Annotated in this window: 47 protein-coding genes (2 of these 47 only partly in view); 17 read left to right on the plus strand and 30 right to left on the minus strand. The window is 72.6% G+C overall.

Annotated elements, in window-relative coordinates:
* Both WFJ17_RS14290 and WFJ17_RS14295 read right to left on the minus strand, forming a co-directional pair.
* Positions 1-606, minus strand: the 5' portion of a protein-coding gene (locus tag WFJ17_RS14290; protein WP_336648765.1) for a cation diffusion facilitator family transporter. The gene continues 525 nt to the left of window position 1, outside the view; only the first 606 of its 1,131 coding nucleotides appear in the window; it begins with the start codon at positions 604-606; the stop codon falls past the left edge of the window.
* The gene (locus WFJ17_RS14295) at positions 603-974 is read right to left on the minus strand and encodes an ArsR/SmtB family transcription factor (RefSeq protein ID WP_251446379.1); all 372 of its coding nucleotides are present in this window, start codon (positions 972-974) and stop codon (positions 603-605) included. Before WFJ17_RS14295 ends, WFJ17_RS14290 begins: the two co-directional genes overlap by 4 nt.
* Positions 975-1,098: 124 nt before the next feature.
* Between WFJ17_RS14295 and WFJ17_RS14300 the strand changes: the two genes are divergently transcribed.
* The 6 genes from WFJ17_RS14300 (at position 1,099) to WFJ17_RS14325 (ending at position 5,450) form a co-directional block, all read left to right on the plus strand.
* Positions 1,099-2,097 (plus strand): formylglycine-generating enzyme family protein, encoded by a 999-nt coding sequence (locus WFJ17_RS14300; RefSeq protein WP_336648766.1) that lies wholly within the window; start codon positions 1,099-1,101, stop codon positions 2,095-2,097.
* Entirely contained in the window at positions 2,094-2,456 is a 363-nt protein-coding gene (locus tag WFJ17_RS14305; protein WP_251446382.1) for a YidH family protein, read from the plus strand. The genes WFJ17_RS14300 and WFJ17_RS14305 overlap by 4 nt, the downstream gene beginning before the upstream one ends.
* Positions 2,453-2,794: a YidH family protein gene (locus WFJ17_RS14310; protein WP_251446385.1), complete on the plus strand. Its 342-nt coding sequence runs from the start codon at positions 2,453-2,455 to the stop codon at positions 2,792-2,794. Before WFJ17_RS14305 ends, WFJ17_RS14310 begins: the two co-directional genes overlap by 4 nt.
* Positions 2,795-2,833: 39 nt before the next feature.
* Complete coding sequence (locus WFJ17_RS14315) at positions 2,834-3,490, plus strand: histidine phosphatase family protein (protein ID WP_251446388.1); 657 nt, start codon at positions 2,834-2,836, stop codon at positions 3,488-3,490.
* A gap of 78 nt (positions 3,491-3,568) precedes the next feature.
* Complete coding sequence (locus WFJ17_RS14320; protein ID WP_336648767.1) at positions 3,569-4,921, plus strand: HNH endonuclease signature motif containing protein; 1,353 nt, start codon at positions 3,569-3,571, stop codon at positions 4,919-4,921.
* Positions 4,922-5,033: 112 nt separating this feature from the next.
* Positions 5,034-5,450 (plus strand): hypothetical protein, encoded by a 417-nt coding sequence (locus tag WFJ17_RS14325; RefSeq protein WP_336648768.1) that lies wholly within the window; start codon positions 5,034-5,036, stop codon positions 5,448-5,450.
* Here WFJ17_RS14325 and WFJ17_RS14330 read toward each other — a convergent pair.
* The 4 genes from WFJ17_RS14330 to WFJ17_RS14345 all read right to left on the minus strand — a co-directional run bounded on the left by WFJ17_RS14330 (position 5,374) and on the right by WFJ17_RS14345 (position 13,575).
* The gene (locus WFJ17_RS14330; RefSeq protein WP_336648769.1) at positions 5,374-7,902 is read right to left on the minus strand and encodes an HAD-IC family P-type ATPase; all 2,529 of its coding nucleotides are present in this window, start codon (positions 7,900-7,902) and stop codon (positions 5,374-5,376) included. The genes WFJ17_RS14325 and WFJ17_RS14330 overlap by 77 nt on opposite strands.
* A gap of 155 nt (positions 7,903-8,057) precedes the next feature.
* Positions 8,058-8,579, minus strand: a complete 522-nt coding sequence (locus WFJ17_RS14335; protein WP_295034876.1) for an FHA domain-containing protein — start codon at positions 8,577-8,579, stop codon at positions 8,058-8,060.
* Positions 8,580-8,911: 332 nt separating this feature from the next.
* On the minus strand, positions 8,912-10,927 hold the full coding sequence (locus WFJ17_RS14340; protein ID WP_251446402.1) for a primary-amine oxidase: 2,016 nt from the start codon (positions 10,925-10,927) through the stop codon (positions 8,912-8,914).
* 116 nt (positions 10,928-11,043) lie between these two features.
* Positions 11,044-13,575 (minus strand): glycosyltransferase, encoded by a 2,532-nt coding sequence (locus WFJ17_RS14345; RefSeq protein WP_336648770.1) that lies wholly within the window; start codon positions 13,573-13,575, stop codon positions 11,044-11,046.
* A 127-nt stretch (positions 13,576-13,702) separates the two neighbouring features.
* Here WFJ17_RS14345 and WFJ17_RS14350 point away from each other — a divergent pair, with 127 nt between their 5' ends.
* Complete coding sequence (locus WFJ17_RS14350) at positions 13,703-15,304, plus strand: glycosyltransferase family 39 protein (RefSeq protein ID WP_336648771.1); 1,602 nt, start codon at positions 13,703-13,705, stop codon at positions 15,302-15,304.
* A gap of 222 nt (positions 15,305-15,526) precedes the next feature.
* On the opposite strand, the gene WFJ17_RS14355 is transcribed toward WFJ17_RS14350, so the two are convergent.
* Together WFJ17_RS14355 and WFJ17_RS14360 are read right to left on the minus strand one after the other, a co-directional pair.
* Positions 15,527-17,179, minus strand: coding sequence for an amidohydrolase (locus WFJ17_RS14355; RefSeq protein ID WP_336648772.1), 1,653 nt, complete (start codon positions 17,177-17,179; stop codon positions 15,527-15,529).
* 28 nt (positions 17,180-17,207) lie between these two features.
* Positions 17,208-18,656, minus strand: a complete 1,449-nt coding sequence (locus tag WFJ17_RS14360) for a purine-cytosine permease family protein (RefSeq protein WP_336648773.1) — start codon at positions 18,654-18,656, stop codon at positions 17,208-17,210.
* A 113-nt stretch (positions 18,657-18,769) separates the two neighbouring features.
* Here WFJ17_RS14360 and WFJ17_RS14365 point away from each other — a divergent pair, with 113 nt between their 5' ends.
* Positions 18,770-19,780: a LacI family DNA-binding transcriptional regulator gene (locus WFJ17_RS14365; protein WP_292884316.1), complete on the plus strand. Its 1,011-nt coding sequence runs from the start codon at positions 18,770-18,772 to the stop codon at positions 19,778-19,780.
* A gap of 16 nt (positions 19,781-19,796) precedes the next feature.
* Here WFJ17_RS14365 and WFJ17_RS14370 read toward each other — a convergent pair whose 3' ends face one another.
* Positions 19,797-21,290, minus strand: coding sequence for an FAD-dependent monooxygenase (locus WFJ17_RS14370; protein ID WP_336648774.1), 1,494 nt, complete (start codon positions 21,288-21,290; stop codon positions 19,797-19,799).
* Positions 21,291-21,357: 67 nt separating this feature from the next.
* Here WFJ17_RS14370 and WFJ17_RS14375 point away from each other — a divergent pair, with 67 nt between their 5' ends.
* A complete protein-coding gene (locus tag WFJ17_RS14375) occupies positions 21,358-22,050 on the plus strand; it encodes a TetR/AcrR family transcriptional regulator (protein ID WP_251446418.1) in 693 nt (230 codons plus the stop codon).
* Positions 22,051-22,071: 21 nt separating this feature from the next.
* On the opposite strand, the gene WFJ17_RS14380 is transcribed toward WFJ17_RS14375, so the two are convergent.
* A complete protein-coding gene (locus tag WFJ17_RS14380; protein ID WP_336648775.1) occupies positions 22,072-23,850 on the minus strand; it encodes a 2-isopropylmalate synthase in 1,779 nt (592 codons plus the stop codon).
* Between the two features lie 199 nt (positions 23,851-24,049).
* Between WFJ17_RS14380 and WFJ17_RS14385 the strand changes: the two genes are divergently transcribed.
* Both WFJ17_RS14385 and WFJ17_RS14390 read left to right on the plus strand, forming a co-directional pair.
* On the plus strand, positions 24,050-24,709 hold the full coding sequence (locus WFJ17_RS14385) for a FadR/GntR family transcriptional regulator (RefSeq protein WP_442927987.1): 660 nt from the start codon (positions 24,050-24,052) through the stop codon (positions 24,707-24,709).
* Positions 24,706-25,515: an ABC transporter ATP-binding protein gene (locus WFJ17_RS14390; protein WP_251446425.1), complete on the plus strand. Its 810-nt coding sequence runs from the start codon at positions 24,706-24,708 to the stop codon at positions 25,513-25,515. The genes WFJ17_RS14385 and WFJ17_RS14390 overlap by 4 nt, the downstream gene beginning before the upstream one ends.
* An 88-nt stretch (positions 25,516-25,603) precedes the next feature.
* Here the strand turns inward: WFJ17_RS14390 and ilvD are convergent, their stop codons facing one another.
* Positions 25,604-27,460 carry a dihydroxy-acid dehydratase gene (gene ilvD / locus WFJ17_RS14395; RefSeq protein WP_251446429.1) on the minus strand — a complete coding sequence of 619 codons (1,857 nt, stop codon included), beginning with the start codon at positions 27,458-27,460 and terminating at the stop codon, positions 25,604-25,606.
* A 168-nt stretch (positions 27,461-27,628) separates the two neighbouring features.
* Between ilvD and WFJ17_RS14400 the strand changes: the two genes are divergently transcribed.
* On the plus strand, positions 27,629-28,414 hold the full coding sequence (locus tag WFJ17_RS14400) for a helix-turn-helix transcriptional regulator (RefSeq protein WP_251446432.1): 786 nt from the start codon (positions 27,629-27,631) through the stop codon (positions 28,412-28,414).
* Positions 28,415-28,677: 263 nt separating this feature from the next.
* On the opposite strand, the gene WFJ17_RS14405 is transcribed toward WFJ17_RS14400, so the two are convergent.
* The 12 genes from WFJ17_RS14405 to WFJ17_RS14460 form a co-directional block, all read right to left on the minus strand.
* On the minus strand, positions 28,678-30,150 hold the full coding sequence (locus tag WFJ17_RS14405) for a glycosyltransferase family 39 protein (protein ID WP_336648776.1): 1,473 nt from the start codon (positions 30,148-30,150) through the stop codon (positions 28,678-28,680).
* A 338-nt stretch (positions 30,151-30,488) separates the two neighbouring features.
* Positions 30,489-31,580, minus strand: coding sequence for a sensor histidine kinase (locus WFJ17_RS14410; protein WP_336648777.1), 1,092 nt, complete (start codon positions 31,578-31,580; stop codon positions 30,489-30,491).
* Positions 31,577-32,293: a response regulator transcription factor gene (locus WFJ17_RS14415; protein WP_336648778.1), complete on the minus strand. Its 717-nt coding sequence runs from the start codon at positions 32,291-32,293 to the stop codon at positions 31,577-31,579. Before WFJ17_RS14415 ends, WFJ17_RS14410 begins: the two co-directional genes overlap by 4 nt.
* A gap of 1 nt (position 32,294) precedes the next feature.
* The gene (locus WFJ17_RS14420; protein WP_336648779.1) at positions 32,295-32,816 is read right to left on the minus strand and encodes a DUF3060 domain-containing protein; all 522 of its coding nucleotides are present in this window, start codon (positions 32,814-32,816) and stop codon (positions 32,295-32,297) included.
* Positions 32,817-32,847: 31 nt separating this feature from the next.
* Positions 32,848-34,068, minus strand: coding sequence for an OmpA family protein (locus tag WFJ17_RS14425; RefSeq protein WP_336648780.1), 1,221 nt, complete (start codon positions 34,066-34,068; stop codon positions 32,848-32,850).
* 221 nt (positions 34,069-34,289) lie between these two features.
* Positions 34,290-35,072: an IclR family transcriptional regulator gene (locus tag WFJ17_RS14430; RefSeq protein ID WP_251446593.1), complete on the minus strand. Its 783-nt coding sequence runs from the start codon at positions 35,070-35,072 to the stop codon at positions 34,290-34,292.
* A 41-nt stretch (positions 35,073-35,113) separates the two neighbouring features.
* Complete coding sequence (locus WFJ17_RS14435) at positions 35,114-36,676, minus strand: PucR family transcriptional regulator (protein WP_336648781.1); 1,563 nt, start codon at positions 36,674-36,676, stop codon at positions 35,114-35,116.
* Entirely contained in the window at positions 36,673-37,707 is a 1,035-nt protein-coding gene (locus tag WFJ17_RS14440; RefSeq protein ID WP_336648782.1) for a DUF917 domain-containing protein, read from the minus strand. Before WFJ17_RS14440 ends, WFJ17_RS14435 begins: the two co-directional genes overlap by 4 nt.
* Positions 37,708-37,842: 135 nt before the next feature.
* Positions 37,843-38,937: a DUF917 domain-containing protein gene (locus WFJ17_RS14445; protein WP_295034414.1), complete on the minus strand. Its 1,095-nt coding sequence runs from the start codon at positions 38,935-38,937 to the stop codon at positions 37,843-37,845.
* The gene (locus WFJ17_RS14450) at positions 38,934-40,070 is read right to left on the minus strand and encodes a DUF917 domain-containing protein (protein WP_336648783.1); all 1,137 of its coding nucleotides are present in this window, start codon (positions 40,068-40,070) and stop codon (positions 38,934-38,936) included. Before WFJ17_RS14450 ends, WFJ17_RS14445 begins: the two co-directional genes overlap by 4 nt.
* A gap of 1 nt (position 40,071) precedes the next feature.
* Positions 40,072-41,619 (minus strand): hydantoinase/oxoprolinase family protein, encoded by a 1,548-nt coding sequence (locus tag WFJ17_RS14455; protein ID WP_251446462.1) that lies wholly within the window; start codon positions 41,617-41,619, stop codon positions 40,072-40,074.
* Between the two features lie 86 nt (positions 41,620-41,705).
* Positions 41,706-43,040: a purine-cytosine permease family protein gene (locus WFJ17_RS14460; protein ID WP_251446465.1), complete on the minus strand. Its 1,335-nt coding sequence runs from the start codon at positions 43,038-43,040 to the stop codon at positions 41,706-41,708.
* 291 nt (positions 43,041-43,331) lie between these two features.
* Here WFJ17_RS14460 and hutH point away from each other — a divergent pair, with 291 nt between their 5' ends.
* From hutH to hutI, 3 genes are all read left to right on the plus strand, one after another.
* Positions 43,332-44,873 (plus strand): histidine ammonia-lyase, encoded by a 1,542-nt coding sequence (hutH, locus tag WFJ17_RS14465; RefSeq protein ID WP_251446468.1) that lies wholly within the window; start codon positions 43,332-43,334, stop codon positions 44,871-44,873.
* A complete protein-coding gene (gene hutU / locus WFJ17_RS14470; protein WP_251446471.1) occupies positions 44,866-46,557 on the plus strand; it encodes a urocanate hydratase in 1,692 nt (563 codons plus the stop codon). Before hutH ends, hutU begins: the two co-directional genes overlap by 8 nt.
* A gap of 99 nt (positions 46,558-46,656) precedes the next feature.
* Positions 46,657-47,898 carry an imidazolonepropionase gene (gene hutI, locus WFJ17_RS14475; protein ID WP_251446473.1) on the plus strand — a complete coding sequence of 414 codons (1,242 nt, stop codon included), beginning with the start codon at positions 46,657-46,659 and terminating at the stop codon, positions 47,896-47,898.
* A 161-nt stretch (positions 47,899-48,059) separates the two neighbouring features.
* On the opposite strand, the gene WFJ17_RS14480 is transcribed toward hutI, so the two are convergent.
* The 5 genes from WFJ17_RS14480 to WFJ17_RS14500 form a co-directional block, all read right to left on the minus strand.
* A complete protein-coding gene (locus WFJ17_RS14480; protein WP_336648784.1) occupies positions 48,060-49,922 on the minus strand; it encodes a glycogen debranching N-terminal domain-containing protein in 1,863 nt (620 codons plus the stop codon).
* A 64-nt stretch (positions 49,923-49,986) separates the two neighbouring features.
* Positions 49,987-50,721: a peptidase E gene (locus tag WFJ17_RS14485; RefSeq protein ID WP_336648785.1), complete on the minus strand. Its 735-nt coding sequence runs from the start codon at positions 50,719-50,721 to the stop codon at positions 49,987-49,989.
* Positions 50,718-51,590: a carbohydrate ABC transporter permease gene (locus WFJ17_RS14490; protein ID WP_251446482.1), complete on the minus strand. Its 873-nt coding sequence runs from the start codon at positions 51,588-51,590 to the stop codon at positions 50,718-50,720. Before WFJ17_RS14490 ends, WFJ17_RS14485 begins: the two co-directional genes overlap by 4 nt.
* A complete protein-coding gene (locus WFJ17_RS14495) occupies positions 51,587-52,723 on the minus strand; it encodes a carbohydrate ABC transporter permease (RefSeq protein WP_336648786.1) in 1,137 nt (378 codons plus the stop codon). The genes WFJ17_RS14490 and WFJ17_RS14495 overlap by 4 nt, the downstream gene beginning before the upstream one ends.
* Before the next feature lie 2 nt (positions 52,724-52,725).
* Positions 52,726-53,988, minus strand: coding sequence for a sugar ABC transporter substrate-binding protein (locus WFJ17_RS14500; protein ID WP_251446488.1), 1,263 nt, complete (start codon positions 53,986-53,988; stop codon positions 52,726-52,728).
* 177 nt (positions 53,989-54,165) lie between these two features.
* On the opposite strand from WFJ17_RS14500, the gene WFJ17_RS14505 reads away from it, so the two are divergent.
* Both WFJ17_RS14505 and WFJ17_RS14510 read left to right on the plus strand, forming a co-directional pair.
* Positions 54,166-55,161: a LacI family DNA-binding transcriptional regulator gene (locus WFJ17_RS14505; protein ID WP_336648787.1), complete on the plus strand. Its 996-nt coding sequence runs from the start codon at positions 54,166-54,168 to the stop codon at positions 55,159-55,161.
* A 200-nt stretch (positions 55,162-55,361) separates the two neighbouring features.
* On the plus strand, positions 55,362-56,009 hold the full coding sequence (locus tag WFJ17_RS14510; protein ID WP_336648788.1) for an SDR family oxidoreductase: 648 nt from the start codon (positions 55,362-55,364) through the stop codon (positions 56,007-56,009).
* A 74-nt stretch (positions 56,010-56,083) separates the two neighbouring features.
* On the opposite strand, the gene WFJ17_RS14515 is transcribed toward WFJ17_RS14510, so the two are convergent.
* Positions 56,084-56,458, minus strand: a complete 375-nt coding sequence (locus WFJ17_RS14515) for a DUF2568 domain-containing protein (protein WP_336648789.1) — start codon at positions 56,456-56,458, stop codon at positions 56,084-56,086.
* Between the two features lie 7 nt (positions 56,459-56,465).
* Positions 56,466-56,929 carry the 3' portion of an agmatinase family protein gene (locus WFJ17_RS14520; protein ID WP_336648790.1) on the minus strand. Its footprint extends 439 nt past the window's final position, so only the last 464 of its 903 coding nucleotides appear in the window; the start codon falls outside the window, past its right edge; the stop codon is at positions 56,466-56,468.

The following is a 56,929-nucleotide window of genomic DNA, read 5'->3' on the forward strand; positions in this document are numbered from 1 at the left end:
GGGGCGGGGATGGATGAAGCGGTCGATCGCCTCGGCTCCGGCGATCACGGCGGAAAGCGCGACGACGAAGACGATGAACAGGCCGGCGAGATCCTCCGCGCGCCCGTACCCGTAGGTGTGCCGGCGGGTCGCCGCACGGCGTCCGAGCACGAAGGCGATCCACAGCGGCACGGCGGTGAGGGCGTCGGCGAAGTTGTGGATGGTGTCGGCGAGGAGGGCGACCGATCCCGTGACGACGACGAGAGCGGCCTGCAGGATCGTCGTGCCGAGCAGCACGAACAGGGAGATCTTCAGCGCGCGGACGCCCGCGCGGCTCGCTTCGAGGGCGTCGTCGATCGAGTCCGCCGCATCGTGCGAGTGGGGGACGAACAGGTCGTACAGGAATCCGCGGACCCCGCCGTGCGGATGGTCATGGTCGTGCTCGTGGTGCGGGTGATCGTGCTCGTGGTGGAGCTCATGGTCGTGCCCGTGCTCGGGGGAGCGGTCGTGGCCGTGTTCGTGGCCGTCGTGCTGGTGTCCGTGTGCGTGCTCGTGTTCGTGGTCGAGTCCGGGGGTACGGTCGTGCCGGTGGACCCGGGCGTGCTCCGGATCGGCGCTCGGACTCATGAGCCGGTGCCCGTCGCCCGGTGGTGGTGGGGGACCCCGCCGTCCGACACGGTGTGCTCGGCCTGCCGCACGGCGTCGTTGACGAGCTCGGAGGCGTGCTCATCGGCGAGACGGTAGAACACCGTCGTGCCCTCGCGACGGGTGAGCACCATCCGCGCCAGACGCAGCTTCGCAAGGTGCTGCGACACCGCGGCCGCGGGTTTGCCCACGGCGTCCGCGAGCGCATTCACCGAGAGCTCGGCGCCGCCGCGCAGCGCGAGGATGATCCGCACCCGCGTGGCATCCGCGAGCATCGCGAACACCTCCACCGCGAGCTCGACGAACTCCGACTCCGGCCCCAGTCCGCAAATCTGCTTATCTACGTGCACACGCAGATTATGTCATGGGCGTTCGACGGCTCCGCGGTCGGACTCGCGGACCCCGTCACGGGCACTCCCGGAGCGAGGTGAGTCGGGTTCGCTCCGCCCGGACCGAAGCGGGGATGATGGATCCATGGCCGATTCCCCCTCCTGCGGTCCCGACTGCGCCTGCGGCGCCCCGCCGCGCTCCGTTCTCACAGGCGACCGTGCCGTGCTGCCCCTGCTCGGCGCGCCGAGCGCGGACGAGGAGAGGGCCGCCGGGCGGCACCTGATCGCTCAGGCGCGGGTCCCGGCCGGATCCTTCGTCATGGGCGACTCCTCGGGCGACGAGAACCGCGGTGATGGCGAGACTCCCCGGCACCGGGTCGCGCTGGAGGGGTTCGAGATCGACGCGACCACGGTCACGAACGCCGACTTCGCCCGCTTCGTCGGGGCCACCGGGTATCGCACCGAGGCCGAGGTCTTCGGGTTCTCGGCCGTGTTCCACCTGGCCGTGAGCGCTCCCGACGCCGACGTGATGGGCCCCGCCGCCGGCACCCCGTGGTGGTACGGCGTGCGCGGCGCGGACTGGGCGCACCCAGGTGGATCCGGTTCGGATCTGGACGGGCTCGCCGACCACCCGGTCGTGCACGTGAGCTGGAACGACGCGGTGGCGTACTGCGCCTGGGCCGGCCGGCGGCTGCCCACCGAGGCGGAGTGGGAGTACGCCGCCCGCGGCGGGATCGACGGGGCGAAGTATCCCTGGGGCGACGCGGAGCCGGATGACGGCGGCTGGCGCACGAACATCTGGCAGGGCGCGTTCCCGCGGGAGAACACCCTCGACGACGGCTGGCTGACCACCGCTCCCGTGCGGGCCTTCGCCCCGAACGGCTACGGCCTCTTCCAGCCGGTCGGCAACGTCTGGGAGTGGTGTGCGGACTGGTTCGATCCGCGAGCCTACGAGCGGTCGGCCGAAGCGGATCCGCGCGGCCCTTCGCTCGGTGCGGCGCGGGTGCTGCGCGGCGGCAGCTACCTCTGCCACATCTCCTACTGCAACCGCTACCGCAACTCCGCGCGCAGCTCGAACACCCCCGACTCGTCGATGGGCAACGCCGGGTTCCGCACCGTCTCGCTCCGAACGGAGAACGCATGAGCACCAGCCGCTTCCCCCGGCGCGTCTACGACCGCGGCGAGGAGCCGGACGCCCGGTTCACCCTCGCGAACGAGCGCACGTTCCTGGCGTGGATCCGCACCTCCCTCGCCCTGCTCGCGGGCGGCGTCGCGCTCGAGGCGCTCGGGCTGGGCATGCACGCCGGCTTCCGGCACGCGGCGTCGATCCTGCTGATCGTGGCGGGGCTGCTGACCCCCGTGCAGGCGTGGCTGGGCTGGATGCGCACCGAACGGTCGCTGCGGGAGTCGACGCCCCTGGGCCCGCCGTGGATCGCGATCCCGCTGGTGATCGTCGTCGTCGCGACCGGCGTGCTGGTGCTGCTCGGGGTGCTGCTGGCGTGAGCGGGGATCCGGAACGGGTCTTCGACCCCGGCTTGCAGCCCGAGCGCACCGCCCTGGCGTGGCGGCGCACGGCGCTCGCCCTCGCCGGGGGATCTGTCGTGATCATGCGGATCCTCCCGTCCGTGATCGGCGGGGCGGCGCTCGTGCTCGGCTTCGCAGGGCTCGCCCTCGCCGTGGTGGTGCTGGTCGGCTCGCATCGGCGCTACCGGCGCCAGCATCGGGCGCTCACCTCGACCGAGCCCGTCGTGCTGCGCTCGGGCTGGCCGGTCGCCGCGCTGACCGGCGCGACGCTCCTCGTCGGCGTGCTCTGCCTGCTGTTCGTGCTCGGCCGGGGCTGAACGCCGCGGCGGCAGAGCCGGAGGGCGTACGGTGGCGAGGTGGAGACTCTCGACCCCCTGCCCGACCATCCCGCTCCCGACAACCCGCAGGGCAAGCTCGTGCTGCTGCGCCACGGCGAGACCGAATGGTCGCGCAGCGGGCGGCACACGGGGCGCACCGACATCCCGCTCACCCCGCGCGGAGAGGAGCTGGCCCGGCTCGCGGGAGCGCTCGTGACGGGCTACGACTTCCGGCTCGTGCTGTCCTCGCCCCTGCAGCGCGCCCGCCGCACGGCCGAGCTCGCGGGCTTGCACGCCGACGTCGACCCGCTGCTCGTGGAATGGGACTACGGCGGCTACGAGGGGCGCACCACCAAGGACATCCGCGCCGAGCTCGGCTACAACTGGAGCGCGTTCACGCACGGCGTGATCCGCGGCGAGACCCCGGGGGAGACCGTCGAGGAGGTCGCCGCGCGGGCCTCCCGGGTGCTCACCCGGGTGCTGCCGGCGATGGTCGACGGCGACGTCGCGCTGATCGCCCACGGTCACTATCTGCGGATCCTGACGGCGGTGTTCCTGCGTCAGGCGCCGCGCTTCGGCGCCGCGATCACGCTCGATGCCGGATCCGTCTCGGTGCTCGGCTTCACCCGGGAGCAGCCGGCGATCCTGGCCTGGAACCACGGGCCGCAACTACCGCTGGCGCCGTCCGAGTCCTGAGAGAAAGATTCGATGCTGGTTATCCACAGATCTCGTTCTCGCCCTCTGACCGCCGCACGTGCGTTCTAGTCTGAAGGCATGACCAGAACCGCCGATTCGTACCTCGTCCGCAGCGACGAGATCGTCGATCGGTGCCGTGAGCTCGACCGTCGGATCGCGGCGCTCGAGGCGGAGAAGTCCGCGCTGCTCGGGCAACGCGTGCAGCTGCTGCTCGACGAGGTGCCTCCGGGCGCCGCCGGGTTCGAGAGCGCGGAGCGGTCGATGTTCGCCGAGGTGGCCGCCGCTCTGCACATCTCCCGGGCGGCGGCCTCCCGCGCACTCGCCACGGGCTGGTCGCTCGGCGACCGCTTCCCGCAGACGCGGGCCGCGCTCGCGACGGGCGAGATCTCGCTGCGGCACGCGGCGGTGATCGTCGCGGGCGCCGCCGCCCTGGACCTCGCCGATCGCGACGCGCATGCCCGGTATGAGGGCCTCGTGGTGCCCTATGCGGCAGCGGAGACCGCCCCGCGGACCGAGGCGTTCGCGAGGTCGGCGGCGGCATCGGTCGCCCCCGAGACCGTCGTCGAGCGGCATCGCCGCGCTCGGGCCGACCGCCAGGTGCGCGTCACCGATGCCGAGGACGGGATGGCGTGGCTCGAGATCCTGCTGCCGTCGCCGCTGGCGCATGCCGCCTACGACCGGGTGTCCGCGATCGGACGTCAGCTCCGGGTCGTCCGCGCCGCGCAGGACTGCGGCGCGTTCTCCGGCCCGCGCGCCCCGCAGCCGGGGCAGGCTCCCACCGACGACGACTGGCGTCGTCTGACCTCGTTCGAGAGCATCGTCGACGAGCTGCAGGAGCCGCTCACGGATCCGCGCAGCCTCGACGAACTGCGGGCCGACATCGTCTCGGATCTGCTGCTCACCGCCGACACCGACCTGCTGACGCAGAACGGGGTCGACGGGATCCGGGCGACGGTCCAGGTCACGATCGCCGCGTCCACCCTCGCGGGAGCCGACGATCGGCCCGCCGAGCTCGACGGGCACGGGCCGATCGACCCCGACATCGCCCGGGCGCTCGCGGGAGGGGCAGGGACGTGGGACCGGCTGTTCCTCGATCCCCGAGGGATGCTCACCCGCACCGACACCTACGCACCGACCGAGCGGATGCGCCGCCTCCTGCGCGCGAGAGACCGGCACTGCCGGTTCCCAGGCTGCCGCATGCCCGCCCGCAGCTGCGACCTTGATCACAACCACGATCACGCCCTGGGCGGACCGACGGACCTCTGCAATCTCTGCTGCCTGTGCGAGGGGCATCACGCGCTGAAGCATCCGGACCTCGACGACCGCTGGCGGTGGACCGCGGCGCAGGGGCCCGGGGGAGTGATCACCTGGACCAGTCCCGGGGGACGGATCTACGCCGACACTCCGCCCCCACGTGTCCAGTTCGTCTGATCCCACCCCCACAATTGAGTCGTCCCCCTGAGCACGGCCTATGGCTCGTGCTCGGGGGGACGACTCGGAGGAGAAGGATTCAGGGCCCGACGCCGCCCGCTACAGTGAGCGCATGACCGCCCCACCGGCGTCCCGGCGCCCGTTGCTCATCACGCTCGTGGTCGTGCTCGCCGCGCTGAACGGCATCGGCAGCGCACTCGTCGGAACGCTGATCCTGCTGAGCCGGTACGACGTCCCCGCGGACGACGTGCTCGCGGTGTCGCTGATCGGCGCCGCCGTGATCCTGTTCGGGCTACTGACCCTCGCCATCGCCGGCGGCATCGGGCGCGGCAGCCGCCTCGCCCGGCTGCTGGCGTCGCTCTATCTCGGCGCCCAGCTGCTGCTCGGCGTGCTGACCTTCACCCTCACCGACTGGGACTGGTGGGGCGTGGTCGGGATCGCCCTCGACCTGCTCACGCTCCTGGCGCTGTGGCTTCCTCCCGGGGCGCGCTATTTCGCGCGTCCGGCGCAGGGTACTGATCCGGGCTGAGCGCACGCAGCACGAAGCGGGTGTGCACGAACCGCACGATCTCGATGCCGCAGATCGTCAGGATCGTGATCGTCGCGACGAGGTAGGCGGCGTCGCGCCCGGGATCCACGAGCGCGAAGAACGTCGTCGCCAGGGGAACGGTGAACACCACGACGAGGGCGAGGAACATCGCCCCGATCACGAGCACCTTGAGGCGCGTGACCGGGCGGGACAGCACCGTGAGCACCCAGATCCCGACCACGGCGAGGATCAGTGTCGCGCCCGTCCTCAGCCGGTCCGCCGGCACGCCGAGATCGGTCGCGAGGCGCGCGTACACGGTCAGGGCGAGTGCGATGAGCACACCCGCCGGGATCGCGAAGCTCAGCGAACGGCGCAGGAACCCGGGCAGGTAGCGCCGGCTGTTGGGCATCAGCGCCAGGAAGAACGCGGGGATCCCGATCGTCAGGCCATCGGTGATGGACAGCTGCCGGGGCAGGAACGGGAACTCCATCACGAGAACGCCGAACAGGATCGCGAGCCCGGTCGCGTAGGCGGTCTTGGTCAGGAACAGCATCGAGACGCGCTCGATGTTCGCGATCACCTGCCGGCCCTGGGCGACGACGTCCGGCAGGTGCGAGAACTGCCCGTCCAGCAGCACCAGGCGCGCGACCGCCTTCGTCGCGGGCGAGCCGGAGTTCATCGCGATGCCGATGTCGGCCGTCTTGATCGCGAGGGCGTCGTTCACGCCGTCGCCGGTCATCGCCACGACGTGGCCGTGCGACTGCAGCGCCACCACCATGCGCTTCTTCTGCTCCGGCGTGACGCGGCCGAACACCCGATGCTCGTCGAGCACCGTCGCGAGTGCGGCGCCGTCGTCGGGGAGGCTGCGCGCATCGAAGCCGTCCGCGGCGTCGAGCCCGACCTCGCGGGCGATCGCCGCGACCGTGCGCGGGTTGTCACCGGAGATGATCCTGATCCCGACGCCCTGCTCGCGGAAGTACGCGAGCGTGTCCGCGGCATCCGGGCGCACCTGCTCGCGGAAGGTGAGCACCACCACGGCCGCGAGGCGCTCCGGCAGGGTCTCCGCCGCGATCTGCTTCTCGGTCAGCGCCGTCCCTGCTCGGGCGAGCACGAGCGTGCGGCGGCCCGTGTCCGCGAGCCGCGACACGACCGCCCCGAGCGGGTCGGCCGGGTCGGCGGCGGCGTCGCCGAACACCATCTCGGGCGCGCCGAACACCCAGGACTCCCCGGTGCCGGGGAACGACACCGCGCTCCACTTGCGGGCCGAGGAGAACGGGATGGTCGCCGGCTCTGCGCTTCCGGGTTCGGCGACGGGGAAGGCGTCGCGCAGGGCGCGGGCCGTGGCGTTGGCGTCGGGGGCGGCGGCGTACCAGCCCAGCACGGGCCGCCAGCCGGCGGAATCGGTCGTCTCTCCGGGGCCGGCGGCGACGGGGTGGGCCTCGTCGAACGCGATCTCGCCCACCGTGAGGGTGCCGGTCTTGTCCAGGCACACGACGTCGACCCGCGCGAGGCCCTCCACGGCGGGCAGCTCGTTCACGAGCACCTTCTGCGCAGCCAGGCGGGCGGCGCCCACGGCGAACGCGATGCTCGTCATCAGCACGAGGCCGAGCGGGATCATCGCGGTGAGCGAGGCGATCGTGTTCACCACGGCCTGCACCCACGCGCCGGTGCGGAACGCCTTCTCGTAGCCGCCGGCGACCATGACCTGCGCGTTGAACACGATCAGCCCGATCGGCCCGATGAGCCAGCTCATCCAGCGCAGCACCCGGTCCACCGAGGTGCGCAGCTCGCTCGAGACGAGGGAGAAGCGCTTGGCCTCGCCGGCGAAGCGATTGGCATAGGAATCGGCGCCGACCCGGATCACCTGTGCCCGGGCGGACCCCGCGACCACGATCGAGGCCGACAGCAGCTCGTCGCCCGGGTGCTTGTCGACCGGGTCCGACTCGCCGGTGAGCATCGACTCGTCGACCTGCAGCGCGCGCGTCGTGAGCACCCGCGCATCGGCGGCGATCTGGTCGCCCGCGCGGAGGATCAGCACGTCGTCGAGCACCACCTCTCCGGAGGCGATGTCGCGTTCCTCGCCGTCGCGCAGCACGGTGGCGTGCGGGGCGTTCAGCAGGGCGAGCTTGTCGAGCGCGGCCTTGGCGCGGAACTCCTGGATGCAGCCGATGATGGCGTTGCCGAAGGCGGCGAATCCGAACAGCGCGTCCTGCCACCGGCCCACGAGGAACAGCACGAAGAAGCACGCGAACACGATGCCGTTGAAGAGCGTGAAGACGTTCGCCCGCACGATGTTCCAGGCGCTGCGGCTGGTGTCGGCCTGGAAGGCGTTGTCGCGCCCGTCCGCGAGGCGTGCGGCGACTGCGGCGTCGTCGAGACCGGTCGCCGGGTCGGTGTCCGGGGTCGCCCGCGGTTCGGTCGCGGGTGACCCGGCAGGCGACGGTGCGGTCATGCGTCAGACCTTGTCCGCGCGGTTCTGGCGCGCGGGGAACAGGCTCCGGCCGCGGAGCAGACCTGCGGAACACCCTGCACATCGACCTGGAACACGCGGCCTCCTTCCGACGCCCCCAGTATTCCGCAGAGCGGGGCGCCGTGGGGAGGCACCGGTCAGTCCGCGTCGTGCGTGTCGTCGCCGTGGTCGTCCGCGGGAGGGACCGGCACCGCGGGGATCGCTCCGGTGTGCCCCTCACTCGCGTAGTCGGGCCGCGGCGGCTGGCGACGCTGGTGCGCCCCCTCGCCGCCCAGACGCCCGCCGTACGGACGGCCGTGGTCGGCGAACTCGTCCCGGACGAAGACGAAGCGCCACTCGCCCGCGGTGAACCGCGCGCCCGTGTGCAGCGTCTCGACCGGTCGCCCCTCCTCCTCGGCGGCCTTCGCGATGTTCGCGCTGGTCTGCCCCTGCCCGATCATCTCCAGGTCGTAGTCGTCGTATCCGTCGTGCCGGATGACCGCGTGCACCGCCGCGAGCCCGGCGAGACGGATCTGGCAGTCCGTACCGGATCCGATCCGCGTCTCGTCGTCGACGATCTCGTGCACGAACCGGGCGTCGTCGGATGTGATCAGCAGATGCGGGTGTCCCGCACCCCAGTCGGCGTGCGTGGTGGTGCCGCGCTGCTCCTGCGTGTTCATGATCGGGCCTCCTTCGCGGAGGCCGGGCGGCACGGACGCTGCTCCAGGACGTTCAGCCGTGCGTCGCCCTGGTCTCTCGCATACCGCGATCGTAACCCCGTCGGCAGCGCACGGCGCCGGATCCGGAAAGGCCGTGCGCGGGAGCCGTAAGCCCGGGGTCGCGGGGCGGGCGGGGCTTCCGGGTCGTCGAGCGAGCGGAGCGAGACGAAACGCGGTGCCCTCGAAAGAGCGCCGCGTTTCGTCTCGCCCGGCCTTCTGCCGTGCTCGCTCAACGACCTCGGGTGGGGGCATTCGCCATCTCGTTCGCCGGGTCGCGCGGACCCTGAGCGGCCTCAGCCGTGGTGGTCGTGCTGATGGCCCTCGTCGTGACCGTGCGCGTGCCCTCCGTCGGAGCCGTGGCCCGCGCCGTGATCGTGCCCGCACCGGCACTCGCCGTCGCCGCAGGCGCAGGCCGCGCCCTTGATCGTGCGGGGGGCGTCCAGCGAGGGGTTGCGGTCGAAGAACCCGAACGGCTTGAGCCAGAACGAGATCGTGTCCGCCGGCATGATCGGCCAGTCCTCGGCGCGGGTGATGTGGTGGATCCCGAAGTTGTACCAGAGCACCACGTCCTCGTCGACGAGGTTCTCGTCGTCCGCGATCCACGCCGACATGCCGTTGTGGAGGTCGTCGACCGACTGGGTGGGGTAGTCGCCGGCCGGCCAGAACTGGTCGTCGTGATGGCGGGTCACCCAGAGGGTCTTGCCGATGACGGGGTTGCGCTTCAGGATCGGCGACGCCTCGTCGAACATCGCCGGGAACGATGCCGAGGGCACGAGCTTGTAGGCGACGGGCGCGCCCCAGGCGTTGAGCTTGCTCGGGTTCTGCACCTTCCAGCCGCGCTGGCGCTCCCAGTCGAAGCTGCGGCCCGCCTCGGACTCCGAGCGGATGACCGTCGCCCGGGTGTTGAGGTCGAGGCCGAACGGGTTCGACTCCGAGATCGGCGCGGGCATCGAGTCGGATTCGATGACCGTGTTGCCGCCGCCGTCGACGTCCAGGTCGAGCCGGGCGATGAGGAAGTGCTGATGGAACGGCGCGTAGGTGCGGGTGTCGATCGTGGTTCCCGTGGCCTTCGCGGTCTCGCCCTCGGCCATGGGGGTCGTCACCATGATGCCGGTGGCGCGCACCTCGCACTCGATGTTGCCGTCCTGGTAGAACCGCCAGTACACGAGGTACTCGTAGTTGGCGACGGTCGCGTGCACCGAGACGACGAACCGCCGCTGCCGGCGCACCTCCGTGCCCGCATCGGGGTCGACGTGCTTCCACAGCACGGCGTTGTCCTCCTCGTGCAGGCAGATCGCGTTCGTGATCGTCCAGGGCTGGCCGGCCGTGTCGGGCAGCACCGCGTCGAGGTAGGTGATCTCGCCGAGGCAGTCGCAGCCGAGCTCCAGCGAGGTGCACATGTAGCCGAGGCCCCACTCGCCGACGTCGAACGCCGTGCGGCGGTAGTGGTCGAAGCTGGAGTCGCGGTACGGCACGATCATCTCGGCGAACGAGAGCCGGTAGGCGACCTCACGGCGGGTGCCCTGATCGTCGAAGCCGACCTGGTAGATCACCGGCCCCTCGCGGTAGTTGAAGCCGAGACGGAAGTCCCAGTTCTGCCACTGGATCCGGGATCCGTCCACCGTGAACGAGACGCCCTCGGGCTGCACGATCTGCAGCGGCTTCAGGTCGGTGCGCGGCGTGATGCCGGCGAGCTCGGGCACGTACTCGCCGTGCACCTCGGGGAAGCCGAAATCGTGGTGATCCTCGATCTCGAGCACCTCGAGGGTGTTCATGTCGACGATGATCTTCAGGCCGCTCACCGGGTGCGCGTACGGGTTGCCGTCCGGTGTCGCCCGCATCCACAGGTCGACCCAGCCGAGGCGCCGATCCCGCCATTTGTCGGGGATCACCGCGCCCCCGTAGGTCCACACGTCGAAGAGCACGAGGTCGACGTCGACGCCGCGGGCCTCCAGGGCGGCGCGCACCTCGGGGTTCTCCTTCATCGCGTGGTCGCAGTCGTGGTACTCGTCGATCGTGAAGTTCGGGGTCACGCCGGGCACGTGCGTCCACGACTCGACGGCGTCGTCGGTGAGGTTGACCACGGCCTCGTACACCTCGTTGGTCTGCTTGCGCCAGAGCACCGAGAGCGACCGGCGCACGACCGGATCCCCCTCGCGCCAGGCCTTCACCTCGGCCTTGGGCGGCTCCTTGAGGATGATCGACGCGTACCGCCAGCCGGCGTCGACGCCGTGCTCCCGCGCGAGCGCGGCGGCGGTGGCGGAGAACTCGGCCCCGGTGAGCGAGTCCAGGGGGTGAGGTGAGGTCATGCTGCTCCCCGTTCGATCGTTCCTGGGCGCGCCTCATCGCGCATCCCAGCGGACTTCGAGTCTGCCATCACCGCCCGTCGCGGCGCGAGAGGCGCGGGTCCCGATCTGCGGGGCCCTCAGCGGTCGAGCAGCGCCTCGAACTCGGCCTTGACGTCGGCGCGGTACGCGTCGACGTCCAGGGTCGCGGCCGGGACGTCGCCGTCGAGGAACGCCGTCATGCCGGCCGCCAGCGCGTCGTCGTCCTGCTCGACGATGCGGATGGCGCCGTCGGGGAGTGCTCCGTAGACGGATCCGAACGCCGTCGAGACGATCGGCAGCTCGCAGATCGCGGCCTCGAGCAGCACCATCGGCTGCCCCTCGTACAGGCTGGACAGGACGAAGCAGTCCGACGCCGCGAGCAGCGCGTACGGGTTGCGCTGCGCGCCGGTGAGGAAGACGGCCTCGCCGAGACCGGCGTCGTCGATCTGCTGCTGCAGATCGGCGCGCAGCGGGCCCGCGCCGACGATGAGCAGACGCGATTCGGGGTGGGCGGCGTGCACCTTCTCGAAGGAGCGGATCAGGCGGGCGTGGTTCTTCTCCGGGCTCAGCCGGCCGACGGTCACGAACCAGCGCAGCTCGCCCTCGTCGGCCTGGAGCGCCTCGTACCAGTCGGGCCGCGGCGGGATCTCCTGGTCTGCGGCCTCGAACTGCGCGTCCGACTCGGCGAAGAAGTCGCTGAGGGGGCGGCGCGCGCCGCGGGTGACGTGCTCGACGTCGGGGAAGTTGCGCACCGTGCGGAAGCGGTCCGCGGGGGCGTACTGGGCGAGTTCCGCACGGTTCAGCCGGGTGAGCTGGTGCGACACCGACACGAGCTGGTCGTACTCCGAGTACATCGCGAAAACGGCCCCGAGACCCCGCTTCATGCTGGCGCGCCCGTTCACGGTGCGCTCGCGGTCGGAGGCCATCTCGTTGTGCATCCAGATGGCGCGCACCGGACCCGGGCCGCCCTCGCGCGGCGCGGGGGCGTGCAGCAGCAGGGTGGTCCACAGCGGGCCGTAGCCGCTGAAGTCGGCGACCCAGTCGAAGCGCGCATCGCCGAACACGCGCATCCACTCGTCGTTCCACAGGTTCTCGTGCCACGGCTCGGTGCCGGGGGTGCGCGGGGATCCGCGCCAGTCGTCGATGCGGCGGCGCAGGTGCACGGCCTTGGATCCGTTCATCCCCCCGATGCGGAACACCTGGCGCACCTCGGCGGGGATGCGCGCCTGCGTCAGCGGGTCGGTGCTGAGCCGGCGCTTCGGCAGCAGGGCGGTCACGTCGTAGCGGCTGTGGTCGATCGCGCCGAGCAGGTTCAGCGCGCTGGTGGTGATGCCGTTCGGCTTCATGCCGCCGAGGTAGACGAGAAGGCGCTTGCGGCCGTCCTCTGAGGCGGAGCGGGCGCGATAGCCCTCGCGGGCGCCGCCGAACACGATGTCGACCACGCGGGCGGTCGCCCCGCCGTCGTCGAAGGGGGTGAACCGCTCGGCCCATGAGGCGTACTGCGGGTGCGGCTCCGCGCCCTGCAGCAGCGCGGCGAGGGCGCGGCCGGTTCCGGCGGCGTCGGCGTCGACCGGGCCGGGCAGCGTGTCCAGCGGCATGTAGGTGCCGCGGCCCGAGGAGTAGAGGTCGGCGTCGGGCGTGAAGAACGCGATCGGCCGGCCGGTCGCGAGATAGTCGAAGAAGATCGACGAGTAGTCGGTGACCAGGCCCGCCGAAGCTCCGAGCAGCACGTTGGTGGGGATCGTGTTCGGGGCGAGCGAGCGGGCGAGCGCCGGCCGCGACGCGGCGCGGGCATGCACGATCTGGTGCGTCTTCAGCACGACGACGTACTCGTCGCCGACTCCCGCCTGCAGATCGGCCAGCTGGGCGGCCAGCTCGTCGATGTTGTCCTCGGGGTCGTCGAAGGAGCTGCCGCGCCAGGTGGGCGCGAACAGCACGATCGGCTTGCCGTCGAGCGCGACGCCGCTGCGCTCGAGCTCGGCCCGCACCGATGCCTCGTCGGCGGCGTCGAGCCGCTGACGGTCGATGCGCGGATACCCCTCCTCGATGAGCGTGCCGGGGTAGACGTTGGTGAGCCGGTAGGCGCCCTCGTACATGGTCTCGGCCATGAACGGGTTCGCGGCCAGCAGGTAGTCCGACATCAGGAAGTTGCGCAGCGTATTCGCCGACTGCACGGCGCCCGCGGGCATGTCGAAGCCCATCAGCTTGAGCGGGGTGCCGTGCCAGGTGTTCAGATAGACCTGACCCTCCCGCTTCCCGAACCAGGTGGGGAACGTCGCGTTGTTGATCAGCCAGCCGCTGACGGCCAGCGCCTGACGGTAGGACGCGGATCCGCGGCGCACGAACGAGACGCGGCGGTCGGAGCCGAACTCGGCGCGGAAGCGCTCGATCGCGTCGTCGTCGGCGATCGCCCAGACGTGGGTGAGGTGCGCATACGCGGGGTCGGCGAGCAGGTGGCGGAAGATCGCCTCGGGGTTGCACAGCATGCCGTTGCCGGCGAACGACTCGTACAGCACCTGATCGGGGCGCACCGGACGGGAGCGCCAGAACGCGATGCGCTCGGCCTCGACCGCCCGCTTCAGGCGTCGGGCAGTGGACTTCAGGCGCCGCGCGGAGGAGGAGAGGGACACGCAACAAGGATATTGGGCGCACGCCGAGCGAACGCTCGGAGAACGTCGGGTGGACGGACGGTGACGGGGCGGCCCGTTGACAGGGACCTCGGAGCAGCGGCCCAGCAGAGGCCGCTACCCTCGGGGCGTGACCTCCTCCGCTGTCGGCACCGCCTCGGAGCGGTCCCTCCCCGCCTCGGCGCGGGTGACGGCCGATCCGCGGCGGCTCGGACTGTGGGCCGGGCTCCTGGGGCTGTTCGGGGTCGCGGCCAGCGCCGCCGGATCCTGGATCCCCTCGCTCTGGGGCGACGAGGCGGCGAGCCTCATGTCGGCGACGCGTCCGCTGTCCTCGCTCTGGCACATGCTGAGCTACGTCGACGCCGTGCACGGGCTGTACTACGTCGGACTGCACGCGTGGATCGACGTGTTCGGACCGAGCGCGTTCGCGATCCGCTTCCCGTCGGCGCTCGCGATCGGCGTGTGCACCGCGGCCGTGGTGTGGCTGTGCGGGCGGTTCGAGGGGACCTGGTTCGCCGTCGTCGCCGGGGTGTTCACCGCGCTCGAGCCCCGCCTGATCTTCGCGGGGGAGGAAGCGCGCTCCTACGCGATCGGGGCGGCGTTCGCGGCCGTCCTGCTCGTGCTCCTCGTCGAGATCGCGCGGCGGCCCGGCCGGGCGATCCGGTGGTGGGTCGGCTACGCGGCGGTGCTCACGGTCGCGGTCTGGACCTTCCTCTATTTCGCGCTCATGGTGTTCGCCGCCCTCGCGGTCGTGCTGCTGTCGCCCGAACTGCGACGACGCTGGCGAGCATGGGCTCTGAGCACCGGGATCGCCCTCCTGCTGTGCACGCCCCTGGCGTGGTTCGGCTTCCTGCAGCGCCGGCAGATCGCCTTCCTCGCGGTGCGTGAGTCGGTCACCCCCGAGGTGGTGCTGAAGAACATGTGGTTCCAGGAGTGGTGGTTCACCGCGATCGCCTGGGCCCTCATCCTCGTCGCCGTGGTCGTGTTCGTCCGCGAGGTCGTGCTCATCCGGCGCGGTGGCGGCCGGCTGTGGCGCACCCCCGGGGTGCGCCTCGAGGTGGTGGCGCTGAGCTGGATGATCGTGCCGATGGGGCTGCTGCTCGCGGTCACCCCGTTCATGGCGGTCTACACCGCCCGCTACGGAACGTTCTCGGCGCCCGGGGTGGCGATCGTGATGGCGCTCGGGGTGCGTGCACTGGCCCGGATCGGCGATCGATCCGGCGGCGGAACGGACGCGCGGGGGTGGGCCGGCTCGCGGCGCGGGGCGTGGTTCGCGGGGATCGCGATCGCGGCGGTCGTGATCGCCGCCGTGCCGGTCGCGGTGCTGCAGCGCGGCCCCTATGCGAAGAACCAGTCGGATTGGAACGACATCTCCGCCTTCATCAGCGCGAACGCCGAGCCGGGCGACGGGATCGTGTTCGACGACGGGGCCCGGCCGTCGCAGCGCACCCGCCTGGCGAAGGCGACGGATCCCGCCGCGTTCCGCAACACCGCCGATCTGCTGCTGAAGACGCCGTATCAGAAGTCGTACACCTGGTACGACCAGACCTACGGGATCCCCCGCGCGGCGGGCATGGGTCGCTTCGACGGGGTCGAGCGGGTGTGGGTGGTCGAACTGCGCTTCGACGGCGTCGTGGACTCCTGGGGGCTCAGCGACCTGCGCGAGCTCGGCTACCGCGAGACCGCGCGCCACGACGGCGCCGGGAGCGTGATCCTGCTCTACGAGCGCTGAGGATCGGATCCGCGACAGGGGTCGTCGAGCGAGCACGGGCGGAGGCAGTGCGAGACGAGACGTGGTGCCCTTGCGGGAGCACCGCGTTTCGTCTCGGTCGGCTGCGCCGTCCTCGCTCAACGACCCCGGGGGGAGTGGTCGCTGTGCCGTGCCTGCTCAACGACCCCGAGGGGAGTGGTCGCTGTGCCGTGCCTGCTCAACGACCCCGGGGGGCGGGGATCCTCAGCGAGCTCCCGGGCCTGCGGCGAGGACGGCGGCGTGCTCGCGACCGCGGACGATCGTGGTGCGCACCCGCGCGGTGAGGAAGACCTCGGGGCCCTCGCGGAACGGATCCGCGTCGAACACCACGAAATCGGCGGACGCGCCCGTGCGGAGCACGCCCAGCTCGTCCTCCCAGTGCGAGGCGTAGGCGGCGTCGCGGGTGGCGCGGCGCACCGCGTCGGCGATCGCCATCGCGTTGCCGGGGACGTTCGCCGGAAGGTCCGGGTCGAACGCCGAGCGCCGCGTGGTCGCGATGAACAGGTTCGGCAGCGGGTCGAACGGCGCCGTCGGGGCGTCGGTGCCGAGCGCGAGTGTCGCGCCCGCCTCGGCGAACTCGGCCCACGGGTAGCCGCGCTCGACGCGGTCGTCGCCGAGCATCGCGCGCCAGTTGTCCTGGATGGCCGGGTCGCAGTGCACGGGCTGCATCGAGGCGATGACGCCGAGGCGGGCCAGGCGCAGCGGGGTCGCGTGGTCCACGGTCTCCAGGTGCTCGATCCGGTGCCGGCGATCGGCGCGGGGGCCGTTCGTCGCGACCGCGGCCTCGAGGGCGTCGAGCGCGAGGGCCGAGGCGGCATCGCCGATGGCGTGCATCGCGATCTGGAGGCCCGCCGCATCGGCGCGCGTGACCACGGCGGTCAGCGACGGGAGGTCCCAGAGCGCGTCGGGCTGGGAGCCGTCGGCGAACGGCGCACGCATGGCCGCGGTGCAGCTGTCGATCACGCCGTCGACGAACAGCTTGATGCCGGCGATGCGGAGGCCGGGGCCGGAGTGCTCCCGGTGCAGGGCGATCGCCCGGTCGACCGCGGCGGCGTCGCCCTCGGCGGTCGCCGTGCGGTACACGGCCCAGTGCGCCGCGACGTGCATCGGCAGCACGCCGCCGTGCCGCTCCTGCACGGCGAGCATCGCGCGCAGGTCCGGCTCGCTCAGCGCCATGTCGACCGCGGCGGTGACGCCGGCGTCGAGGTAGGTGCGCAGGGCGGCCTCGAACTGCGCCTCCCGGTCGGCGTCGCGCGTGAGGGCGTCCAGCCGCACGCGCAGGAACGCGAACACCGCGTTCTCCAGCAGCATTCCGGTGGCCCGGCCGTCCGCATCGCGCTGGATCGTGCCGCCGATCGGATCCGGGGTCGTGTCGTCGATGCCCAGCTCCGCCAGCGCCGCGGAGTTCAGCCAGGCGGAGTGGTTGTCGTTCGCATTCAGGTAGACGGGGCGGTCGGCGACCACGGCGTCGATCATGTCGCGGTGCGGTGTGCGGCCGCCCAGGCTGGAGAACAGCCAGCTGCGGCCGAGGAGCCGCGGCGCATCCGGGTCGGTGGCCGCCGCAGCGGCGATGCGCGCCTGGATCTCGGCGAGGTCGGGGGCGTCGTGCAGGTCCACCTGCTCGAGAGACTCGCCCAGCCCGATGAGGTGCGTGTGCGCGTCGACGATGCCGGGGATCACGAGCGCCCCGTCGAGGTCGACGACGTGGTCCGCGGCGAAGGCGTCGGCGGCGGCGGTGTCCCCGACGAAGAGGATCCGGCCGTCCTCGACGATGAGCGACTGCGCCCACGGCCGGGTGTCGGAGGTGAAGATCGCCCCACCCCGGTAGTGGGTGGTGCGGGTCTCGTGCGAAGTCATCAGTGCGGATCCTTTGTCGTGCGGGTGGTCAGAGCGAGGCCTGGGAGCGGGGCGACCGGCGCACCAGCAGCAGGTAGAGGACGAACGGCACGAGCAGTCCGACCGGCACCGAGAGGTCGATGCCGCCGAGCGCCGCGGCGATCGGGCCGGTGAACACCAGGGTCGCGCTGCACATCAGCGAGGCGCCGATGCCGACGAGCACCGCGACCGCGCCCGGGATGTGCACGCCGCCGGTGAACCAGAACCGGCTGCCCCGGCTGTCGTCGGCGAGGGCCGCCCCGTCGTAGCGGTTGCGCCGCCACAGCATGTCGGCGAGGTAGACCCCCATCACCGGGGCGAGTACGGTCACCGCGAGCTGCAGGGCGCTCGAGACGCTGTCGAGGAAGTTCCACACCAGCAGGGCGAACAGGGTCATCAGCACGCCGACCGTGCCGTCCAGCAGCACCGTGCGCGAGCGCGGCAGGCGGATGCCGACGGCCTGCAGGGCGAGGCCCGAGCTGTAGGCCGTCATCGCGTTGTTGGCGATGGTGCCGACGATCACCGAGATGAGGAAGATCGGAGCGAACCAGCCGGGCAGGAACTTCTCCAGTCCCGCCTCCGGATCCGACATGTCCACCGAGCTCGCCGCGAGCACGCCGACGAAGGTCGCGAGGACTCCGGGGATCACCATGCCCAGCGTGGTCCACAGTGCGACGTCGCGCACGCGCGTGGCGGCGGGCAGGTAGCGGGCGAAGTCGGCGCTGTTCGTGTAGGACAGCGGGCCGGACGCGACCAGTGCGATCCCGGCGGCCATCATCGCGACCAGCTCGAGCCCGTGCAGCGGGTGCGCGGGGGCGTAGTTCCACTGCGCGCCGCCGACGACGAACACCGCCATGCCGGCGAAGATCACCGCGAGCAGGATCGCGAGCGGCTGGTACAGGCGCATGATCAGGCCGTGGCCGTACACGCTGATCACCATGGTCGCCGCGGCGATCACGATGGCGCTGATCGCGATGGTCCACCCGTTCGATGCGACGCCGAGCCGGCCGAGCAGGCCGACCGCGACGGTCGTGGCGGCGGCCCAGTTGATCGCGAGGTAGCACACGCTGATCAGCCAGCCGGCGATCGCGACGTTGAACCGGTTGCCGGTGATGCCGTACATCGCCCGCGTGATGATCTCGCTCGGGGTTCCGGCGGCGGGCCCGGATCCGGCGACGATGCCGGTGATGACGGAGAACAGGTTGCCGATCACGATCACCAGCAGCGCCTGCCACAGGTTCAGGCCGAGCAGCACGAGGGTCACGCCGATCACGACTGCGAGGAAGTTGACGTTGGGGGCCGCCCACACCGCGAAGAGGTCGCGGGCGCGTCCGTGCCGTTCGGCGTTCGGGATGTAGTCGATGCCGTGCGTCTCGACGCGCGTGGCGCTGTCGGTGGGGACGGGGTGCGTGAGGGCGGGGGACGGGGCCGCGGTCTCGGGGGGTGTCGTCTGCGACATGGATCCTCCAGGGCGAAAGGTCGGGTGCGCGACGTCCTTGTTCGCGCTCGACACGCAACGCTAAAGAGCCAAAACGATTTGGGCAAGGAGATTCCGGGATCTATCATCGCGGCATGCGCAGACAGCGATCGACGATCCGCGATGTGGCCCGCAAGGCGGGCGTCTCCGTCACCACGGTGTCGCACACGTTCTCCGGCAACGGCGTCGTGAACGAGGCGACGCAGGCCCGCGTCCGCGCGGCCGCGACCGAGCTCGGCTACCACCCCGACGTCGTGGCGAGCGGCCTGCGCCGCAGCCGGCTCGGCGTGATCGGCCTCGTGCTGCGCCCCGCGGTGGGCGCGGAGCCGCAGCAGATCCAGGACGTCGACTACTTCCCGCGGTTCGCGGGAGCGGCCGCGCTGGCCTCGCTCGGACAGGGCTATGCGCTCATGCTCGTCGCCGACCCGACCGTGCCGCACGCGCCGACCACGGCCTGGGCGTGCGACGGCATCATCGTGACCGACCCCGTCGTCGACGACCCGCTCGTGGCGGCGCTGCGGGCCGGGGGCATGCCGTACACGCTGGTCGGGGCGGACCCCGAGGATCCGGACGATCCGCACGTCATCGACATCGCGACCGGGCCCATCACGGATCGGGTGCTGGATCACCTGGCCGCCGCCGGCGCGACGCGCATCGCGCTGGTCCTGGGCACGGATCCGATCGAGTGGAACGCGGCGACCGAACGGCGCTACCGCGAGCGCACCCCGCCCGCGGACCAGCTGGTGCGCCACGTGCCGGAGCGCTCCGACCCGTCGGAGGGCGCGGCCGCGGCCGACGAGCTGCTCGCCCTGCCCGAGCCGCCCGACGGCGTGTACTGCATGACGAGCGACCATGCCCGCGCGCTCGTGGACCGGCTCGTCGCGCGGGGCGTGCGCGTCCCGGAGGACGTGCGCGTCGTCTGCGGATCCGACGCCGACAGTCTGCGCAACTCCGTGCCCGAGATCACCGCCGTCGATCTGCAGCCGCAGGCTCTCGGCCGGCAGGCCGCGGCGGAGCTGCTGCGGCAGCTCGAGCCGGGGCTCGCGCTGGAGGTGCCGGAGCCCGAGCACGGGACCCTGGTCGAGCGGAGGTCGAGCCGGGGCTGAGAGCCCGCGCCCGGGGCTACCGTTCCGGGAGGAAGCCCGTGAGGGCGTCGGCGAGTCCCGCGCCGTCGTCGCCCGCCCACGCGATGACCCCGTCCGGGCGCACCAGCGCGAGCGAGGCCGGTGCGTCGGCGGTCGCGAACACCCGCACCCCGTCCCGAGCCGCGGATGCGGGCGCGGCGGCATCGGGTCGATGCGCGAGCACGAAGGCGCCGTCGGCCGCGGCGTCGAAGTACGAGCCGGTCTCCCCGGGTGCGCCCGCCCAGTCGGCCGCGAACGAGCCGGCGAGCTCGCCCGGGACGCCGTATCCGACCAGCTCGCCGGAGAGCACGCGCACCATCTCGGTCGCGCCGTCGGGGGTGTCGATCAGGCGGCGCACCAGCCGGCCCGCGGCGCGGGAGCGCTCGTCCGTGCGCATCACGGCGACCTGCGCGCGGCTCCAGTCCAGGATGCGCTCGGCCTCCGGGCGGCGCTCGTGCTCGTAGTCCTCGAGGACGCGCTCCGGCAGGCGGCCGGCGATCACCCCGCCCAGACGCCACCCCAGGGCCGTGGCGTCGAGCATGCCCAGGGAGAGGCCTTGGCCGCCGAACGGCGGGTGCACGTGCGCGGCGTCGCCGGCGAGCAGGACGCGCCCCCGGCGGTAGTGATCGGCCGCGCGTGTGTTGTCCGTGAACCGGGTCGCGCTGAGCACCGCGGTGACCGTGACGTCGACGCCGGTGACGGCGCGGATCGCCCGCGTGAGCTCCGCGGCGGTGATCTCTGCCGTGCGATCGGCCGGCGCCCCGTCGAACTCCGCCGTGAGGATCAGGTTGTTCGGCATGCGCCGGAACACCCCTGTCGGCGTGAGGTGCCAGCCGAGCGGGACGTCATCGAGGCCGTCGCCGGCGACCAGGGCCTGATACCCGGTCATGACGCCGTCCAGCCCCGGGAAGCCGAAGCCCGCGCTCTTGCGCACCGTGCTGCGGCCCCCGTCGGCGCCGACGACCCATAGTGCCTCGAGGTCGCCGGCGTCGCTGTGCACGACGACGTGGTCGGCGTGCGGGGTCACCCCCGTCACGGTCACGCCCTGGCGCACCTCCACGCCGCGTTCCACGAGCCGCTCGCGCAGCACGGCCTGCACCTGCTGCTGGGCCACGAGGGCCGAGTCGGAGCTGCGGCCGAGCTCGTCCCAGCGCACCAGGTCGGGCCGCAGGGTCATCCCGGCCACATGCCCCGCGAAGCGCGGCGGGGTGAACGGCGCGGGCTCCGGCTGCGGCGCGCCCGGAAGGCGCGGGCTGCGCGGGCCGAGGGGGGCCGTCGCCCGGGGGTCGTCCCCGGCGAAGGCGACGCCGCGACGCCGCAGCGCGTCGGCCGCCCGGGCGTTGAGGGACCCGGCCTTGATGGTGGGATCGACCGTCTCGAAGCGCTCCAGCACCAGCGGATCCGCGCCGGCGAGGGAGAGCTCGAGGGCGAGCATGAGGCCCACCGGTCCGCCTCCGACGATGATCGCGTCGTTCATTCCGTCCATCCACATGGTCCCGCTCCTCTTGATTAGGTTGAACATAAAACTAGGTCGAACCCAATATTGCTAGACTGGCCGCATGACGTCAACCCCGGAAGTGCCGGATCCGCGCCGCGCTGCGGACGAGGGCGGAATGAGCGCCAAGCAGCGTCGCCGCGAGCGCATCTCCGGCGCCGCGATGATGCTCTTCGCCGAGCGCGGCTTCGACGGGGTGTCGATCGCCGAGATCGCGGACGCCGCAGGAGTCTCGAAGATGACGGTGACCAATCACTTCCCGCTCAAGGAGGACCTGGTCTTCGACGAGTTCGACGGCGATGTGCGTCGAGTCGCCGGGGTCATCGCCGGCGTCTCGTCGGTCCTGGAGGCGGTGGACGCGATCGAGGGGTACTGCGTCGAGCGCGAGCGGACCGGCGGCACCGCGCGTGCACTCGCGACGGCCGATCCCGATGCGTGGCGGGGCTTCGCCGCCCTCGTGCTCGGCAGCAGGGCCCTCACCCTGCGGTTCCACGCACAGTACCTCGACGTCAGGGACGCGATCGACGCGGCGCTGCCGGAAGCGCTCCCCGAAGCGGAGGGCGCCGTCGTCGCGTGGATGCTCGCCGAGGCGGTGCACCTCGTGGACTGGTGGCCTTATGAGCAGGTCGCCCGCGGGGCGACCTCTCCGGCGATCCGCGCGGGCCGCGCCGAGGTGCGCGTTCGCGCGTTCGCGGCGCTCCGTGACGGGCTCGGCGCCGCGAGCGGGAGCGCCGCGGATCCCGTCCGTCCCCGGTGAGACGGATCCGCGGCGCCGCGCTCAGCTGGCCGCGACGTTCGCCGCGGCCACGACGGCTCTGAGGGTCGCGGTCAGCACGGAGCGATCCCTGCCGGCGGTCCAGCCCGTTCCCCGCGCGCCGCGGTACTCGATGAGCGTCAGCGCCTCGGCGTCGGTCCCCGCGCCCAGGCTCGTCTGCTGCAGGTCGAGGACCTCGATGGGCATGCCGTGCGCCGCGAGCTCCGCGGTCAGCGCCTCGACGGGGCCGACGCCCGGATGCACGGCCGCGTGCTCCACCCCGTCCACCCGCAGCCGGAGCGCGGTGCGCGGCTGCGGCTCCGCCGCCTCGATCTGCGCCGCAGCCAGCACGACCCGCGCGTCATCCCGGGGCGAGAGGTAGGCGTCCTCGAAGATCCGCCGGAGCTCCTCGGCGCCGAGTTCCAGGCCGCTCTCGTCGGCGCGGCGCTGCACGTGGCCCGCCAGGTCGAGCTGCAGCCGGCGCGGGAGCCGGATCCCGAACTCCGTCTCGAGCAGGTAGGCGATGCCGCCCTTGCCCGACTGCGAGTTGACCCGGATCACCGCGTCGTAGGAACGGCCGAGGTCGGCCGGGTCGACGGGGAGGTAGGGGACGCGCCAGGCGATCTCGCGCTCGGAGCGTCCCTCCCGCGCAGCGCGCGCCCGGTGCTCCGCGAACCCCTTGCGGATGGCGTCCTGATGCGTGCCGCTGAACGCCGTGTGCACGAGGTCGCCGACGTAGGGATGGCGGGGATGCACCTCGATGCGGTTGCTGTGCTCGACCGTGCGCCGGATCTCGTCGATGTCGGAGAAGTCGATCATCGGGTCGATGCCCTGGGCGTGCAGGTTCAGCGCGAGGGTGACGAGGTCGACATTGCCCGTGCGCTCGCCGTTGCCGAACAGGCAGCCCTCGACGCGCTGCGCCCCGGCGAGCACCCCGAGCTCCGCGCACGCGACGCCGGTGCCGCGGTCGTTGTGCGGATGCACCGACAGGATGACGCCGTCGCGACGGGCGAGGTGGCGGTGCATGTACTCGATCTGATCCGCGTAGACGTTGGGGGTCGCGATCTCGACCGTCGCCGGCAGGTTCAGGATCACCGGCCGCTCCGGCGTCGCATCCCAGAGGGCCGTCATGGCGTCGCAGATCTCGAGCGCATAGTCGGGCTCGGTGAGCATGAACACCTCGGGGGAGAACTCGAAGCGCACGTGCGGCAGGTCCCCGGCGAGATCGAGCGCGTCGCGCCCGGCTTCGAGGATCAGGGCCCGCAGCGCATCCCGGTCCCGTCCGAGCACCGTCTCCCGCCAGCTCGGGGCCGTCGCGGTGTAGAGGTGGATCACGACCGGGTTGCGGATGCCGCGGATCGCCTCGACCGTGCGGGCGATGAGGTCGCGCCGGGCGGCGGTGAACACGACGATCGTGACGTCGTCCGGGGCGACGTCGTGCTCGGCGATGAGGCGGACGAAGTCGAAGTCGGTCTGCGAGGCGGAGGGGTAGCCGACCTCGATCTCCTTGTAGCCCATCGCGACCATGAGGTCGAAGAGACGTCGTTTACGGGCCGGATCCATCGGCTCCGCGAGCGCCTGATTGCCGTCGCGGAGGTCGACGGGGACCCAGAGCGGTGCGGCGGTGAGACGTCGTGACGGCCATCGGCGCTCGGCGTCGGCGAGCGGGACCTCGACGCGGTCGTAGGGGTCGGTGTAGCGGTGGGAGGGCATCTGCGAATGCCGCTGACGATTCCACGCGGGGGCGTCGGCGGGGAGGGGGCCGGCCGGCGTGGAGATGCCGGGGAAGGCGGTGCTGCTCATGGTTGTCGGTTCCTTCGACTGCGGTTTCGGCGACCGGCGCGGCGCATCAGCCACGACGGGGGCGCCGGTCCGGTCAGACCCCGTCGTGGCGGAGAAGAAGAAGCGCTGTGCGCAGGAGCATGCAGGCAGTGTAGCGTTAACTCCTCAGACAAGTTGAGGAGTTGAGATGTCGGGAGCCCATGCGCCGGGGAGCGGTGCCGTGCAGCGCACTTCGATGGCCGATCAGGCGGCAGAGGTGCTCCTCGGCCGGATCCGCGCCGAGGAGTGGGCTCTGGGGGCGCGACTGCCGGGGGAGACGACGCTCGCGGCACAGCTCGGCGTGGGACGCTCGACCGTGCGCGAGGCGATCCGGCAGCTCTCCGGGCGAGGTGTTCTCGCCGCACGGCAGGGCGCCGGAGTCTTCGTCGCGGCGCTCGACGCGCGCGACGACTGGGATGCGGTGCTGCAGCGCGCCGACATCGTGAGCGTGATCGAGGCGCGGACCGCGATCGAGAGCGAGGCGGCGGCCCTCGCCGCGGAGCGGCGCACCGCGACCGATCTGCGGGCGATCCGGCGCGCCCTGAAGGTCCGGGAGCAGCACCGCGCGGATCTCGACGAGCACGTCGACGCCGACCTCGCCTTCCATCGGGCGATCGTCGTCGCGGCGGCGAACCCGATCCTCACCGAGTTGTTCGACGGGTTCACCCCGCGGCTGCGGCAGACGATGGTCGCGATGCTGCGGATCCGCACGGCCTTCGGCGGCGTCGAGGACCATGCGGCCCACGAGCGCCTCGCCGACGCGATCCGCGCCGGGGACGCCGCGCTCGCCGCGGGGCTCAGCCGGAAGCACCTCGCCTCGCTCAAGGACGGCCTGCGGTGAGCGCCGAGGTCGTGCGCCTGGACGCCGTGACGCTCCGTCGCGAGGGGAAGGACATCCTTCACGAGATCGGCCTCACCGTGCGCGCGGGGGAGCACTGGGCGCTGCTGGGGCCGAACGGCGCGGGCAAGAGCACGATCCTCGGGATCTGCGGGGCCCGGACGCATCCGTCGAGCGGCACCGCCGAGGTCCTCGGCCACCGGATCGGGCGCGTCGACCTGCAGGAGCTGCGCCGGCTGATCGGGCACGTCGATCCGCGGCACCCGCTGCGCTCGCCGCTGACCGTGACCGAGGTCGTGCTGACCGGGCTCACCGGCACGATCGAGACCCCGATGCGCTGGTCGCCGGAGCCTGCGCAGACCGCCCTCGCCCACGAGCTCATCGCCGACGTCGGGCTCTCGCACCGGCGCGAGGCGCTGTGGCCGACGCTCTCGCAGGGGGAGCGCGGCCGGGCGCTCATCGCACGGGCGCTCGCGTGCCGGCCACGGCTGCTCCTGCTCGACGAGCCGATGACCGGACTCGACGTGGCTGCCCGGGAGCAGCTGCTGGAGACGATCGACGCGCTCGCGCACCGGGATCCGCAGCTCGCGTCGATCCTCGTCACGCACCACCTGGAGGATCTGCCGGAGACCACCTCGCACGCGCTCGTGATCTCCCAGGGCGAGATCGCCGCGCAGGGGCCGGTCGAGAGCGCGGTCACGACCGAGACGATCTCCCGCGCGTTCGCGCATCCGATCGAGGTCACCCGGACCGGCGCGCGCTGGTCGGCGAGGACCCGCCGCTCCCGAGGGGCGGCGGTCCCCGCCTGACCTGCCCTGGCGCGGAAACCGCGTCGTCCCCGTCAGCGCACCCTCTGGGCGCCGCTGGCGGGGACGACTCGGAGAGACCGGGGCCGGCTCAGAGCTCGGGGACGATGCGGATCGCGCCCTTGTCCGCCGACTGGGCGAAGTGCGCGTAGGCGCGCAGCGCGGGGCTCACCTCGCGGACGCGGTTCTTGGGGCGGTAGCCGCCGTTCGCCTCGAGCTGCTCGCGGCGGCGCTCCAGCACCTCCCACGGCACGTCGAGCTCGAGCTTTCGGGTGGGGATGTCGATCGAGATGATGTCGCCGTCCTCGACGAGCGCGATCATGCCGCCCGCGGCGGCCTCGGGCGAGACGTGCCCGATGGACAGGCCCGAGGTGCCGCCGGAGAAGCGCCCGTCGGTGATCAGCGCGCAGGCCTTGCCGAGTCCGCGGCCCTTGAGGAACGACGTCGGGTAGAGCATCTCCTGCATGCCGGGGCCGCCCTTGGGGCCCTCGTAGCGGATGACGACGACGTCGCCCTCCTTCACCTGCTTGTTGAGGATCTTCTCGACCGCCTCGTCCTGCGACTCGCAGACGACGGCGGGGCCGGAGAAGGTCCAGATCGACTCGTCCACGCCCGCGGTCTTCACGACCGCGCCGTTCTCGGCGATGTTGCCGTGCAGCACGCCGAGGCCGCCGTCCTTGGAGTAGGCGTGCGCGACGTCGCGGATGCAGCCGCCCTCGGCGTCGGTGTCGAGCGAGGCCCAGCGCTCGGACTGCGAGAACGCGGTCGACGAGCGTCGGCCGCCCGGTGCGGCGTGCCACAGGTCCTGCGACTCGGCCGAGGCCGAGCCGCCGCGGATGTCCCATTCGTCCAGCCACTCGCCGAGCGTCGCGGCGTGCACCGTGTGCACCTGGTCGTCGAGGAGTCCGCCGCGGCGCAGCTCGCCGAGGAGGGCGGGGATGCCTCCGGCGCGGTGCACGTCCTCCATGTAATAGGTGCGGCTGCCGGCGGAGTTCGGGGCGACCTTCGCGAGGCAGGGCACGCGGCGCGAGATCGCGTCGATCTCGGCGAGGCCGAAGTCGACGCCCGCCTCATGCGCGGCGGCGAGCAGGTGCAGGATCGTGTTGGTCGATCCGCCCATCGCGATGTCGAGCGCCATCGCGTTGCCGAACGCGGCGTGCGTGGCGATGCTCTTCGGCAGGACGCTCTCGTCGTCGCCGTCGTAGTAGCGCTTGGCGATGTCGACCACGAGCGAGCCGGCCTTCTCGTACAGTGCGCGGCGGGCCGTGTGCGTGGCGAGCACCGAGCCGTTGCCGGGCAGGGAGAGCCCGATCGCCTCGGTGAGGCAGTTCATCGAGTTCGCGGTGAACATGCCGGAGCAGGATCCGCAGGTCGGGCAGGCCGACTCCTCGATGCGCAGGATGTCGGCGTCCGAGATCTTCTCGTTCACCGCGTCGCTGATCGCGTCGACGAGGTCGAGGGAGCGGACGGTGCCGTCGACGAGCGTCGCGCGGCCGGCCTCCATCGGGCCCCCGGAGACGAAGACCGTCGGGATGTTCAGGCGGAGGGCCGCGAGCAGCATGCCCGGGGTGATCTTGTCGCAGTTCGAGATGCAGACGAGGGCGTCGGCGCAGTGCGCGTTGACCATGTACTCGACCGAGTCGGCGATGAGGTCGCGCGACGGGAGCGAGTAGAGCATGCCGCCGTGGCCCATCGCGATGCCGTCGTCGACGGCGATCGTGTTGAACTCGCGCGGGATCCCGCCGGCTTCGGAGATGGCCTCGGAGACGATGCGCCCGACCGGTGCGAGGTGCGTGTGGCCGGGGACGAACTCGGTGAAGGAGTTCGCGACGGCGATGATGGGCTTGCGACCGAGGTCCGCGCCGTTCACGCCGGCGGCGCGGAAGAGGGCGCGGGCGCCGGCCATGTTGCGTCCGTGGGTGACCGTGCGAGAGCGATAAGCGACCATGGTGACCATTGTGGACCCGCCGCACGGATCTGCCGAGCCCCCGGGCGAGGAGGGCTTGTACTAGTACTCGGAGTACTGTTTTCGCATGAGCCGTCACGCGAAGAGCGCAGGGGATCCGGAACCGAGGGGATCCGACCGGGCGGCTGCCCTCGGACGGCGGCGGCGCTCATGATCCGCCCGCGCACGCCTCGGCGCGAGCAGCTGGGGGAGTTCCTCGCCTCGCGGCGCCGCGCGGCGAGCCGCTCCGCCCTGGGCCTGCCGCAGGCCGCCCGCCGCGGGGACACGGGTCTCAGCCGGGAGGAGGTGGCGGCGCTCGCCGGAGTGAGCGCGAGCTGGTTCACCTGGCTCGAGCAGGGGCGCGACATCGGCGTCTCCCGCCAGGTGCTCGGCGCGGTCGCGCGCGTGCTGCAGCTGAGCCCGGCCGAGATCGACTACGTGGTGCGGCTCGCCGGCCCCGAGGAGGACGGCGCGGCCGAGGAGGCGGAGCGGATCCCGGAGCACCTGCAGCGGCTCGTCGACGCGCTGGACTTCCCGGCCTTCGTCGTCGCGAGCGACTGGGCGATCCTGGGGTGGAACGCCCCGTATGCGCGCCTGTACGAGCCGATCGCCGTCGTGGATCCCGGCGATCGCAACCTGCTCTGGCTCATCTACACCGACCCGCGGCTGCGTCGGATGCTGCCCGAGTGGGACCAGGAGAGCCGGCGGTTCCTCGCCGAGTTCCGCGCGGAGTCCGGAGTGCGGCTGAGCTCGGATCGGCATCGGGCGCTCATCGAGCGGCTGCTCGAGGGGAGCGAGGACTTCCGGATCCAGTGGGCCGAGCACGCGGTCGAGCGCTTCACCTCGCGGCAGCGCGTGTTCCAGCACCCGAAGGACGGCCGGCGCGTCTTCGAGCACCACAGCCTGGTGCCCTCCGACGCGCCCGGCCTCTCGGTCGTCATGTACGTGCCCGTCTGATCCGCGGGCTCGGCAGCGACGACGATCGCGACGGGAGCAGACCCGGACCCCCTTCGGGGGCGTTGTCGGTTTCGGGGCTTGGCAGCGACGATGATCGCGACGGGAGCAGACCCGGACGCCCTTCGGGGGCGGGGCCGGTTTCGGGGCTCGGCAGCGACGACGTTCGCGACGGGAGCAGACCCGGACACCCTTCGGGGGCGTTGAGCGAGGACGGCGTAGCCGACCGAGACGAAACGCGGTGCCCGCGGGAACGGCGGTTCCGCTCAGCGCTGCAGCCGCAGCACGGTCGTGACATGGATCCGATGCAGCGAGGAGATCCGATAGCCGAGCGACTCCAGGTGCCGCACATCGGGGGACCGCTCGGGATCCGACCCGCGCTCGACCGCCCACACGTCCGGGGTGAGGTCTGCGGCCGTGAGGGCGTCGTTCGGCCGGGTGCGGTCCCACAGGCCCGGCTGCGTGCGGAACGACGCGATCCGAGCGGGATCCCGCAGCCGGGCGACGTCCGCCGGGTAGACGGCGGCGATGAGGCGCGGCTGCTCGGAGTCCTTCGGCCGGTCGTCGTACACGACGCTGTCGCCGGGGCGGGCGGCGCCCTGCAGATACGCGGCCGCGTCGCGCCAGTCGCTGCCGTCCTTCGCATACGGACCGCGCAGCACGACGAGATTCGGCACGAAGGCGGCGAGCATCACCGCCAGCAGGCCGGCGCCGACCGCGGTCGCCCCGGCGGGCGCCATCCTCCGCACCGCATGCGCGACCGCCCGCGCGCCGAGGGCGACCAGCACCGCCGCGGCCGGCGTGCAGAACGACAGATACCGCACCGTGTACATCGGGGCGACCGTCGCGCTCGCGAGCAGGATCACGGCGGTCGGCAGCACGAGCCAGATCCCGGCGAGCAGCGCCAGCCGCGCGGCCCCGGGGTCGCGCCGGCGGGCTCGGAGCACCGCCGCCGCACCGATCGCGATGAGCGCCGCGCACGGCCAGACGGTCACCGGATCGAACCACTGCAGGGCGAGGACGTTCTCGGCCGTCGCGTAGTCGCGATGCGCGAGGAAGCCGATCTGGTTGCGCTCCGACACGGCGAGGAGCACGATCGGCGTCGCCAGCGCGACCGCCGCGACGGCCCAGCCGGCCCACACCCGGATCCGCCCGCGGTGGGCGAGAAGCACGAACACCCCGTGCACCGGCAGCAGCAGCGCGAGGTAGAGGAAGACGTAGACCGCCGCGGCCGCCCCCACGGCGTAGCCCGCCCACGCCCATCGCCGGCCGTGGGTCTCCAGCAGGGTCACCAGCAGCACCGTCAGCCACACCGCGATCGCGGATCCGATCGCGTAGGAGCGGGCCTCGGCCGCCATGACCGCCGTCCGCGGCAGGAGCGCTGCGAGCAGTCCCGCGGCGAGGGCGAGCCGCGGGCCGCCCCACCGGCCGGCGAGCACCGCGGTGCCGGCGGCGAGCAGTCCCGCCGCGAGCGCGCTCGGCAGCCGCACCGAGAACTCGCCCGCGCCGAACAGGTCGATCCACCCGTGCAGGAACGCGTAGTAGACCCCGTGCACGCCGTCGACGTGCTGCAGCATTCGCCAGAGCTCGGGCCAGGTGCGCGAGGCCGACATGACGCTGGCCGCCTCATCGCCCCAGAACGACGGGATCCAGGATCCGAGGACTCCGGCGCACGCACCGATCAGGCCGGCGATCAGGGCGGCGCGGCGCGACCGCGCACGGTCGCTCCAGGTCCGCACAGCCCGATCCTTCCGCCTGGGCCTGTGCACCGGCCGTGCAGACGGAGAGGGGTCGGCGCCGTGCAGACGGCGGCTGGTCGGCGCCGTGCTGACGGCGGCTGGTCGGCGCCGTGCTGACGGCGGCTGGTCGGCGCCGTGCTGACGGAGGCTGGTCGGCGCCGTGCGCACAATTCAGGCTGGACGACCGTCGGTGCCGATCGTCGCCGCATGTTTCCGCGACGACCTGCCACCCTGGCCTGAAGACAGCCTGAGTTGCGCACGGCCCCCCGATGCGGAGTCTTCGGCACGGCGTCAGACCAGCGGCAGTGGCAGCGTCAGACCAGCGAGCAGGGGCAGCGTCAGACCAGCGGCAATCGCAGCGTCACCACGGTGCCGGAGCCCTCGGCGGAGCGCAGTGCCACGGTCCCGCCATGCCGGCGCAGGATCGCCGAGACGAGACTCAGCCCGATGCCCGAGCCGGCGACATCGCGGGCGTTCTGCGCCCGGGCGAGCTCGTCGAACACGTGCGGCAGATCGGCGCCGGGGATGCCGCGGCCGGTGTCGGCCACCTCGATCACGGCCTGACCGGCCTCTTCGCGCAGGCGCACCTCGATCGGGCCGGCATCCGCGTACTTCGCCGCGTTGCCGAGCACGTTGTCGACGGCGAGGGCCAGCAGATCCGGATCGGCAGAGATCGGCGGCACCGGCCAGGGCACGCGGGTGACGGTCAGGGCCATGCGCGCGCCGGCGGCGGGATCCTGCTGCGCGAGCGCGGAGATCGCCTCGACCAGGAGCTGCTCCAGATCGAGGGTTTCGCGCTCCAGCGGCCGCGACTCGAGGTCGGCGAGCTTGCGCAGATCGCGCACCAGGCCGCCGAGCTTCGCGGCCTGCGCGTCCACGAGAGGCCAGGATGCGGTGCTGCCCGCGTCGTTCTGAGCCGCCGCGGAGGTCGCCAGGATGGCGGTGAGGGGGTTCTTCAGCTCGTGGTCGAGCCGGGCGAGGAAGCGCGCGTGGTTCTCCCGCTCCTGCTGGGCGCCGCGCGCCGCGGCCTCGGCGTGCGCGGCCTGCGCCCTGGCACGACCCCGGGCCTGCGCGGCGAGAGCGGCCAGGACACCCAGCGCGATCACGCTGAGCAGGATCCCCGCGCCGGCCGCCACGGCGGGCAGCGCGATCCTCACCTGCACCTGACGCGTCTCGCCGGTCGCGAGCAGCAGCGCCGCGATCGTCGTGCCGAGCACGGCGGGCACGGCGCCGAGGATCCACCAGAGGGCGCGGGGCCGGGGCCCCCGGGGCGGGCGCGCCGGTCCGGTCGGTCTGGGGATCCCTGCCGCGGTCGGCCCGGGGATCCCAGTCGCCGCCGTCCCGGTCGGCGCCGGCAGGGTCCGCCGGTCCGCCGGTCCGCCGGGCTCGGGGATCCCGGTCGCCCCCGTCGCGTCGGTCCGCCCGCTCATGCCGCACCCACGGGCGCCGCGAAGCGGTAGCCGAAGCTCTGCACGGTCTCCACGAACCGGGGCGCGGCGGCGTCGTCGCCGAGCACGCGGCGCAGCTCCGAGACGCGGTGGTCGACCGCCCGGCTGGACGTCGCGAAGTCGAAGCCCCAGAGCGTCTCCAGCAGGCGGTCGCGGGTGTGCACCTCGTCGGGGTGCAGCATCAGGTACTCCAGCAGGGTCATCGCCTTCGGGGTGAGCGTGAGCTCGGCGTCGTCGAGCCATGCCCGCCGCGCGGTGCGATCCAGCACGAGGCCGTGCGCGCGCAGCCGTGCGGCCGCCGCGAGCGAGGGGCCGCCGGCCGCGGTGCGGCGCAGCACCGCGCGGATGCGCGAGATGAGTTCGTGCGGGTCGAAGGGCTTGTTGAGATAGTCGTCTGCGCCCTCGTCGAGGGCCGCGCTGCGCTCCCAGGATTCGCCCACCTGGGTGAGCAGGATGATCGGCAGCCAGAGCCGGCGTCCGCGCATGCGCCGCACGAACTCGCGGCCGTCGAGGTGGGGCATGAGCACGTCGCAGACGACGAGATCGGGGGCGCGCCGCTCGACCGCGGCGGTACCCTTTGCGCCGTCCGCGGCGATCTCGACGTCGAAGCCGCTGCGCTCCAGGAACGGCCCGAGGGCGCCGGTGATGGCCTCGTCGTCGTCGACGAGCAGGATGCGGGGGCGGGCCTCGGCCATGTCAGCCCGCCGTCAGGGTGTTCGTGGATCCGATGTCGCTCACGGTCGGCGTCGCGCCCGTCCAGTGCACGACATTCGCCTCGCCGTTCACGAGCACCTTCTGCACGGCGCCGGTGAGCACGACGTTGCTGTTGCCGATGACCTCCAGAATCCCGACGTCGTCGGCGACCAGCTGCGAGCCGGAGGCGTTGACGATGATCCGGTCGCAGGCGCCCTCGACGCGCACGATCAGCGCATCGTCCATGAGGGAGTACTCGCCGTCGCATCGCACGGTGCGGGTGGCGGCGGCGATCACGGCGGCGCGGTCCGGCCCTCCGGGCATCGTCACGGGGGGATCCGTCACGGGCGCGGGGCTCGGCGGCTGAGAGGCCGCGCCGCCCTGCACCTCGGCGCGGCTGGTGCTGTCGGGCCGCGGGGATGACGTGGGCTTCGCCCCGTCGACGAGGCCGACCGAGCAGCCGGCGAGGGCGAGGGCTGCGGCGAGTCCGCAGAGGAGGGCCGGGATCCGGCGGAGGCGGGGCATGGTTTCTCCGGTCGTCGTGAGGGCGGGCGGGTCAGACCGCGGCGGGGATGAAGATCTCGACGCGACGGTTCAGCTGGCGACCGGCCGGGTCGTCCTGTCCGTCGATCTCGTTGGGCGCCACCGGGCGCGTCTCGCCGTAGCCGACCGGATCCATCGCCGTCTTCGCCCCGGCGTGCTGGAGGGCCGCGACCACGGAACGGGCGCGGCGCTCGCTGAGGTCCTGGTTGTCCGCGTCGTCGCCGATCGCGTCGGTGTGACCCGAGATCTCGGCGTTCGCGACCTTCTGGGCGATGAGCACCTGGGCGACCGCGGAGATCGTCTTCTCCGCGTCGGCGCGGATGTCGGCGCGGTCGAAGTCGAACAGCACGCCGTCCTGGAAGGTGATCGTGGTGCCGCACGAGGCGACGGGGGCGAGCGCCGCGATCGGCGGGAAGCTGCCGAGCCTCGCGACGGCCGGCAGCTTCGCGGCCTTCACCGTGGTGCCGTTCACCTTGGCCGTGCCGTCGCCGTAGTTCTGGATCGAGAGTCCCGGTGCCGCGTAGTTGCCGGAGCCGTCGCCGAAGTTCTCGATCCTCACCGAGCCCGCCGCGTAGTTCCCGGATCCGTCGCCGAAGTTCTGGATCCGGATCCCGGGGGCGGTGTAGTTCCCGGATCCGTCGCCGAAGACCTCGACGGAGATCCGGCCGTCGGCGTAGTTGCCGGAGCCGTCGCCGAAGTTCTGGATCCGGACCGATCCCGAGGTGTAGTTCCCGGATCCGTCGCCGAAGTTCTCGATCGTGACGCCGTTGATCGTGGAGACGCCGGAGCCGTCGCCGAAGTTCTGCACGGTGCCGTCCGGGCCGGTGTAGTTGCCGGAGCCGTCGCCGTAGAGCATCGCGGATCCGGCGCCGGAGACGACCTTCCCGCCGGCGTCGCAGCGCGCGGGGGAGACGGTGACGCCGGGGACGTCGGCGAAGCTCTTGTCCACCTCGATCGCGAAGGCGTCGGCCGAGCCGGAGAGGAGCCCCAGGTCCGGCAGCCGGAACAGCGGAACCGGCGGGAACTGGCCGACGTCGTAGCCGGGCACGGTCGCCACCGCGGGCTTCGCCGCGGCCGCGGAGGGAGCGGTCGACGCCGGGGTCTTCTTCGCCCCGGCGCTCGGCGCGGCGGGCGAGCAGCCGGTGAGGACGAGGACGGCGAGTGCGGTCGTGGTGGCGGTGGTGAGGGCGCCGCGCCGGATCCGGTGAGGCGCGCGCTGCTGCGTGGTGCTCATGACACGAGGCTATCGAGCCGGTGTCTCCGCTCCGTCGCCGGGCTGTCGCGATCCTGCGACATCCGGGCCGATCGGATCCCCCTCCGCACCGGATCCGATCCGAGCTCCCCGGGACCGATCCGGCGTCCCGGGACCGATCCGGCTATTCGGGACCGATCCGAGCTCCCCGGGACCGATCCGGCTTCCCGGGACCGATCCGGCCTCCCGGGACGGATCCGGGGTCAGGCCGGGCGCGGGCCGTAGCCGAGGCGGCGCTGCAGCTGCCGGGCGGTCTCGGCGACGGCCGTCTGGATCGCCGTCTCGTCCACCGGCGCCTCCTCTGCCCAGGTCACGGCGACGGCCGCGACCGGCCAGTCCACGTGGTCGCGCACGGCGACGCCGACCGAGCGGAAGCCCGGGGTCACCTCACCGTCCTCGTGGGCGATGCCGTCGCGGCGGATCTCCCGCAGCAGCTCGTTCAGCTCGCGCGGGCGTGCGGGTCCGCCGCCGGTGCGCTGCGCGAACGATGCGGCATCGGGGTACAGCGCGCGCACCTGCTCGCGGGGGAGAGCGGCGAGCATGGCGCGGCCCGTCGCGGTGAGGTGCGCCGGGAGCCGCACGCCCACGTCGGTGATGAGGGCGGGGCGCCGGAGCGCGCGCTCCTCGACGATGTAGAGCACGTCGCGCCCGGTCATCACGGCGAGGTGCGCGCTCTCGCCGAGGCGGTCGGCGAGGCCCGCCAGGAGCGGACGGCCGAGCCGCGCCAGCGGCTCCTGCCGCGCGTAGCCGCCGGCCAGCTCGAAGGCGCTCGTGCCGAGGCCCCAGCGGCGCTCCTGCGGCAGGTGCACGACGAAACCGTGCGCCTCGAGCGTCGCGAGCAGGTGATAGACGGTGGAGCGGGGGATGTCGAGCTCGCGCGCCAGGGCGGAGGCCGCCACCGGTCCCGCCCGTCGCGCCAGGAACCGCAGGATCCGCAGCGTGTGCTCGGCCGCGGGCACCTGGGGCCGGTCGTCGCGGGCGCTCATCGGCGAGCCCGTCCCGGCGCCGTGGTCGGTGCGATCGGCGTTCACGCTCCCAGGATGCCATGCTCGCGACGCGCCGGGCCGTCGCCCGCGGCGGGGGCGAGCACGGCGCGGCAGGCGAGGTGCACGGCGAGGCGGGTCTCGGGATCCGTGAGGTCGACGCCGAGGAGCTCCTGCACCCGCCGGATCCGCACCGCGACCGTGTTGCGATGCAGGTTCAGTGCCGCAGCGGTCGCGACCAGGCTCGACTCCTGGTCGAGATACACCGAGAGCGTGCGCAGCAGGTCTCCGCTCGCGCCCTGCAGCGGCGCGAGCAGCGACGCCGCCGCGGGTACGAAGGTGTCGTTGCCGGTCCAGGCGAGCAGCAGCTGCTCGAGCCCGAGGCTGTCGACGCGGACGAACCACCCGGTCGCCGAGCGCGACGCCGCGATCCGGGCGGCGTCCGCGGCCTCGTCCAGGGTCACCGCGAGCCCCGCGGATCCGCGCTGGAGCGATCCCACGCCCGTCGCGATCGCGAACGAGCGCCCCACCTCGCGGTGCAGGGAGCGCAGCCCCCGCGCGAGCCGTTCGACCGTCACCGGGTCCGGCGCCTCGGAGAACGCGAGCCACCCGCTCAGTCCGCGGCCCGCGGTCGTCACGTGCGCCTCCGCGGCGATGCCGCCGAGCGCCGCGCGCACCGCGCGCAGCAGCGGCAGCGGGTCCAGCCGGCCGCGCCCGACCATCCGGAAGCCGAGATGATATCCGGCCGTGCGCCAGCCGCGCTCGCCCATGCGGCGCTCGATGTCGTCGTCGGCGAGGCCGCGTGCGTCGACGAAGTCGCGGAGCAGGGCGGACGAGGCCGAGACGTCGTTGACCTCCGCGACCTCGTCGATGAGGATCCGCGCCGCGACGGCCGGCATCGCGATCTCTGCCGCGACCGAGAGTGCGGCGAGCTGGCTCTCGCTCAATCCCCTGCCGAAGACGACCAGGCGCAGACCCGGCCGGCTCGGGCTGTCCACGCGCACCGAGGCGGCCGCGGCGTCGCCGGCGCGGGCGAGGTCGACCCAGGGGCGGAAGTCGATCGCCGCGTGCAGCGCCGGATCGAGCACGCCGCCCGAGGAGTGCAGCACCTCGGTGCCGTCGACGAGGGCGAGGGGATGACCGAGGTTGGCGGACACCTGGCGCAGCAGGTCCGACAGGTCCCGGGCCGGGTACTCGAAGGAGCGCGCGACCTTGCGCACGTGCGAGAGGGTGAGGGCGTCCTGCGCCTGCACGAGCATCCAGCACGCCTGGGCGAGCACGATGGGCCGCTGCACGTCGAGCAGGCAGATCCCCAGCCGCTCCGCGAGCCGCTGCGCGCCGGGGTCGAACGCGCCGGCGCCCGGCATTGCGACGCCGCGGAACCCGCGCTCGCGGATCCGGCGCAGCATCGCGTCCTGCTGCCAGGGCGTCTCCGGGGCCGCGTCGAGCAGCACGGCGAGGCCGCCGTCGAGGAGCGCGGGCAGGTCGGCCTCCGCCGTCTCCACGGCGACCGCGTCCCATTCGGCGTCCTCGGGCCCGGCGATCCGGCGCAGGCCGCCGTTCTCGGGGTGCGCGCGGAGGCCCGCGAGCGACAGCCGCGCGCTCATGCGGCGTCCAGCTCGGCGAGTCCGTACGTCGAGGGCAGCACGCGGCGCAGGCGCTCCGGACGTGCGAGCCACCAGTCCGGCGCGGGCAGGGAGAGGACGACCACGCGCCGCCCCGGGCCCAGGTCGGTGACCTGCAGGATCTCGCGCGACGCGGCGTCGAGCACGACGATGATCGCCGGCGCGGAGGCGAGCAGCTCTCCGTCGCTGAGCACCGCCAAGGACTCCGAGCGGGTCACGACGCGGTCGACCGCGCCGCCGGGACCCGCGATCTCGACGGACTGCACGTGCGGGTCGGCGCGGTGCGGGGAGACGCGATCGATCCGCCCCTCGGTCAGGAGTCTCGCTCCGAGCCGTGCGGCGAGCTCCGCCGGGGGCGCGAAGCGGGCGGCGAGGAAGGCTCGACCCAGCTCGAGGGCGCGGCGCTGATGCCCGGGGATCGCGTGCTCGCGGAGATCCCCGACCGTGAACCCGGCGAGCACGGCCGCGCCGGTCCCTCCCGCCTGGATGATGGCCGAGCGCACGATGCGCTCGGCGTCCACGGCGCGGTCCGTCTCGACGAGCGCGACGCCGCCGGCGCCGCTGTCGCAGGTGAACACGAGCCCCGGCACCCGGTCGACGAAGAGCGACATCTGGTCGAGCTCCGGCACGGCGCGTCCGGTGCAGTCGGCGTCCACGATCGTGCGCTCCCCGGAGAAGAGGAACGGGGCGAGGGCGTTCAGGCCGCCGCCCTCGATCGAGCAGACGGCGGGGATCCGCGTGCCCAGCCAGCGCTCCGCCGCGGCCACGAGATGGCCGAACGGCTGCAGCGACGGCAGGCGCTCGCCGAGCAGGATCGTGGAGCCCACGAAGGCGGCGCCGAAGCAGGGGGTCTCCGGATCCAGCTCGTCCACATCCGCGAGAGCGCGGGGTCCGCGATCGTCACCGGCGAGCATCAGCTCGAGCATGGTCGTCGTGCCGCCGCCGCCGGAGCCGAGCAGTGCGCAGCCCCGTGCGAGCGCGGTCACGTCCTCGGGTCGCAGTCGCCACGCCATCGTCCCAGACTAGCTTTCCGGGCCTGCTCGCCGAGGCCCCCTCACGCGACCCGCACCCCCCGTCAGTTGCGTCCCTGCGGAGGGGTTCGGATGCGCGGAGGGGGCGTCGGCGTGCCGACCGCGGAGAGAGCCGGCTCAGGCGCCGAGCCGCTCGACCGGGAGGAACGGCTCGGCGAGGCCGAAGGCGGAGGGGCCGAACGCGGCGAGGGCGCCCTCGGTGCGCATCATGTCCGGCGTCGAGATGCCCAGCACGCGCACGCGCTGGCCGTAGCGCAGCCCCTCGGTCGTGATCGGCTCGGCCGTCTCGTGATCCACGACGCAGATGAGATCCGGCACGATCGCGACGACCTCTCCGTCGCGCCGCGCGATGAGGTTCTCATTCTGGAACAGGATCTCGAAGACCCCGTCGCCCTCGAGCGGCGCGATCACGGCGCGTCCCTTCGCGAACCCCTCGGTGGTGCGGCGCTCGACGTCGACGACCTTGCCCACGGCGAGCTCGCGCACGTGGCTGTACAGCGTGGGCGAGAGCGTCTCGGCGATCGCCTCGAAGGGGGAGCGGTGCTGCTCGCGGGCCTCGCGGATCGCGCGGCCGAGGGCGAGCGCCATCGAGAGCGTGCGGGGCACGGCGGTGCGGCGCACGTCCGCGCCGGACATCGCGTACTCGGCGATGTGCCCGACACCGCCGAGGCGGATCGTGATCGCCCGGGCGAGCCATTCCATCTGGCGGTCGTCGTCACCGGTGTCGATGATCACGGTCTCGCCGCGCTCGCCGGCGAGGGCGAGGGGGGAGCCGTGCACGCCGTACACCGCGAACGTCTCCATGGACAGCTCGGGGAAGGCACGCCCCATCCCGTCCGCATCGACCACGGGCAGCCCGGTCTCGGCGGCGACGACGAGCGGGATCATCGAGTTGATCCCGCCGCACTCGATCGGCATCGTGGCGTCGGCCGTCCGCCCGAGGTGCGCCTCGAGCGCGCGCAGCGCGAGCGTGGGCTCGGTGCCCGCCGGGATCTTCTCGACCATCACGGTCGGCGCGCCCATCTGCGCGGTCGGGATCACGAAGAGGTCGTCGGGAAGGTCCTCCGGATCCAGGATCGTGATCGCCCCGTCGCCGAGGACGCGCTCGACGAGCTTGCTGCCGATGTAGGGGTCTCCGCCGCCGCCCGTGCCCAGCAGCGTCGCGCCGCGGGCGAGATCGGGGAGGTCGGCCGCGGTGAGCAGCCAGCTCATCGCGCCTCGATCCGCTCGCGCGACGCCTCGGGCGCCTGCTCCGGTCCGTCCGCTCCTGCACCGTGCGAGACGGTCCCGTCGAAGCGGTGGGCCGGCATGTCGTAGCCGAAGTAGCCGGGGCCGACCATCGCGAGCGCCTCGGCGGTGTGCCAGCGCTCGTCGGCGGGGGCCGCGAGCACGCGCACGCGCTGCCCGTAGCGGAGGGCCTCGGTCGTGATCGGCTCTCCGGACTCGCCCTCGACGACCATGATGAGGTCCGGCGTGGTGGCGAGGATCCGCCCGTCGGCTTCGGCGACGAGGTGCTCGTTCTGGAACTGCAGGGTGAGCGCGGTGCCGCCCTCGCCCTCGATGCGGGCGCGGCCGCGGGCGAATCCGGTCGTCGTGGCGCGCTGCACGTCGACGACCTTGCCGTCGAAGAGCTCGCGCCCCGACAGCTCGCGGACCGCGGCCTCGACCGGGTCCGTCTTCGCGGCACGGGCGTCGGCGATCGCCCGCCCCACCGTGATGCACCGGGACAGCGAGCCGCCGACGAGTCCCGCTCTGGCCTGCGCGCCGGTCATCGAGAACCCGGCGATCATCGTGGAGCAGCCCATCTCGACGGTCGCGACGCGCGCGATCCGCTCCGTCCAGGCGTTGTCGACCGTCTGCAACACCGCGATGTTGCCCTTCTCGTCGCTGAGGGCGAGCGGCGAAGCGGTGACGCCGATGAGCGTGGGCAGGACCATCTGCAGCTCGGGGAACGCGCGGCCCATGCCGTCGGCGTCCACGAGCGGCAGTCCGAGCGCCGCGGCGGCCGCGACGGGGATCGTCGAGTTCACGCCGCCCACCTCGGCGCACGCGATGTGCGTGACGGGGCGGCCCAGGTGCGCGCCGAGGGCGCGCACGGGCTCGACGACCTCGTCCAGGCTCGGGAGCTTCTCCACCATGACGGTCGGCGCGCCCATCATCGCGACGAACAGCACGTGCGCGTCGTCGGGGACCTCGGCGAGGTCGAGGACCGGGACGGGTCCGCCGGACAGCGCCTGACGGGCGAGGAGGGACCCGATGTACGGGTCGCCGCCGCCGCCGGTGCCGAACACGGCGGCGCCGCGGGCGAGATCCTCGATCTGCGCGGTGTCGATCTGCCAGCCCATCTCAGGCCCCCATGTCCAGGTCGCCGACGGCCTTGGCGCGGATGCGCGTGGCGTTGCCGGGCAGGTACGGGATCGGGACCTCGTCGAAGTCGATGATCGCGACCGTGGACGGCTTCGCGCCGGCGGCGATCGCCTTGTCGACGGCCTCCGCGCGGACCGCGGCGATGGTCTCGTCGCGCGCGCCGGGGGCGATCGCGTAGACCTTGTCGATCTCGCCGCCGACCTGGGCGATCGAGGCGCCGATCGCGTTCGCGACCGCGTAGTTCTCCGGGCGGTGCACGGGGCCGAACGGCTCCAGCACGTCAGGCAGCAGGATGGATCCGCCGCCGACGGCGACCACCGCGATGGGGTCGGGGGAGGTGCGCATGCGGTCGACCGCCTCCGAGACCCGCTCGGCGATGCGCGTGAGCACGCGCTGCACGAACTCCGGGTCGAGGTGCGCGACCTTCGCGGGGTCGCCGACCTGAGCGCGGCCCGCGGCGACCGCGATGTCGGTCGCCGTCAGCGTCGAGCCGCCGAAGACGAGCGCCTCGGTGCCGAGGCGGTAGCCGACCGAGGCCGGGCCGACCTCGGCCGTGGAGGTGTCGACGATGCTGCCGCCGCCGATCCCGAGCGAGAGCACGTCGGGCATGCGGAAGTTCGTGCGGATGCCGGCGACCTTGACCTCGTTCGCGGTCTCGCGGGGGAAGCCGTTGACGAGCAGGCCGATGTCCGCGGTGGTGCCGCCCACGTCGATCACCGCGCAGTCCTGCAAGCCGCTCGTGGCCGCGGCTCCGCGCATCGAGTTCGTCGGGCCGGAGGCGAAAGTGGCGACGGGGTAGCGGCGCACGTACTCGTCGTCCATGAGCGTGCCGTCGTTCTGGCTGAGGAAGATCGGCGCCTCGATGCCGTGCGCGCGGACGGCGGCGGTGAGGCCGTCGACGATCTCGGAGGCGAGCTCGCGCAGGGCGGCGTTGATGATCGTGGCGTTCTCGCGCTCGAGGATGCCGATCCGGCCGATCTCGTGCGAGAGGGAGATCGCGACGTCGTCGCCGAGGACCTCGCCGAGGATCTCGGCGGCGCGCACCTCGAGGTCGTGGTTGACCGGGCTGAACACGGCCGAGATCGCGACCGAGCGGATCCCGTGCTCCTTCATGTCCGCGGCGATCCCGCGCAGCTCCTCGGGATCGAGCGGGGAGATCGGGCGGCCGTCGAACTCGTAGCCGCCGTGCGCGAGGTAGCTGCGCGCCTGGGCCGCCTCGAGCAGCTCGCCGGGCCAGTCGACGAGCGGCGGCAGGGCGCGGGTCGCGGGCAGACCGAGCCGGAGGGCGGCGGTGGGCGCGAGGCGGCTGGCCTGCACGAGCGCGTTGATGAAGTGCGTCGTGCCGATCATCACGGCCTCGATGTCGGATCCCTCGAACGGGTGGTGCGCGCGCAGATCCTCGATCGCCTGCACGATCCCGTCGGTCACGTCGGGGGTGGTGGAGTGCTTCACCCCGGCAAGGGTGTGGGCGCCGTCCATGAGGACGGCATCCGTGTTGGTGCCGCCGACGTCGATGCCGATGTGCATGGTTCTCGCTTTCTCGGTGTTTCTGAGACGAATGGTCCCGTCGCGGGGAATCGGAAGGCGCCGTGCCCCGCGACGGAGTCTGGGGGTCAGACCGCCGTGGTCTCCGCGGGGTCGGCCTGACGGGTGGGGACGGCCCCGACGCCGCGGACGAGGCCCAGCTTGCCCGCCGCGATGTACAGGACCATCGAGAGGAACAGGCTGATGAGGGACGGGATCCCCCAGGTCACGAAGTAGCCGACGAGGGACGAGACCAGCCAGACCACGATCGTGGCGGGGACGATGCGCGGGGCGGAGGCGGGGAGCACCCCCTCCTCGCGGCTGGCGTCGAGCTCCCCGCGCCAGCGCCGCACGACGAAGTACTCGGCGACCATGATGCCGGCGATCGGCGGGAACGCGACGCTCAGCACGATGAGGAACTGGGTGAACTGCCCGAGGATCCCGGCGGCGGCGAGGACGGATCCGACCACGCCGAGCACGATCGTCGTCGTCACGCGGTGCAGGTTCTTGCCGAACGTCGTGGACACGAAGTTCACCAGGCCCAGGGCCGAGGAGTAGAGGTTCCAGTCGTTGATCTTGAGCGTTCCCGTGATGACGATGATGAGACCGACCAGGCCGACCGAGCTCGTCACGATCGCGACGATGTCACCCGACTTCGCGGCGTGCGCGAGGAGCACGCCGGCCAGGCCGATCACGAACTCGCCCAGGGTGACGCCCACGACCGTCTGCTTGACGACGTCGGCGCGGGAGCGGTTGAAGCGGGTCATGTCGCCGGTGATGATCGCGCCCACGATGAGACCGCCGGCGACGATGCCGGTGCCGGCCCAGACGCTGATGTGCGGTCCCGGCGCGGGGCTCGTGAGCAGCGTGCCGAGGTCGTGGCGGCTGAGCTCGGAGATCACCGACCAGCCCACGAGGATGAGGAACAGCGGCACGGTGATGTTCGCGAGCCACTGCATGCCGAGGAAGCCGAACGCGACGATCGCGGTGACGGCGAGGCCGAACAGCAGGCTCCACAGCCAGGTCGGCAGCACGCCGGGCATGAGCGCGTCGAGCGACTGCGCCGAGATCGCGGACTGGATGCCGAACCAGCCGATGAGGCTGATGCCGATCGCGAGCCCGACGAGCGCCGCGCCGATCTCGCCGAAGCCGGTCCAGCGGGCGAGGAGCGCCGTGTTCAGGCCCTCGCGCTGCCCGATGAACCCGACGATGCACATGATGACCTCGAGGATCACGGATCCGAGGAGGAACGCGAGCGCCGCCTCCCCGAAGCTCATCCCGTAGCCCAGGGTGGCGCCGAGGAGGAACTGCGACAGGGCGGAGACCTGGCCGAAGCGCTGCACGGCGATGCCGAACCAGGGCTTTCGTGCTTCGGGTGTCACGCGGGAGAGGGCGAAGTCGTCGTGCGGCGCGATGCGGGCCATGGTGGTTTCCTTCGGGCGGAAGAGGATGGTGCCGCTCACGCTAGTGACGTGCCGCGCGCCCCACCATGTGCGATCTGCACTGATGTCGTCTGCTGATCGACAGGTCGCACATCCACCGTCCCGCTCGCGGTGTGCGGGGGCCGCGGATCGTGGTCATCGCTCCCGCCGGGTACACGGGATCTCGACACCCGATTCGAGCGATGTGGAGGCTCGTGCAGACTGTCTGTGATCACAGACAGGACGTCGTCCTGCGCCCTGTTCGGGCGGCAGGCGAGGGTGTGGAATCGTCTCATGCCCCACACTTCCCCTGTCACCGTCGGTGCGGCGCCGCTGCGCCCCGAGGATGTCGTCGCCGTCGCCCGCCACCACGCCCCGATCGTCATCGATGCGGGCGCCCTCGACCGCGTCGCCGCCGCGCGCGGCGTGATCGACGGCATGGCCGCCGACCCGAACCCGCACTACGGCGTCTCCACCGGCTTCGGGGCGCTGGCCACCACCTTCATCGCGCCCGAGCGCCGCCGCCAGCTGCAGCAGAGCCTCATCCGCTCGCACGCCGCCGGCACCGGACCCGAGGTCGAGACCGAGGTCATCCGCGCCCTCCAGCTGCTGCGCCTGCAGACCCTCGCCTCCGGCCACACCGGCGTCCGCCCGCAGGTCGTCGAGACCTACGCCGCGATGCTCAACGCGGGCATCACCCCGATCGTGCGCGAGTACGGCTCCCTCGGCTGCTCGGGCGACCTCGCCCCGCTCGCGCACATCGCGCTCGCCTCGATGGGCGAGGGCGACGTCCGCGACGCCTCCGGTGAGAAGGTGCCGGCCGCCGACGCGCTGGCCGCGGCCGGCATCGCCCCGCTGCAGCTCGTCGAGAAGGAGGGCCTCGCCCTCATCAACGGCACCGACGGCATGCTCGGCATGCTCGTCCTCGCCCTCCACGACCTCGAGGACCTCTTCCTCACGGCCGACATCTCGGCGGCCATGTCGATCGAGTCGCAGCTCGGCACCGACGCGGTCTTCGCGGCCGACCTCATGGCACTGCGCCCGCAGCTCGGCCAGGCCGTGTCCGCGGCGCACCTGCGCGCGTTCCTCGGATCCTCGCCGATGGTGCACAGCCACAAGGGCCCGGAGGACGGGCGCGTGCAGGACGCCTACTCGCTGCGCTGCTCGCCGCAGGTGCACGGCGCCGCCCGCGACACCGCGTCCTACGCCGCCACCATCGCGGAGCGCGAGCTCGCCAGCGTCGTCGACAACCCCGTCGTCACCAGCGACGGACGGATCGAGTCCAACGGCAACTTCCACGGCGCGCCCGTCGCCGCCGTGCTCGACTTCCTCGCGATCTCGGTCGCCGACGTCGCCTCGGTCGCGGAGCGCCGCACCGACCGCGCTCTGGACCCGGCCCGCAGCCACGGCCTGCCGCCGTTCCTCGCCGACGAGGTCGGCGTCGACTCCGGTCTGATGATCGCTCAGTACGCCGCGGCCGGCATCGTCTCCGAGCTCAAGCGCCTCGCCGTGCCGGCCTCGGTCGACTCGATCCCGTCCTCCGCGATGCAGGAGGACCACGTCTCGATGGGCTGGGCCGCGGCCCGCAAGCTCCGCCGCGCGATCGACGGCCTCGGCCGCGTCCTCGCGATCGAGATCCTCACCGGCGCCCGCGCGCTCGACCTGCGCGCGCCCCTCGAGGCCGGACCCGCCACCGGTGCGGTCCGCGACCTCGTCCGCACTGTGGCCGGCGGCCCCGGCCCCGACCGATTCCTCAGCCCTGACATGGAGGCCGTCGCTGCGCTCGTGCAGTCCGGCCAGATCGCTGCGATTGCGAAGGAGCACGCGAATGACTGACACCACCACCACCACGGCGGGCCCGACCCTGTCGGACCCGACCCGCTCCATCCGCGCCACCCGCGGCAACGAGCGCACCGCGAAGAGCTGGGGCGCCGAGGCCGCGAAGCGGATGCTCATGAACAACCTCGACCCCGAGGTCGCCGAGCACCCCGAGGACCTCGTGGTCTACGGCGGCACCGGCCGCGCCGCGCGCAGCTGGGAGGCGTACGACGCGATCGTGCGCACGCTCGACGAGCTCGAGCCCGACGAGACCCTGCTCGTGCAGTCCGGCAAGCCGGTCGGCGTGTTCCGCACGCACGAGTGGGCGCCGCGCGTGCTCATCGCCAACTCCAACCTCGTCGGCGACTGGGCCACCTGGCCCGAGTTCCGCAAGCTCGAGGCCGAGGGCCTGATGATGTACGGCCAGATGACGGCCGGATCCTGGATCTACATCGGATCCCAGGGCATCCTGCAGGGCACCTACGAGACGTTCGCGGCCGTGGCCCGCTCGCTCGGCAAGGACTCCCTCAAGGGCACCCTCTCGCTCACCGGCGGCGCCGGCGGCATGGGCGGTGCGCAGCCGCTCGCCGTCACCCTGAACGACGGCGCCTGCCTGATCGTCGACGTCGACGAGTCGCGTCTCGCGCGCCGTGTCGACCACGGCTACCTCGACGTCTACTACACCGACCTCGACGAGGCGATCGCCCGTGCGGTCGCCGCAAAGGAGGCGGGCGAGGCCCTCTCCGTCGGCATCGTCGGCAACGCGGCGGAGATCTTCCCCGAGCTGTTCCGCCGGGGCGTGCCGATCGACATCGTGACCGACCAGACCAGCGCGCACGACCCGCTCGCGTACCTGCCGATCGGCATCTCGGTCGAGGACTGGAAGGCCGAGGCCGAGCGCGACCCCGAGGAGTTCACCCGCCGTTCGCGCGAGGCCATGGCCGCGCACGTCCGCGCCATGGTCGCGTTCCAGGACGCGGGCGCCGCGGTGTTCGACTACGGCAACTCGATCCGCGCCGAAGCGGTGCTCGGCGGCTTCGACCGCGCGTTCGAGTTCCCCGGCTTCGTTCCGGCGTATATCCGCCCGCAGTTCGAAGAGGGCCGCGGCCCGTTCCGCTGGGCGGCGCTCTCGGGCGACCCGGAGGACATCTACAAGACCGACCGCGCCATCGCGGAGCTCTTCCCGGAGGACGCGGCGCTGCACCGCTGGCTGGAGAAGGCCGGCGAGAAGGTGCACTTCGAGGGTCTGCCGGCCCGCATCTGCTGGCTGGGCTACAAGGAGCGCCACCTGGCGGGCCTGAAGTTCAACGAGATGGTCGCCTCGGGCGAGCTGTCCGCGCCGATCGTCATCGGCCGCGACCACCTCGACTCCGGCTCGGTCGCCAGCCCGTACCGCGAGACCGAGGCCATGAAGGACGGATCCGACGCGATCGCCGACTGGCCGCTCCTCAACGCCCTGCTGAACACGGCGTCGGGGGCGAGCTGGGTGTCGCTGCACCACGGCGGCGGCGTCGGCATCGGCCGCTCCATCCACGCGGGTCAGGTGACCGTCGCGGACGGATCCGCCCTGGCCGCCGAGAAGCTCGAGCGCGTGCTCACCAACGACCCGGGCACCGGCGTCATGCGGCACGTCGACGCGGGCTACGACCACGCGAAGGACATCGCGCGCGAGCGAGGCCTCAAGGTCCCGATGGGACTCTGAGCCGAGCTCGGACACAGACGGCGTCCCGCTCTGCGCACCTCGTCGGGGGATGGGGGAGCGCAGGGCGGGACGCGACCATTTCTGGAAAGGCGGCGGGACATGCGGATCCTCATCACGAACATCGGCGAGCTGACGACGAACGACCCGGCCCCCGCGGTCGGAGAGCCCGATCGATCGGTCGGAGCTACCGGAGACCGCTGCGGCACGCGGCACGATGCCGCCGTGCTCATCGAGGGCGACCGGATCGCGTGGGTCGGAGCGGCGGCGGACGCCGACGGGGTCGTTGAGCGAGCGAAGCGAGACGAGACGTCGCACGCCGACGAGCTCACCGTCGTCGACGCGGCGGGGCGCGCGGTGATCCCGGGCTTCGTGGACAGCCACAGCCACCTCGTCTTCGGCGGCGATCGGGCCGCGGAGTTCGAGGCCCGCATGCAGGGCCAGAAGTATGCCGCCGGCGGCATCCGTTCGACGGTGGCCGCCACCCGGGCGGCGAGCGACGACGAGCTGCGGGCGCGCCTGCGCGGCTTCCTCGACGAGATGCTCGCCCAGGGCACCACGACGGTCGAGATCAAGAGCGGCTACGGACTCGACGTCGCGACCGAGGAGCGCCTGGTGCGCCTCGCCGCCGAGGTCACCCCCGAGGTCACCTTCCTCGGCGCGCACGTCGTGCCCGCCGAGTACGCCGATCGCGGCGACGACTACGTCGACCTCGTCACGGGGGAGATGCTCGACGCCTGCGCTCCGCATGCGAAGTGGATCGACGTGTTCTGCGAGACGGGTGCGTTCACCGTGCCCCAGTCGCGGCGCGTGCTCGAGGCCGGCATCGCGCGCGGCCTGCAGCCGCGCGTGCACGCGAGCCAGCTCGGCCCCGGCGAGGGCGTGCAGTTGGCGGTCGACCTCGGCGCCGCCTCGATCGACCACGGCACTTACCTCACCGACGACGATGTGACGGCGCTCGCCGGATCCGACACCGTCCTCACGCTCCTGCCCGGCGTGGAGTTCTCCACCCGCCAGCCCTATCCCGACGCCCGCCGGCTCATCGACGCCGGCGTGACCGTGGCGATCGCCTGCGACACGAACCCCGGATCGAGCTTCACCTCGTCGATGCCCTTCTGCATCGCCGTCGCGGTGCGCGACATGCGGATGACCGTCGCCGAGGCGATCCACGCGGCGACGGCCGGGGGAGCGGCGGCCCTGCGCCGCACCGACATCGGCCGCATCGCTCCGGGGATGCGCGCCGACCTCGTGCTGCTGAAGAGCCCCAGCCGCGTGCACCTGGCCTACCGTCCCGGCGTGCCGCTCGTCGACGCCGTCTGGAAGGACGGCGTGCGCGCGGTCTGAGGCGGGTTCGCCCGCCCGCGCGCGCTGCGGGCGACGTCACGATCAGCACAGGTTGTGACGATCGGCAGAGGATCTGGTCTGAATCCTGTGCCGATCGTCGCACCGTGTGCTGATCGTGACGGCCCGAGCCTGGCGGACCACCCGTTCGGCGAGGGCGGGACTCAGCCCAGCGCTTCCGCGCAGACCACGGCCGCGGCGGCCGACCACGCCTGCGGGCGGCACGAGGCGGGGTACGGCACGGGTGCGACGCCCGGGGTGCGGGTGTCGCCGGCGTGCAGCTCCGGCATCCGGTAGTCGAAGCCCTCGGCGGCGTCCACGAGCTGGCCCGCGACGGCGGAGGCCTCGTCGCGGAGCCCCGCGCGGAGCATGCCGTGCACGGCCACCGCGGTGTCGTGCGCCCAGACGCTGCCGCCGTGATAGCTGAGCGGCCAGAAACCGGTGGCCCCGGAGGACATCGTGCGGATCCCGAAGCCGCTCGACATCGAGTCGCCGAGCAGCAGCGCCGCGCAGGCGCGCTCCTCGTCCGGATCCAGTAGGCCGGTGCCGATCAGGTGACCGATGTTGCTCGTGAGGGTGTCGACCGCCGCGCCGTGCGCGTCCAGCGCGATCGCCGGGTAGCGCCCCTCGGGCGTGGTCACCCAGTAGGCCGCGCGGAAGCGGGCGCGCAGATCGGCGGCCCAGGCGCGCAGCCCCTCAGCGCCGTCCTCGCCCAGGGCATCGAGGAGGTCCGCGCTGCGCACGGCGGCCTCGTAGGCGTAGGCCTGCACCTCGCTGAGCGCGATCGGGCCCTCCGCCAGCCGGCCGCTGCGCCACTGGATCGAGTCGCCGGAGTCCTTCCAGCCCTGGTTGGCGAGTCCGTGCCCGGTCTCGTCGACGTAGTCGATGAAGCCGGATCCGCTCGCGTCGCCGTGCTCGGTCATCCAGCCCAGCGCCGCCCGCAGGCTCGGCAGGAGCTCCCGTACCTCGGCCTCGGGCATGCCCGCGTCGCGGGCGTCGGCGAGCAGGCAGACCCAGAGCGGGGTCGCGTCCACCGTGCCGTAGTACAGCGGGGGGAGGTGCACGCCCTCGTTCGGCAGCGACAGCGCGCCGCTGCGCAGCTCGTGCGGGATCTTGCCCGGAGCCTCGGCGGTGGCCGGATCCTTCTTCGTGCCCTGCAGGCGCGCGAGCACCCGCAGGGTCGAGGCGGCGATCGCCGGGTCCTGGCGCAGCGCCAGGCGCGCGGCCCAGATCGAGTCGCGGCCGAACAGGGTGAAGAACCAGGGTGCCCCGGCAGCGTAGAACGCGTCGTCCGGGTGCGCGGGAAGCGCGAGGCGCAGGGCGGCGAGGTCGCCGGCGGCGCGGTCGAGCCAGTGGCGCAGGCGCGGGTCACCGGTGGCGGGCACGGCCGCGTGCGCGGCGCCCGAGGGAGCCGTCACGACCAGCGTCGCATCCTCGAGGGCGAGCGCGAACGAGAACTCCGCCGTCGAGCGCGGCTCCAGCACAGTCGCCCAGCGGACCGCGAGGGTCGCCCCTTCGACCGCGATCGCCGCTCCGGGAGCCGTCAGCGCGAACGACGCCGGCCCCGAGGACGCGCGCTCGCCGTCCCAGGCCCAGGCTCCGGGGTCGGGGAGTCCGGCCTTGACGCGCTGCAGCGGCTCGAAGTCGGGCGCGAGCGTCACGGTCAGAGCGATGGGGACGGGCACCTCGCGGTGCGAGGAGACCCGGATCCGCTCCTCGACCCGGCCGGCGCCCACGGTCCGCGTCCGGTCCAGCCGCACCTTTGGGTCGGGCCGGTCGTCGTCGACGCCGCGCAGCACCGCCGCGAACACCGCCTGCTGCGGGGTCGGGGCGGAGCACGCGATCGTCTCGATCTCGGTGTCCTCGATGGCGACGCTCAGCGCGCGCACGTGACGCAGGTCGCCGTGGTAGACCCCGTGGATCGGCGCGGATCCCATGTCTCCGGTCTGATCCGACCACACCTGGGTCGGCGCCTGGAGGACGATGACGGCGTCGTTCAGGAGGGGCTGCAGCGGGGTGTCGGTCATGGGGCTCCTTCGTGAGGGGCGGTGCGCGGGCGGGGTGCCCGCCGGGCGGGGGAGAGGACGGGGATCAGGACAGAGGGCGGGAGGGGAGGATCCGGGCGGGCAGGCGCTCCTCGGCGCCACCGGCGGAGACGGCCCAGGCATGCGCGTCCGGTCGCTCCGTCACGACCTCGGCGAGTTCCGTGCCGCGGTAGAGCAGGCCGACGCCCTCCTCGACGCCGTATCCGGGCGGGATCCGGCCCTCCGCGATGGCGTCGCGGAAGGCCGGCCGCCGGGCGGGCTGCGAGTCGTGGTGCGGGCTGAAGGATCCGGGAAGGAAGCGGAGGCCGTCGGCCACCGCCGTCGCCTGCGGGCCGAACGAGGTCGTGGTCCCGCCGCTGTGCCAGCACAGCCCGCCGGCAGATCCGCCCGCGAGGACGACGCCGGCCTCCCAGGCCCGCCGCAGCAGGTCGTCCAGGCCGTGCGCCCGCCACACGGCGAGCAGGTTCACCACGCTGCCTCCGCTCACCCAGATCACATCGCGGCTCAGCACGTGCTCCGCGAGGCGCTCGTGGTTCGGATGCGGGAACAGCCGGATGTGGCTGCCCTCGACTCCGGACGCGCGGGCGGCCTCGAGCTCCGCGCCCTCGGCGGACCGTGGATCGCCGCCTGCGGTGTTCACGTGGGCGACGCGGGGAGCGCGCCCGGTCACGCCGGCGAGCTCGATCGCGAGGTGCAGCAGGGGCCCGTAGGCGGCGTCGTGCCAGCCGCCGTCGACCATCCCTCCGCAGGTGGCGAGGATCGTCGGCGCGTCGGCCGTCATTCCTTCACCGCCCCGTCGCTCGAGTTCATGATGCGCTTCTGGAACAGGAAGAACATCACCGCCACCGGGATCGTCATGATGATGGCCGCGGCGAGCTTGAGCGGGTACTGACGGCCCTGGCTGAGCTGTCCGTTCGCGAGCTGCGCCACGCCCTTCGTGAGCGTGGTCAGCTCGGGCGACTGGGTGGAGACGATGAAGTGCGCCAGCTCGTTCCAGGATCCCTGGAACGACAGGATCACGATCGTGATGAGGGCGGGGCGCGCCATCGGCAACACGACCGACCAGAACACCCGGAAGGTGCCGGCGCCGTCGATCCGCGCCTGCTCCTCGACGGAGACGGGGATCGACTCGAAGAAGTTCTTCATGATGAACACCCCGGCGGCATCGACGAGGAGCGGCAGGATCATGCCCGCGTACGAGTCGTACATGCCGAGGGTGTTGATCACCAGGAACTTCGGGATCAGCAGCACCACGGCCGGAACGCTCATGACGGCGATGAGCCCGGCGAACACCACGGTGCGCCCGCGGAAGCGGAGGCGCGCCAGCGCGTAGCCCGCGAGCGAGTTGAAGAACACCCGGCCCGCGGTGACCACGATCGTCACGACCACGGAGTTCTTGAACCAGGTGGGGAAGTCGCTGCGCAGGAACAGCTGCGTGTACGCCTCGGTGGTGAACGTCTGCGGCACCAGCGCGAGCGGGTTCGCCGCCGCATCCGGATCCGTCTTGAAGCTCGTGGCGACCTGGATGAGGAACGGGTAGATGTAGACCAGGGCGAGGGCGATCAGCAGCGCGTACAGCAGCGAGGTGGACGCGATCCGCACGGTGCCGCGCCGCGTGCGGCGGGGGACCGGGGAGGCGGGGGCGGTCATCGCGGAGCTCCTTCGCTCGTCGCAGGAGTCCGGTCGGCGGCCACCGCACGGGCGGCGCGCTCGGCGGCCTCCAGATACAGGCGGTTGCGGCGGCGCGAGACGGGGCGCTCGCGCAGCACCCAGCGCTGGATCAGCGTGAAGGCGATGATGATCACGAACAGGATGAACGCGATCGCGGCGCCCTGTCCCCACTCCTGGTTGAGGAACGACGACTGGTACGACTGATACGCCGGGGTGATGGTGGTCTTGGCGGGCTGGCCGCGGGTGCCGGTGTAGATCTGGTCGAAGATCTGCCAGCAGCCGATGAGGCCGAGCGTGAGCACCGTGAACAGGGTCGGTCGCAGCTGCGGCAGGGTGATCCGCCAGAAGCGCTGCCAGCCGTTCGCGCCGTCCATCATCGCGGCCTCCTGCACCTCGCCGGAGATGTTCTGCAGCGCGGCGAGGAAGAGCAGCATGAAGGTTCCGCTCGTCGTGAAGATCGCCATGATGATGTAGACGCACATCGCGACGCTGGGACCGCCGATCCAGTCCCAGAACGAGACGCCGAGGAAGCTGTTCTGCATGAGCGCCGCGGGTCCGCCGGCGGCGCCGAAGTGCAGGATCCCGGACGGGTCGTTGAGCCAGTTCGGCCCGTTGATGCCGAGCCAGCCGAGCGCCGCGTTCACCGCGCCGGTCGTGGAGAACAGGAACAGGAACAGGACTGTGATCGCGACGGAGCTGGTCACCGAGGGGAAGTAGAAGGCGGTGCGGAAGAACCCGCGTCCCTTGAGGATCTGCCGGTTCACGAGCACCGCGAGGAACAGGCTCAGCGCGGTCTGGCAGGGGACCACGAGGATCACGTACCACGCGTTGTTCTTGAGGCTCATGCCGAAGTCGGCCTCGGCGAGTCCGCCGCCGAGCAGCAGGGCGGCGTAGTTCTTCAGGCCGACGAACGAGACGCCGCCGGAGAAGGGCGAGCCCCGGCCGCCCCAGTCGCTCACGCTCACCCAGAGCGCCATGAGGACGGGGACGACCAGGAACAGGCCGAGCAGGATCAGCATCGGGGCGGTGAAGAGCCACCCCGATGCGGTCTCACCGCGCCGCAGGCCCTGATGGGCCGCGGAACGGGGAGACCGCACGGTGGAGGAGGCCATGATTACTTGGTCAGGGCTTCCAGGTTCTTCTGCGCGGCATCGAGGATCGCCTTCGGGTCGCCGGTCGCGAGCGAGCCGAGCTTGCCGTTGAAGTCGGTCACGACGTCGCTCGCGCCCTTGAGGGTCGGCACGCCCTGGGCGTACTCGGCGCCGTTGAGGAACGGCACGAGAGCGGCGTTGTCCTTCTTCCACTGGTCCGCGGCCGACTTGATGGACGGCATCGGGCCGAACGCCTTCGAGAACGCCAGCTGGCTGTCGGCGCTGGTGAGGTGCTCGACGAGGTCGAGGGCGGCCTTCTGATTCTTGCTGTCGGCGGCGATGCCCCAGCAGTTGGTGAACTGCAGCGTGCCCTTCTTGCCCTCGGGGCCGGCGGGCAGCTCCACCGCCTTGTACTTCACGGTCGGGTAGTCGTTGGTCATGGCGCCGGTGATCCAGTTGCCCTCGACGACCATCGCCGCCTTCTGGGTGCCGAAGGCCTCGCCGCCCCAGCCGGATCCGAGATCGGCCGCGAACTTCATCGAGCCGTCGTTCAGCAGCCCCTTGAGGTAGTCGAGCGCCTTGACGTTGCCCTCGGCGTCGGCCGTGGCCTTGGTCGAGTCGGCGTTCATCAGGCCGCCGCCGGCGGCGACCATGAAGGCGCCGACGCGGGCGTACTCGCCGCTCATGGACAGGCCCACGTGGCCGTCCGCGGTGAGCTTCTTCGAGACGGTGGCGAGCTCGTCCCAGGTCTTCGGGATGTCGGCATCGGTGAGCCCGGCCTTCGCCCACAGATCGGTGTTGATCACCAGCTGCAGCGTGGAGAAGTCCTTCGGGGCGCAGTACAGCTTGCCGTCGTAGGTGAACGAGGTGAGCAGGCTCGGGTAGAAGTCGTCCTTGTTCTTGAGCTGGTCGCCGTACGCGAGGAGCGACCCGTTCGAGGCGTAGCCGGCCAGGGCGTCGGTGGACTGGTAGAACACGTCGGCGGGGGAGCCGGAGGCGAAGCCCTGCGAGAGCTGCTGGTTCAGGTCGCTCGCCGCGGTCACCGTCGCCTTGACGCCCGACGTCTTCGACCAGGCGGCCACGGCCTCGTTGACCGCCTTGGTCTCCGCGTCGCCGGATGAGCCGATAAGGATGTTCAGCGGCTTGTCGGACGAGGTGAGCGTCGAGGATCCGGTGCTGCCGGCGTCGCCGCCGGAGAACCCCGAACCGCAGCCGGTGAGTGCGATCGCGCCGGCGAGGACGAGGGCTCCGGCCCCGATCGCGGCGCGCATGCTGTGCCGTGTCATGTCTCTTCTCCCTTGATGAGCATCCGTGATGATGTGTGCTTCTCGGTGGCGACGGGACGCCGTCGCAAGAATTTGAACGATCAAACTCCGTGTCGAATACGCTAGGCGGCAGGAGCCCGGGGTGTCAAGGTGGGAAGGTGGTCCCGGATCCCGAGCCGGATCCGGAAGGGGAGAGACATGGTCAGGACGCCGACCGTCGAGGACGTGGCGCAGCGCGCCGGTGTGTCGCGGCAGACCGTGTCGAACGTGCTGAACACCCCGGCGATCGTGAAGCCGGCCACCCGAGAGCGCGTGCAGCAGGCGATCGTCGAGCTGGGCTACCGGCGGCACGCCGCCGCCCGTCAGCTGCGCACCCGCCGCAGCTCCACGATCGGCATCCACCTGGATCCCTATGTCGGCGGGGTCTCCGGGGTCGTGCTGGACCGCTTCGTGCACGCCCTCACCGAGCGCGCGAGCGAGCGCGGCATGCGCATGCTCGTCTACGCCGCCCGCACGGCCGACGACGAGATCGCCCGGCTCGCGGAGCTCTGGGAGGGGTCGGAGATCGACGCGGCCATCATCACCGGCACGTTCCACGGCGACCCGCGCACCCGGTGGCTGGGCGACGCGCAGCTGCCCTTCGTCGCCTTCGGGCGCCCCTGGGGCGAGGACGACCTGGCCGCCCCCGAGCACCTCTGGGTCGACGTCGACGGGGCCGCCGGCACCCGGGCCGCCACCGAGCACGCGCTCGGCTTCGGCTCCCGCGTCGCGTTCCTCGGCTGGCCGACGGGATCGGGCACCGGAGACGATCGCGAACGCGGCTGGCGGGAGGCGATGGCCGCGGCCGGCGCGACGGGTCCGCGGTGGACGACCCAGGAGGACGTCGCGCGGGCGCGGGCCGTCGTCGCAGGCGCGGAGGTGGACGTGGACGCGGTGGTGTGCGCGAGCGACTCCCTCGCGATCGGCGCCCTCCTCGCGCAGACGGAGGGATCCGCACGGGTGCCCGTGATCGGGTTCGACAACACGCCGACCGCGGAGGCGCTCGGCTTCTCGAGCGTGGAGCAGCGCCCCGAGGACGTCGCGGCGGCGACCCTGGAGCTGCTCATGGGGCCGACCGGCGAGACGGTCACCCCGCGGGACGTGCGGGCCGGCACGGCGCACGCGCTCATCGAGCCCCGCCTGGTGGTGCGCTAGCCGAAGCGGCGGCGATGGTACGGCGGCGGTGCCGGGCTGGTGCCGGGCTGGTGCCGGGCTGGTGCCGGGCGGGGGCCGGCGGGGGCCGGCGCTCGTGTCGTCTGCGGCCCGGCCGGGCGAGCCGTCCCGCGTCTCGTCGCGTGAGGAGCGGATCCGGATCCGCCCGCCCGCGTCCGCCGGATCGGGCATAGCGTGGAGGCATGGCACGGATCCTGATCTTCGGCGGCCACGGCAAGGTGGCCCTGCTCCTCGAACCCCTCCTCACGGCGCGCGGCGACCAGGTGACGGCGGTGATCCGCGACGCCGGTCAGAGCGACGACGTGCGCGCGACCGGCGCGGACCCGGTCGTCTTCGACGTCGAATCGGCGTCGCGGGAGGCGATGGCCGCACTGATCGCCGGGCACGACGCGGTCGTGTGGTCGGCCGGCGCCGGCGGCGGATCGGCGGAACGCACGCGTGCCGTCGACCTCGATGCCGCGGTCCGGTCGATGGCGGCGGCGGCCGACGCGGGCGTCGCGCGGTACGTGATGGTGTCGTACTTCGGATCCTCGCTCGAGCACGGGATCCCCGCGACCGACTCCTTCTTCGCCTATGCCGAGGCGAAGGCGCAGGCCGATGAGGCACTGCGGGCATCCGGCCTGGACTGGACGGTGCTCGCCCCCAGTCGGCTGACCCTGGACGAGGCGACGGGACAGATCGACGCCACGGCGGAGACCTCGGGCAGCGTGTCCCGCGCCGACGTCGCGCAGGTCATCGCACAGACGCTCCTCGAGCCGGCGACCATCGGGCGCACGATCCGGTTCAACGCCGGAGAGGTGCCCGTCGACGAGGCTCTGCGCGCCGGTTGAGCATCGAGCATCGGTCGACCTGCGGCTGAGCCTGCGGGCGGCTGTCGAGCCGCCGAGCCGACCTCTGCAGGCGGTCAGCGGCGGTCGAGCGCCGCCAGTGCGATCCGGTCCAGAACCCATACGGCGAAGAGGGAGACCCCGGCGAGGCCGAGTCCACTCGCCCACAGCGCCGCTCCGACCGCGCCGAAGAGCACGGTCTCCAGGAGCACGCGTCCCGCGGGGCGGATGTCGAAGCGCGCCTGGGGCGAGAGCAGGAGCCCCCAGATCACCGCCGGCACCGCGACCGCGACGACGGCGCCGATCCACCCCGGCCAGCCCGGCAGGAGCCGTACCGCAGCGGTCGCCGCGCCGGCCAGCAGCGCGAGCTCGATCACGAACCGCAGCCCCAGCGCGACGCGCACGGCGGGGCCGCCCTCGAGGAACGGATCGCGCGCGGGCCGGTCGCTCATCGGCGGGTCAGGCCCGGCCGGCGAGCGCTGCGAGCAGCTCCAGCACGCAGAGTGCGGCGAGGCGGACGGTGCGCGCATCCTCGTCGTCGGCGGTGGCGTCCACCTCGGCGATGTCGGCGCTGACGACGCGGGGGTCGCCGGCGATGCCGCGCACCAGCGCGCGCAGCTCCCAGGCGGCGAACCCGCCCGGCACACTGGCCGGGCACCCCGGCGTCGCGGCGCGGTCGCAGGCGTCCACATCGATGTCGAGGTGCACGCGGGAGGCGTCTCCGGCGCCGGCGATCTCGACGGCCTCGGCCACGACGTCGTCGATGCCGCGGCGGCGCACCTCGTCCAGGGTGATGACACGGATGCCCCAGTCGGCGGCGCGCTGGGCGTAGGCCGCGGAGTTCGCGAAGTCCGCGATGCCGATCTGCACGATCCGGTGCGGATCGATCGCGGATCCCTCGGGGGCGTCCTCGACGAGGCGGC

The organism is Microbacterium sp. MMO-10 (assembly GCF_037148715.1).
Classification (GTDB): Bacteria; Actinomycetota; Actinomycetes; order Actinomycetales; family Microbacteriaceae; genus Microbacterium.

Excerpts from the sequence above, each read along its gene's own strand:
- WFJ17_RS14305 (WP_251446382.1), top strand. The coding sequence starts at position 2,094 with ATGAGCACCAGCCGCTTCCCCCGGCGCGTCTACGACCGCGGCGAGGAG.
- WFJ17_RS14425 (WP_336648780.1), bottom strand. The coding sequence starts at position 34,068 with ATGAGCACCACGCAGCAGCGCGCGCCTCACCGGATCCGGCGCGGCGCC.
- ilvD (WP_251446429.1), bottom strand. The coding sequence starts at position 27,460 with ATGGTCGCTTATCGCTCTCGCACGGTCACCCACGGACGCAACATGGCC.
- WFJ17_RS14500 (WP_251446488.1), bottom strand. The coding sequence starts at position 53,988 with ATGACACGGCACAGCATGCGCGCCGCGATCGGGGCCGGAGCCCTCGTC.
- WFJ17_RS14420 (WP_336648779.1), bottom strand. The coding sequence starts at position 32,816 with ATGCCCCGCCTCCGCCGGATCCCGGCCCTCCTCTGCGGACTCGCCGCA.
- WFJ17_RS14400 (WP_251446432.1), top strand. The coding sequence starts at position 27,629 with ATGATCCGCCCGCGCACGCCTCGGCGCGAGCAGCTGGGGGAGTTCCTC.
- WFJ17_RS14510 (WP_336648788.1), top strand. The coding sequence starts at position 55,362 with ATGGCACGGATCCTGATCTTCGGCGGCCACGGCAAGGTGGCCCTGCTC.
- hutI (WP_251446473.1), top strand. The coding sequence starts at position 46,657 with ATGCGGATCCTCATCACGAACATCGGCGAGCTGACGACGAACGACCCG.
- WFJ17_RS14450 (WP_336648783.1), bottom strand. The coding sequence starts at position 40,070 with ATGGGCTGGCAGATCGACACCGCGCAGATCGAGGATCTCGCCCGCGGC.
- WFJ17_RS14495 (WP_336648786.1), bottom strand. The coding sequence starts at position 52,723 with ATGGCCTCCTCCACCGTGCGGTCTCCCCGTTCCGCGGCCCATCAGGGC.
- WFJ17_RS14365 (WP_292884316.1), top strand. The coding sequence starts at position 18,770 with ATGCGCAGACAGCGATCGACGATCCGCGATGTGGCCCGCAAGGCGGGC.
- WFJ17_RS14360 (WP_336648773.1), bottom strand. The coding sequence starts at position 18,656 with ATGTCGCAGACGACACCCCCCGAGACCGCGGCCCCGTCCCCCGCCCTC.
- WFJ17_RS14490 (WP_251446482.1), bottom strand. The coding sequence starts at position 51,590 with ATGACCGCCCCCGCCTCCCCGGTCCCCCGCCGCACGCGGCGCGGCACC.
- WFJ17_RS14320 (WP_336648767.1), top strand. The coding sequence starts at position 3,569 with ATGACCAGAACCGCCGATTCGTACCTCGTCCGCAGCGACGAGATCGTC.
- WFJ17_RS14455 (WP_251446462.1), bottom strand. The coding sequence starts at position 41,619 with ATGCACATCGGCATCGACGTCGGCGGCACCAACACGGATGCCGTCCTC.
- WFJ17_RS14460 (WP_251446465.1), bottom strand. The coding sequence starts at position 43,040 with ATGGCCCGCATCGCGCCGCACGACGACTTCGCCCTCTCCCGCGTGACA.
- WFJ17_RS14445 (WP_295034414.1), bottom strand. The coding sequence starts at position 38,937 with ATGAGCTGGCTGCTCACCGCGGCCGACCTCCCCGATCTCGCCCGCGGC.
- WFJ17_RS14415 (WP_336648778.1), bottom strand. The coding sequence starts at position 32,293 with ATGGCCGAGGCCCGCCCCCGCATCCTGCTCGTCGACGACGACGAGGCC.
- WFJ17_RS14330 (WP_336648769.1), bottom strand. The coding sequence starts at position 7,902 with ATGACCGCACCGTCGCCTGCCGGGTCACCCGCGACCGAACCGCGGGCG.
- hutU (WP_251446471.1), top strand. The coding sequence starts at position 44,866 with ATGACTGACACCACCACCACCACGGCGGGCCCGACCCTGTCGGACCCG.
- WFJ17_RS14370 (WP_336648774.1), bottom strand. The coding sequence starts at position 21,290 with ATGTGGATGGACGGAATGAACGACGCGATCATCGTCGGAGGCGGACCG.
- WFJ17_RS14410 (WP_336648777.1), bottom strand. The coding sequence starts at position 31,580 with ATGAGCGGGCGGACCGACGCGACGGGGGCGACCGGGATCCCCGAGCCC.
- WFJ17_RS14440 (WP_336648782.1), bottom strand. The coding sequence starts at position 37,707 with ATGGCGTGGCGACTGCGACCCGAGGACGTGACCGCGCTCGCACGGGGC.
- WFJ17_RS14300 (WP_336648766.1), top strand. The coding sequence starts at position 1,099 with ATGGCCGATTCCCCCTCCTGCGGTCCCGACTGCGCCTGCGGCGCCCCG.
- WFJ17_RS14325 (WP_336648768.1), top strand. The coding sequence starts at position 5,034 with ATGACCGCCCCACCGGCGTCCCGGCGCCCGTTGCTCATCACGCTCGTG.
- WFJ17_RS14355 (WP_336648772.1), bottom strand. The coding sequence starts at position 17,179 with ATGACTTCGCACGAGACCCGCACCACCCACTACCGGGGTGGGGCGATC.
- WFJ17_RS14375 (WP_251446418.1), top strand. The coding sequence starts at position 21,358 with ATGACGTCAACCCCGGAAGTGCCGGATCCGCGCCGCGCTGCGGACGAG.
- WFJ17_RS14485 (WP_336648785.1), bottom strand. The coding sequence starts at position 50,721 with ATGACGGCCGACGCGCCGACGATCCTCGCCACCTGCGGAGGGATGGTC.
- WFJ17_RS14505 (WP_336648787.1), top strand. The coding sequence starts at position 54,166 with ATGGTCAGGACGCCGACCGTCGAGGACGTGGCGCAGCGCGCCGGTGTG.
- WFJ17_RS14380 (WP_336648775.1), bottom strand. The coding sequence starts at position 23,850 with ATGAGCAGCACCGCCTTCCCCGGCATCTCCACGCCGGCCGGCCCCCTC.
- hutH (WP_251446468.1), top strand. The coding sequence starts at position 43,332 with ATGCCCCACACTTCCCCTGTCACCGTCGGTGCGGCGCCGCTGCGCCCC.
- WFJ17_RS14430 (WP_251446593.1), bottom strand. The coding sequence starts at position 35,072 with ATGAGCGCCCGCGACGACCGGCCCCAGGTGCCCGCGGCCGAGCACACG.
- WFJ17_RS14515 (WP_336648789.1), bottom strand. The coding sequence starts at position 56,458 with ATGAGCGACCGGCCCGCGCGCGATCCGTTCCTCGAGGGCGGCCCCGCC.
- WFJ17_RS14480 (WP_336648784.1), bottom strand. The coding sequence starts at position 49,922 with ATGACCGACACCCCGCTGCAGCCCCTCCTGAACGACGCCGTCATCGTC.
- WFJ17_RS14340 (WP_251446402.1), bottom strand. The coding sequence starts at position 10,927 with ATGACCTCACCTCACCCCCTGGACTCGCTCACCGGGGCCGAGTTCTCC.
- WFJ17_RS14435 (WP_336648781.1), bottom strand. The coding sequence starts at position 36,676 with ATGAGCGCGCGGCTGTCGCTCGCGGGCCTCCGCGCGCACCCCGAGAAC.
- WFJ17_RS14335 (WP_295034876.1), bottom strand. The coding sequence starts at position 8,579 with ATGAACACGCAGGAGCAGCGCGGCACCACCACGCACGCCGACTGGGGT.